The sequence below is a fragment of the Lamprobacter sp. genome (assembly GCF_034860625.1).
Classification (GTDB): domain Bacteria; phylum Pseudomonadota; class Gammaproteobacteria; order Chromatiales; family Chromatiaceae; genus Lamprobacter.
Genome location: NZ_JAYESN010000039.1, coordinates 1 through 41,554 on the forward strand (window position 1 = coordinate 1; position 41,554 = coordinate 41,554).

Consider the following 41,554-nt stretch of genomic DNA (forward strand, 5'->3'; position numbering starts at 1 on the left):
CCCAAAACCCGACCAACGAAGTAGCGTCTGCCGCGGTCTTGTTATCGCGCAAGCGCAACCGGAGCTAAACAGTGCGTCGCCAGTGAGGCGCAGTTCGCGATCAATCCAAGATGCGTGAGACCGAGCCCGCCAGCGGCGGCAAAATGCCAAAGCCGCGCTGTATCAGCGGAGTCGAACGCCTGTCACCTTCACTCTCAGAGCCGGCTTTGTTTGAACGCTTTATGCGCGAGTTTAGTGATGAACCTAGAAAGAGCAGTTGACCGCTTAGCATCGCATGCAAGCGTCTGAGTTTTTTAGCGTTCTGGAGGTATTCGAGGGTCACCCGCCAGGTGAAGGGCGCTACAGCCGCCAGGGCACGCCCCGCGCGGCGCCCAGCTGCGTTACAACGCGTTGGAATAGAATGACTATTCCGCCTCGTTGTGCCTTGCTTGACACCACGCGGGACGCACCCTGACGACCGTCCAACTGCTCTTTCTAGGATGAAGAGTCTGCGGTCGTGACCGATGTGGTCGGCCAGGAACTCATCATCGACGCTTCGCTATTCCTCGATCTGAAGGGGCGTTGGAAAATCCAAAAAGGCGAGCGGGCGAAATGGCTGCTCTTTACCGCCATCAACATCCAGCGCCCGGATGAGATTTGGCTGGAGCCAGGTCGCCGAGGCGGACCAGACAAGCGTTACTATCTGAGCCGATTTGATGTGGGTATGCGGGGTTGGCTAGCCTGTCTCGCGGTCTTTGAGCGTGCTCAAGATGCCAGCGGCGCTTGGTCTGGACGCACAAACTTCGCGACTACACAGAACGGCTATGCCGAACGGAAGCGTGAAAAGGAGATCGTCGAGGGAAAATTGATCTATCAGAGGTGGGATTAGGGGCAGGGCGTTGCCCCTATCCGGGATGATCACTGGTGAGCCACGTCCCGACCTCGCAATCAACCGTTACGCCTTTAAGTTAGCGCTTTCTCCGTCTATTTTCAACGCCCACCTGCATCTTGCAACCCACCCGCGCTCGCCAACACCTCATCGCGCAGTCGCACATCCCGCCGCGGCAGCCCAATCGCGATGCCGGCGGCACGCAGTTGCCGATCGATGGCAACGATCAGCTCGCCGCGGATCTGGATGCGGTTGGCCAGCGTCGGTAGGAAATAGAGGAAGAGCAGCTCGATCCCCCGCTCACCGAACTCAGCGGCGGTGATCACGGGCGCCGGGTCGGTCAGCAGGCGCGTATCGGCGGCGGCGATCTCGGTGAGGATGCGCAGGGCGGCCTCGGTGTCGCTGCCGTACTCGATGCTCAAGCGGATCTCGCCGCGGATCACCTGATCGGTCAGCGACCAGTTGATGACCTCCTGTGTGATGAGCTGGTTATTGGGCACCAGCAGCTCGCGCTGGTCGCGAATCCGCACCGTGGTCGCGCGCGCCTCGATGTGAGTGACGATGCCCTCGTTGAGACCAATGGTGACGGTGTCACCGACCCGCACCGGGCGCTCGAACAGCAGGATCAGGCCGGCGATGAAATTGGCCGCGATCTCGCGCAGGCCAAAGCCGATACCGACACCCAGGGCCGCGACCAGCCATTGCACCTGTTCCCAGTGCAGCCCCAGCCGCCCGGCCCCGTTCACCAGGGCCACCGCGATGATGCCATAGCTGGTCAAGGTGATGAGGGTATAGCGCGCGCCGGCGCTGATGCCGGTGTGCTTGAGCATTAGGATCTCGAGCAGGGCCGGCAGATAGCGCACGGCGACGATGGCGCCGGTGGCTATGATCAGCACAATGCCCAGGTCGGCCAGGGTCACCGGCAACAGACGACTCTCGCCCTCGACCAAGCGGCTGCTGTACCAGAGTGGAATACGCTCTAGGACACCCAACGCCGGCAGCACATCGGACCACAGCATCCAGAGCGCGAGGCCCGTGCCGAGCGTCAACAGGGCACTGATCAAGCTGCGGGTTTGACCGTCGAGCGCCATCAGGTCCAACGCCGCCTCGGTCTTCGCGGCGGCCGCGCCACCCTGGCCCCCATCACTGCCCTCGCCCTCGCCCATCCCCTCATCGCCAACCTCGGTGCCGAACTCGCTGAGCGCCGCGAGCCGGGCGCGGCGTGCGAGCGCGGTGCGCAGGGTCAACGCCCGCCGGGTCACCAGCAGCCAGCGCAGGATCGCCTGTTGCAACACCACCAGCCCCAGGACCAGCCAGAGCTGATTGATCCAAAGCTGAAACAGGGTCGTCGCGGTATATTGAAAACCGGCCAAGGTCAGCCCGGCCAGGGCCAGCGGCACCGCCACCGCGAGCGGATACCAGAGCCAGCGGGTGCGGCTGGCCAAACCGCCGGGCCGCGACCGCAGCAGCTCTCGGAGCACCCCGCGGGTGGGGTGCAAGGCGCCGGCGAGCAGCAGCGCGAAGCCGAGGGTCACGGCGGTCAGCAACAGCCGCCCTAGGGTCGCGGCCTGGATCTCCCCGAGCCCGTTGACGGTCGCCGCGAGAAACCCGATCGGCAACAGCGTCCAGATGGCCAGATTGAGGCTGCGTCGCAACCGGACCAGGGTGTCGGCACGCCAGCGGAAGTGCCGCTCGGCCACCCCGCCCGGCATGCACAGCAGCCGGAACGCGCGCAGGCAATAGAGCCCCGAGGCGACCTGCAGCAGGCCGTACCCAACCGCGTCGGCAAAGCCGTCGGCCCCCGGGGCGCCGATCAGCATCAAGCCGACTAGGGCCAGCAACAGCGAGACCGGCGCCGCCAGCAGCAAGGTCAGCGCGATCGCCGACAGGGTATAGCCGAAGCGGTCGGTACGGATACGACGCAAGGGCTCGGCCGTGGCCCGGATGCGCTTGCGCAGAGGCCGCTCGAGCGCCAGCAGCAGCGCCACCAGCGCCAGCCCGCCCCACCAAGACCAGGCGTCGGCGAGCCTGCCCCCTAAGGTCCGCATCACCCCCAGCCAATGCGCCGGCCGCAGCAGCTCGGCGAGCACCGCCGGCAGGGCGGCAAAGCTCTGCTGGGCCAGTGGCACGTGGCTGCGCAGCCAGAGCAGATGCTCGGCCAGGAAGTTGTCGTAGTCGAGGCTCAGCGCGCGCAGATCGGCCGCGGCCAGGTCCAGCTCCGCGAGCACCTTCAGGTGCCGATCCGCGGCCGCGATGGCACGCTCGAGCAGCTCGAAGCGACGCGCTTGCAGCTCGCTGAGCTGGGCCTCGATGGCGGCGGCGTCGGCCGGCTCCAGGCCGGCCAGGGTCGCGGTGGACAGCGGCTCGGCCCCGGTGCGCTGCATCAGCAGCTCCTCGCGCCAGCGCAATTGGGCCAAACGGGCCTCCGCCTCGGCATCGGCGCGCTCGGCCGCCTCTCGGCGCAGCTCGCGCGGATCGGGCAGACGCTCGCGCTGGTCGACCAAGACTTGGCCCAGGGCACGGCTCATGCCCGCGGCGGCGACCCGTTGCCGGTCGTTGGCGAAGTCCTGCGCCAGCGCAGCGGTGGTCGCGGTGGTTGCGGCGAGCCGGTCGGTCACGGCCGCTGTGCGCTGATCGACCGCTTGGATGGCTTCGGCCAGCTCGGCGTTGGCACGCGCCAGCTCCCGCACCGGCGGATGGGCGTCGGCCACCGCCAGCCGCGCCGCCTCGGTCTCGGCGCGGAGCTGGGCGGCCTCTTCTCGACGCCGCTCGTCGACGGCCAGCGTGAGCCAGGTCTGGCGGCCGCGGGCCTGATCCAGGGCGAGCCGCGCCTCATCGCGCCGGGCCTGGGTCAGCGCTCGACGCGCCTCGGCTCCATTCACCTTCAGCTCCAGCACCAGCGCCTCGGCGCGCAAACGATCGCGCTGGCTCTCCAGCAGCCACCGTCGGATCAGCGTCTCGATGTTGGGATCGGCAGTATTGGCACTATTGGCACTATTGGCACTATTGGCACTATTGGCACTATTGGCAGTATTGGCAGTATTGGCAGCATCAGCACCATCGGTAGCCTGGATGCCCGTGGAACGATTGGTGCCATCCGAACGATTGCTGCCATCGGCAGCGGCGGCCAAGACGCCGGCAAGCTCATCATCAACATCCAGAGCCTGCTGGCGCAGCTCCTCGCGCTGACGGCGCCAACCGGGCAGTGCCTCAGCGTCCTCGGTCAGCTCTTGCTCGAGTGCCGCCAGCCGGTCTTGCTGGGCGGCAACGGCTGCGGTCTCCTGCGCCAGCTGTTGTTGCACCAGGTCCAGATCGGCGTCGGCCGGCAAGTCCACCGGCGGGTCTGGCAGGGGCTCGGCCGCCGCCAAGCGGGCGCGGATGGCCGCGGTTCGACCCGGCGCGCTGGCCTGGGTCTCGCGCAGCTCAATCGCGGTCTCGTTGGCCTGGGCCAGGGCCTCCAGGTTGCCGAGCACCCGGTCCAGATCCGCATTGAGCCGGTTGCGCTCCTCGCTGGTCAGGCTTGGATCATCGGCCAGGCTGTCACGGGCAGCGGCCACTTCGGCCAGCGTCGGCGCGTAGCCAAACAGCCCGCTGCTGTCGGCAGCCGACGACGAGTCCGCCAGTACGGATGCGGCGCCAGCGGTGACGAGCAACAGGAGGAGGCCGGCGAGGGTTGCCGACCAGCGGCGGCCCCAGCCGCCGTGGCTGGCAGTGCGGTCGAAGAGGGGCAGCAGGGTTCCCGCTGGGGTGGCCCATCCTGCCGGATCAGCTTGCGCCCAGCAACGGTTATCCCTGCCAGCGTTCAAGCCTCTTCGAGCGCAAGGCGCGGATGACCTAGCGATCAAGCCGACCCGCGCGATGCGGCGATCAGTTGCTCGATCACGACATCCGGACTCGGTCTGGTTGCTCGGTTCCAAGGCAGCCGCGCCAAGAGTTGCTCAAGGCCGCAATAGTTGGTCCAGGCCGCAACGATCAGCCCGAGGCCGATGAACAGCGCGATCCACTTCAGCGCCGGGACGAATGCACTCAGCAGGATCGAGATCACCACGATTGACCCTGTAATGAAGCGGACCTGCCGCTCTGCGCTCCACACCCGCCGTCCGCGCTTCAGCTCGCCACCGGCCTGCTCCCAGGCACGCAGGCCGCCCGCGAGCACATGGATGTGCCCGAGACCACCGTCGGCGAGTGCGCCGGCGTCGCGCTCGGCGCCTGCCATCTGCTGTGCCTTCTGCGCACGCCCGCCCATCTGGCAGACGAAGACGATCGGGTCGCTGACCACCTTCAGTATGCCCCCGACGTGCTCTTCCAGCGTGCCCATCGGAATATTCAAGGAGCCGGGGATGTGTGCCGACTCGAACTCCGCTGCGGAACGGACATCGATGACGCGAATCGCAGGATTCGCCGCCATTGCCGCGCGCAGTGTTTGCGCGTCCCAAGAAAGTGTCTCTGGCATCACGCTACCCTCCAAGGGTCTTCGGTTGATCATCGCACCGCTACTGTGCCAACCAGCCGCCGTCGACCGGCAGGCCGACGCCGCGCACATTGCAGGCGGCATCCGAGCACAAATAGACCGCCAGCGCCCCGAGCTGCTCCGGTGAGGTGAAGGACTGCGAGGGCTGCTTGTCGCCGAGCAGTTTGACGCTGGCGTCTTCGTTGGAGAGCCCCTCGCGCTCGGCCAGTGCATCGATCTGCTTTTGCACCAGCGGGGTCAGCACCCAGCCGGGGCAGATGGCGTTGCAGGTGACGCCGGTGGTGGCGGTCTCCAGCGCGACGGCCTTAGTGAAACCCATGATGCCGTGCTTCGAGGCGACATAGGCGGACTTGTCCACCGAGGCGACCTGGCCATGCACCGAGGCGATATTGATGATGCGACCCCAGTCGCGCTCGAGCATCTGGCCCAATACCGCGCGGGTGATCAGGAACGGGGCGGTCAGATTGATGGCCATCACTGCGTCCCAGCGCTCGACCGGGAACTCCTGTACCGGCGCGGTATGCTGAATGCCGGCGTTGTTGACGACGATGTCGATCCGGCCAAGCTCCCGATTGGCGGTCTCGATCATGCGCTCGATGTCAGCGGCCTTGGTCATGTCGGCACCGCAGTAGGCGACCTGACAGCCGTACTCGCTCGACAGCTGTCGGCGCAACGCTTCGATCTCGGCGGCATCGCCGAAGCCATTCAGCAGGATGTCCGCGCCATCGGCGGCCAGCGCCCGCGCGATGCCTAAGCCGATGCCGCTGGTCGAGCCGGTGACGATGGCGGTTTTACCGTTCAACATGGTTGCTTCCTCTTCAGTTGGGGTTGGAGATAGGGGGATGGCGATAGGGGGATGGCGATCAGCCCTTCGCTAGGGCACCGGCCGCGCCATCTGATCGACGTCGGCCCTCATGGCACCTAAGGTTCGATTCAGGTCGTAGAAGCGCATGGTCATCTCCCGCACGGTGCCGTCCATGGTCGCTACGGCGCCACCCAGGCCCTCGGTGGAGCGTTCCATGACGGTCACGGATTGGCCCATCACCTGGACATGACTTGCCATTTCTCGCATCTGCGCCGACACCACCGGCATCAACACCACGCTTTGGTCGATGTCGTCCACCTCAGCACGGATCTGATCCATACGCTCGGCGACGCGGCCGAATAAGTCGGTCATCTTCTGCGCGCGGTCGATGATCAGCGCCACCTCGTCGGTGAGGTCGTTGACGAAATACAGGTTCGAAAGCGCGAGCACCGCCACAAGCGCCGTCAGCAGCCGCACCCAGAGTCCCCGATCGGTGCGCCCCGCCGCATCCCCCAGCGGCCCCCGCTCAAGATCGCTCTCCAGGTCCGATAGGACGGCGTTCAATGCATCGATCTGGTCACGCTTGATCATGGGGTCTCGCCGAATCAGTGCGCATCAGCGCAGCGGATTCATCTGGTTGAATAGGCGCATGGGCTGGGACATCTGATTCAGGTCGCGTCCCATGCCGCCGACGGTCTGCTGCATGACCTCGAAGGAGCCACGCATGTGCGTGAGGCTGCTGCTGATGTGCTCGACGCTGCTGTCCATCTGCGCAACGGCGCCCGCGATATCGAGCATGTCGTGGGACATGAAGGCGACCGCGCCGTGCATGCTGTCGACATGGCCGATCAGCTCGGGGAGGACGCGCATCTCCATCTGGATGCTGCGCACGGAGCGCTCCATTCGATCCATGTTGTCCGCGATACCGGCAAACCGATCATTCAGTAGGGTCACGGTTGCGGTCGCCTCGGGCAGCTGCAGCGACAGCATGACCGTCATGTACGACAGCGATGCCACCAGTACCACCACGGCACCGAACAGCAGCTGGTAGAGCAGCTTGACCCGCACCTCGATTCGGCGCTGCTGGGCATCGATGCGCCGGACGAGCCCGGCGAAGCGGCCAATCGCCAGATCGAGCGCCTCGGCGTCATTCATCCTGGACCTCTTGAGCACCTGAGGTCGCAAGACCGCCGTCGGCGGCGCCAAGGTTTAGGCTGCGCGAGCCGATGGCCCGTGCGGCAATCAGGTTTGCGTCGGGTTCGCCCGCCGAGTCCGGGCCATCGGTCCACAAAGAGGCGTCGCGTGCCCTGCAGCGCGCCAGCATCATGGCCACGGCGGCATCCTGTGGATCACGTTCGGCAAGCGCTGTGAAGCTGGCCTCGGCAGTCGGCCAGTCGGCCTCGAACAGGGCGCGCAGCCCGTTCTCGTAGCGTTCGATCGACTCAAGCCGCGCCGCCGTGGGCCTGCGCTCGCGGCTATCGACGAGCTCGAAGAGCTCGAGCGGTGGCGCCCCGTTGCCGCGCGGCACCCGATCGAGCCGCCGCGTCCAGAAGCGGTCGGCAACCCGTCGTTGCACGCTGCCGGTGATCAGGATGCGGGTGCCGTAATGGCGATTGAGCTGGTGCAGGTCCCAGGCCAGCGTCACGTTGTCGCCGATGGCGGTCCAGTTCATGCGCTGGCGCGAGCCGATGGTGCCGACGATAACGCGCCCGTAGTGCACCGAAAAGACGTTGTGCGGTGGCGGGTCATCCGCCGCCGAGCTGGCGGCCCAGCCGGCGCGCAGCTCGGCCTCCGCATCGCGACACGCAAGGGCGGCCAGGCAAGAACGTTCGGCGGCGCGATCAATCGCCACCGGCGCGCCCCAGAAGGCGAGGATGCTCTCGCCCAGGAAATTGTCGATGGTGCCGTTGTGGCGCAGAATCGTCTCGGTGAAGACGTCGATGTCGCGCGCGATCCGCTCAGTGATACGCTCCGGGGTCAGGGCACCGCAGAGGCTGGCCATCTCCGACGCGCCGGTGACGAGCAGCGCCAACTCACGCACCTCTGCGCCTGGCGCGGCGCGCTCGCCGGTGGCGATAAGCTGCCGGCCGATGTCTTTCGGCACGAACTTCTCCAGCGCGCGCAGGCCTTGGCTCATGCGCCAGAGTGCGTCGTCCATGGCCTTGATCTCGTTGAACCAGGACTGGACCCGTCGCACCTCGGCGAAGCGAAACTCCCGCACCAGCTTGGTGTTGCGCACCAACCGCCGGAGCGGTTGCAACAGCCGCAGGGCGAGATAGGACACCGCTACCGAAGCGATCAGGAGCAGGATGAAAGAGATTGCGGTGGCCTGACTGAACAGCCGCCGTGCCGATTCGAGCAGCGAGGTCTCTGGGACCACCGTCAGCAGTCGCCAGTCGTCGCCGACGCCGCTCGGAAAGGGCCGCTCGACGCCAAGGTAGCCTTTGCCGTCGGTCTCGGTGACGACGTAGGCGACACGCTTGATACCCGAGGTTCCGGTCCTCGCATCCGTCCGCAGCCGGAAGGCATCCACCACCCAGCGCGCTTGCAGGTCGTCGATCATCGGCAGCTCGCTGTCTTGGCCCGCCGTGTCGGGGGCAAGCTTTAGCGAGGGCGGGAAGGCGATCAGGCGACCCGTGCCGTCGACGACCAAGGCGATGCTGCCGCGGGCCAGCTGCTGCGGCGCAAGCAGCTCGGAGAGCGAACGCAGCGCGATGTCGACGCCAACGACACCGATCAGCGCGCCGGCGGCATCGCGCACCGCGAGCGCGGCGGTGACTCCGGGCTCGCCGGCAGCGGCGAAGCGATAGACCGGCGACCAGATAAGGCCATCCGCGGCGAGCGCTTGTTGGTACCAAGCCTGGTCGCGCGGATCATCAGCGGCCGGTTCGTTGATATGGGCGATGGGCTCGAAGGCTCGATTGCGAAACACGAGCCGCTCGGTCGCCGCAGCGCCCTGATCATCGGGGCGGATCAGACGGCTTGCGAACCGCGGCCTGTTGCGCACCTCGATGAGGTCACCGCCGGGGCCCGCGACATGGATCGCGGCTAGCCCTGGGAGCAGCTGCAGCTGGCGACCGAACAGCCGGAACAGGGCCTGGTGATCGTCGAGCCCCCGCTCGGCGACGGCCAGCGCGCCGATCTCGGCAAAGGCCCGGGCCCCATCCAGCAGCGCCGTCGTGCTCGCGACCACCTTGGCCGATGCCTCGGACAGGGTGTCGGCGGCGAGGTCCAAGGACACGCGGGTCGCATGCCGATAGGCAATGGACGAAGTCGCCAGGTCCGTCAACACGAGCAAACCCACGAAGAGGCCGACGAAGGCGACGCTGTAGCTGCGGATCAGCGACACGCGGGCCTTGGGTGTTGCGGCGGCGAGTCGGTCGGGGCCTCTGCGCGGGCCTGCGTGGAGGCCAGGGTCTACTGGCAGTAAGGGGTTAGCAGGCATTGAACATCACATCGAGTATGGCGATGAGCCACACCTAGGCGAGCGCTTTCTCCTTCAGCTTGTCGAATTCGCTCTGATTGATGGTGCCCGCGTCGAGCAGCGCCTTTGCGGCGGCGATCTGATCGGCGGGGGCCGTTCTCGCCACGTCCCGGATATAGGCATCGGTCTCTGCCCTGGCTCGCTCGAGGGCGGAGCGTTGCCGCGTCCCCATGCCATTACCGCGGATCAGCACATAGAGCAGTGCCGTCAGGAATGGCAGGAATAACAGACCGACCAGCCATAAGGCCTTGCGTCCGCCACCGAGCACAGGGTCACGAAACAGGTCGATGACAATATGAAAGAGGATGATCAGATAGGCGAAAAATAAAAAACTCGACGCGACCAGGTAAAGGATTTCCCAGACGTTGCTCATTAGATGTGGACTCAAAGGCCAGTGATAGTGTCGATAGGCAAACACCATAGTCTTGCAACTCGGTGCAAGGAAAGACACCAAAGCGCAATAGTTGCTGACAGCTCATTTTTTGCGCCTCACTGCATAGAAACGCAAAGGCTGGGCATTCCTCGTCCGCTTTGCCAATTGCTATAGTCGTTGCCTCTGGACCAGCGGCTGAACGAGGAATAAACGTGACCTTCGAATTGACCCTGGTGCTCGCCCTGCTGGCCGGCGCCATCCTGATGTTCATGCTCGGCCGCCCGCGCGCTGATGCCGTGGGTCTGTTGATGATGGTGGCGCTGCCGCTGACCGGCGTGATCAGCGCCCGTGAAGCGGTTTCTGGTTTCGCAAACCCAAACATCATCCTGATCGCGGCCATGTTCGTGATCGGCGAGGGCCTGGCGCGCACTGGGGTCGCCCAGCGCCTGGGGGATTGGCTGGTAACCCGCGGCGGCAATCGGCCGGCGCGTCTGGTCGCGCTGCTGATGCTGATCGTCGGCTCGCTGGGCTCGGTGATGTACTCGACCGGCGTGGTCGCGATCTTCATCCCGGTGGCCTTACGCATCGCCCGCAACACCGGCATGAGTCCGGCGCAGGTGCTGATGCCGGTCTCCTACGCAGCGCTGATCAGCGGCATGCTGACCCTGGTCGCTGCCGCGCCGAACCTGATCGTCAACTATGAGCTGACGCGCACCGGCGCCGAGGGGCTGGATTTTCTCGCCCTGACACCGATCGGCATCCCGGTCCTGCTGCTCGGCATGCTCTATATGATGATCGCGAGCCGCTGGCTCGGCGCGGAGGCGAAAGCCGGCGCGCAGGACGCTGAGCATGCCAAGCCGCGGCTCGGCAGCTGGGTCGAGCAGTATCAGCTTGCCGAGCGCGAGCTGCGCGCCCGGGTTGCGCCTGATTCGCCCGCCATCGGCCAGTCGCTCGCCGCGCTGGGGCTGACACCGGATCGCGGTCTGCGTGTCATTGCCCTCGAGCGCAAACGTGCGTACGGCGGCTGCGCCATCGGTCCGGATGATGAGACGCTCCTGGCCGCCGGCGACGTCCTCCTGCTCGATCGCGCGACCTCGACCGCCACTGATGACGCGCAGATGCAAACCCGACCCCTGTCAGGGCTCGCCCTTGAGCCAGCGGCCCAGCAGGAGGCACCGCGGCTGTCCCAGTCGCCACCCCTACCCCAATGCGCCGAGCTTGGACTCGAGCCCTTGCCGCTCTCCGGCCTCTACTTCGCTGACCGCGCCCAATCGATCGGCATGGCCGAGGTGATCCTGCCCGCCGAGTCACGGCTGCTCGGCAAGACCCTAAATGAGGCCGGAGTGCAGCTGGAACGTGGGCTGCATGCCGTCGGTCTGCGTCGGGGCCGCAGTGTGCTCGATGCCGAGGCGCGGGCTGAGACGAGGCTGCAGGCCGGCGATACCCTGCTCTTGGTCGGCGCCTGGCCCGCGATCGAACAGCTGCGCGGCCAGGATCATGATCTGGTGACGACCAACCTGCCGAAAGAATTGGATGAACGCCTACCAGCCGCCAAGCGCGCGCCCTATGCGGTGCTCGCGCTTGCGGTCACGGTCGGGCTGATGGTCTCGGAGCTGCTGCCAGCGATGCATGCCGCATTGGTCGGGGTGTTATTGATGCTGCTGTTCCGCTGCATCGATCTGGACAATGCCTACCGCGCGATCAGCCTGCGCACCCTGGTGCTGATCGCTGGCATGCTGCCGTTTGGCATGGCGTTGGAGCGCACCGGCGGCATCGAGCTGGCTGCTGACGCACTGGTCGGCGTGCTCGGCGCCGCCAGCCCCTACCTGGTGCTGGCGACGGTCTATTTGATGACGCTGGCCTTGGGGATGTTCGTGGTGCCGGCCGCCACCGCCGTGCTGATGGCGCCCTTGGCGATGGCGCTCGCGGCTGAGATCGGCGCCTCGCCCTACCCGTTCGCGATCGCCGTCGCGCTCGCCGCTTCGAGCGCCTTCATGACGCCGGTGGTGCCGGCCAATGCGATGGTCGGCACCCTCGGCGGCTATCGCTTCGGCGACTACGCCAAGATGGGCCTGCCGTTGGTGCTGCTGGTGTTTACCTTGACCTTGACCCTGCTGCCCTGGTTGTATCCGTTCTATTGATCGCACCTGATCGCACCGAGATCGCACCGATGCTGCTCGTCCTAGCCATACTCCTGGTCCTAGCCTTAGCACTAGCCCTCATCCTCTCCACCCGTCTGCCCAGCCCGAGCGGTGCGCTGATGCCGAGGAATGCCAGACGACTGCTTCGGAGCCTGAACTAATGAGCTGCGCGATCGCTGCCTTTGAATTCGACATCGCCAGCACCGCCGGCTGGTATTCGTCGATCGCCGGGCTGCTGACCGGCTTCGCGCTGCTGGCGATCCTGCTACCGCTTGATCACGAAGCCGAGCGCGAGGATATCGAGTGCACCAATGCGGTGGTGGTCTTCACCTGCGCCTTCTTCGCGTTGCTGGTGCTCTCGATCAACTACGCGGTGCTTGCGGGTCGGACCGCTGGCGGCATGGTTGCAGCCGTCGCCGCGCATGAGCAGATGCTGTTCGGTCCCACCTTCGGCCTCGCGACCCTGTTACTGCTGTTCGGCCTCAATGCGGTGCTGCGAACCTACGGTGCCAACCGCGAGATCTTCTTGCCGGCACAGTCCGTCATCATCCTGATGACCTCAGTGCTCGGACCGGTCATCGTGCTCGCGCTGCAGTTCTCGAACGCACTCGATGTGCAGTTCTTCCGGATCGAGAACGCGCCAGAGGCGGCCAGCTGCAGCATCGCGAGCATGCCGGACTCGATCTGGATCAATCTCGCGATCACCGGTAGCGCAATGGTCGCACTCCTCATCCTCGCCGCGCTTGGGCCTCGGCTTCGCATCCCGCGGCAAGCCCCGATGGTGATCGCCAAGATCGTGCTCGGATTCACCGTCGCTGCCACCGCCTGGACCGCGATTGCCGTGCCGCTGCTTCCCATCGAACTGGTCACCAGTGCCTTATTCGAGCACAGCCTGTTGGCGCTGACTGCAGCCGCAACGGTCGGTTTCGCTGCCGCCGCCCATGCGGGTCGCTAGGGCGCACCGCATGGCGAGTGCACTCTGACATGCAGACAATCCAGATCATCGACACCCTGAGCGATCTCGCTGTCGATCTCGCAACCGGCATGCTGCGCTCCGGCTGCGCTGATGACCCGATCGCAACGCTATCGCGCTGAAACGCGCCTCTCTAACAACCGAACCACGGAAACTCTCAATGCTCTACCTTGATATCCCCACCGCTGATGACTATGCCGACCTGGCTGCCTTCCGCGGCGACATGGCGGTCTCCATCGCCCTGCCGACGACCCCGGTCACCGATGACACCGATGCCGACCGCATCCAGCTGAAGAACCTCGCCAAAGAGGCCGTCGACCAGCTCGAGGCGGCGGGTGCCGATAAGCGTCGTGTGCGCGATCTGATCGAGGAACTCGACGACCTGCTCGAAGACGATGTCTTCTGGGCCTATCAGGCGCGCGGGCTGATGATCTACGCCACCCCGGACAACCTGCGCAGCTTCCGCGTACCCAATGCGCTGCAGCCGCTGGTCAAGGTCTCGGATCGGTTTCATTTGAAGCCGCTGCTGCGCTCGACCACCTTCTGCGACGCCGGCTATGTGCTGGCCCTGGCCGATGGTGGCGTGCGGTTGATCGAGGTCAGCAAGGACGCGCCCGCGGTCGAGGTGGCGGTGCCAGACCTGCCCACCGATGCCGCCTCGGCGGTCGGCAAGCGCACCATCTCGACCCGCTCTTACAGCGGCCGCATCGGTGGCAGCGAGGGTAAGAAGGTGCGCCTGCGTCAGTACGCACGGCAGGTCGACACCGCGGTGCGCGCCATCCTCGCTGGCCGGCAAGAGCCGCTGATCCTGGCCTCGGTCGACGCCTTGGAGGCGATCTACCGCTCGGTCAACAGCTATCCGCACCTGCTCGAAGAGAGTCTGCGCGGCAACCCGGAGCGCCAGAGCCCGGCGGAGCTGGCAAATGCCGCCCGCGCCCTGCTCGATGAGGTCTATCAGGCGAAGATCGCGGACTGGCAGGGGCGTTACCACCAGCGCATCAATGAAGACCGCGCCACCACGGATCTCGTGCGCGCAGCGCGGGCCGCGACCGCCGGCGCTGTCGCCAGCCTGCTGGTCGATATGGATCAGGTGGTCAATGGCACCGTCGACGACGCCGATGGCAGCGTCACCTTCGCCGACGAGGCCAGCGCGGAGACCTATGGTGTGGCCGATGAAGTCGCACGCCGCGTGCTCAGCACCGGCGGCGAGGTGCTCAGCGTCCGCGCCGAGGACATGCCGGAGTCCGGCAAGGCTGTCGCCGCCATCCTTCGCTATCCCATCTGAGCCAGAGGAGTGACAGGTCGTCGGCAACCTGCTGCTCGCCATAGCGGCAGCCCTTGTTGCCGACGGCGTGGATCAATGAACCCTGAACCTTGCTCCGGCGCGCAGGATCACACTCGATGCTTCCAGTAGTCTGGTGCTCGGTGAAGGTTCATGACCGCGAGGATCAAGATGCCATCAGACTCTTCGCTATACAGCACTCCGTAAGGGAAGCGCTTGACGAGCGAACGGCGCACATCGTCATCAAGGGCGGCCCACGCCTTTGGGAAGTCTAGAATACGATGGATGGCCGCGTAGACCTCGAGCGCGAAGTCATAGCCCAAGCCAGGCTCAATAGCCTCATAGTAGTCGATCGACAGGTTGAGCTCGGCCTCTGCCTCGGGATGGAACCGATAGCTCATCGCTTGAAGCGGTCCCAGACCCGCTGAAACACGACCTCGCCGGAGACGGCCTCGACCTGACCGGACCGTAGCTCAGTCAACCGGCGCCTTGATTCCTTGGACCACTGTGCGTCGATCTCGGACTGTGGTGGGTTCAGGCTTCGCAGCAAGGAGTCCACGACCAAAGCGCGCTCCTCGACCGGCAACGCAATCGCTTGATCAATCAGTTCTTTCGTGTTCATCGGGCATCGTCTCGGGGTGGGCTCTTAACGGAACATCAGTGTGACAGGATGCATCAGACCAAGCATGTTGGATCGACCGGAGGCTCTCGGGCAAGTCGAGGTGCGACGATGAGGCCCAGCCTGGTGACCGCCCCGCCCCGCTCAGCCCTGCACCTTAATCCGCGCCGCGGCGAGGCGCCGGAACAGATTGGCATCGCGACGGATCGGGCGCCATTCGTAGAGGAAGATCTCCAGCGGTCGCCAGTTCACCACCCAGCCGAGGATGATCAGGCTCTCGGCAATCAGCGCGAGTGATGGACTCTGGCCGAATTTGATCACCAGAAACTCCGCACCGAACAAGGCTAGCACCAGGATCAGCAATCCGATCGCAAGATAGATCCGGCCAAAGCGGAACAGCTCGCGCAGCGCGCGCTCGGCGACCTTGGCACGGTGCTCGAAGTAGCAGCTGATGGCAGCGCTGACATCCTCGGGGGCATCACGTTCGGGTCCAGAATCCTTGACATTGAGATGGATCTCGATCGGCACCCGACGGTTCAGCTCACGCGCCCAATCGACGATGAAGGCGGTTGCATCCGGGTCCAGATCACGCTCGCGAAAGGGCGAGGGATCGAAGGTTTGGAAGAGCTGATCAACCCGTGCAATGCGGATGTCGATCTGGGCGGGACTGAGTGCTGTTGCCATGGTCAATACAAGGGCCTAAAGGTTGAGTCCATTGGCCTGCTCGACATCATCAACGGCATCAGGCTGCAATCGACCCTGCCGATATTGCCTAGGCGTGACCCCAAAATGACGGCGGAAGGCGCGGGTGAAATCCCCGGCATTGCGGTAGCCAACCCGGTCCGCGATCAACTGGATCTGGAGATCGGTGTCCAGCAACAGACTCCGCCCCCGCTCCAGGCGCATCTCTTGCAGATATTCGTAGGCGCTCATCCCGACCTGCTCGCGAAAGATGCGCGTCAGCCGCTGTTGATTGGTGCCGACCTGATGGGCCAGTTCAACCGCGCTCGGCGGGTCGACGAGCCGCTTGGTCAGCACCGCGACCGCGTCCGTGAAGAGACGCTGGTCGAGCCGATTCGCCGAGGCTGAGAGTGGGATGTCTTCGAGCTCATCAATCGCCTGGCTGCTCAAGGCGCTGAGCTGTTGGTGGTTGCCGATCTGCAGGTAGACCCGCGCCAGCACCTCCTGCTCAGAGAAGGGCTTGGTGATGTAATCCGCACCGCCGGCGGCAAATCCGCGCAACTTATCCTCGGTTTCGATCGCCGAGGAGAGGAAGATCACTGGGATCGAGCGGGTGTTTGGCGATTCCTTGATCCGTTGGCAAACGCTAAATCCGTCCAATCCCTGCATCCGCACGTCGAGCAGGATCAGATCGGGCTGACCCTCAGCCGCAATCCTCAAACCGTCTTCGCCCGTCTGCGCGACCAGGAGGTCGATATCGCGCCCTTGCAAGTAGGCGATCAGGAGGCCAATCGATGCCGGTTGATCATCGATGATCAGGATACGCGCGACGTTTTCGGCCATTGCTGATGGGTTGTCTTAGCGTTCAAAACGATTCGTCATCTTAACTGAGTCAATCGTCTGATTGCAGCCTAACAGGGCTCGCGGCATAGTCTTATGCTGACGCGGCAAAGTTTGTCGGGCTCGGCCCTGAACATCGGGCTCGGCCCTGAGCGGCCGTCTCGCCACCGGGGCCAAGGGGTCAGGGCGCAATCGAAGCGAGCAACTCACTGAGGACAGGCCGGTTGCGCTCAATCATCTGACGATTCGGCTGCCAATCGCTGCAAGGCTTGCAGATCCAGCGCGCGACACAGCTGCTCGATCCCCTGCCACATCGGCTTGCGCCCGACATCCTGGGTCGCCATCGCTGCCGCCCATTGCTGCAGCCCAATGACCTGCCCCATCGCGACCATCGCCCGCAAGCGGGCACGCTCTTCGGCGGTGAGAGAGGCCGACAGCAACGCCGGATCAGGTTGCGGCGCCGCTGCGGTTGACGAGGCGACCTCATACTCCCAGTCGAGCGCCAGCGATTCGGCCAAGAGTCTCGCCAAGGTCGATTCGGTCAGCGGCTTCATGGCGAATCCATCGAAGCGCATCGCCTCGGGATAGCCTGCCGGTCGCTGCGCTGGCACCGCCGAGAACAGGATCACCGGCAGATCACGGCCCCGCTCCATACCGCGCAACGCTTGCAAGCATCCCCAGCCATCGAGCCGTGGCATGAATTGATCGACCAAGACCGCATCCACCGGCGTCTCAAGCGCCTGGAAACAGGCGATCGCCTCGGCGCCATCGGCCGCCTCGATGACCTCGAACCCCCAGCCGCGACAGCATTCTGATAAGAAACTGCGACTCGTCGCTTGGTCGTCGGCGACCAGTAGGGTACGACGCCGCCCTGAATACCCCACGATGAACAAGTCCTCGTTGGTGTCCTGCTCCAGTTGTGCGCCCATCGGCAAACGCAGCTCGAAACAAAAGGTGCTTCCAGAATCCGGTCCTGACTGGCTGCGCAGACGGATGCTGCCACCCATGGCGGTTGTCAGTTGCTGCGCGATCGCCAGCCCAAGCCCGACACCGGGCAGGCTGCGGTGACGTTCCAGGCGCTGGAAGGGTTGAAAGACCGTCTCCTGCTTGCTCGCCGGGATGCCAACACCGGTATCGCTGACACGAAAACGCACCAGGCAGTCGTTACCCGTTGCCCCCTCCTCTGCCTCTGCCCCCTCCCTTTCTCCTTCCTCTACCTCTACCTCTACCTCTGCCTCTGCCTCTGCCTCTGCATTGACGGTCTGCGCCTCGATCAGCTCAATCGCCAGGTCAATGCGTCCATCGCGAGTGAACTTGAAGGCGTTGTCCAACAGGTTGCGGAGGATTTGGGTCAGCCGCATCTCGTCGGCGATCACCCAGTCCAGGCCGCCTGTCTTCAGCTCAACGACAAACTGATTCTTGCCTCGCTCAGCAACCGGCCGATAGGTCGCGGTCAGCTGTCGTGTGAGCCGGACCAGCGAGAGCGGACCTGGCTCGAGCGGGATGGGGCTGACCTCGCCGCGGCTATAGTCGAGGATATCGTTGATCAGCCGCAGGAGTTGTTGGCCACTCTCTGAGATGATGTCGAGCTGATGGCGAGCCTGTTGTGGTATCTGCCGTGTCAGCAGCCGCGCATAGCCAAGGATGTCGTGCAACGGCGAACGTAGCTCGTGACTGACCGCTGACAGAAAGGCCGATTTGGCCTGATCGCTCTCTTTGGCGCGGGCCGCTGCTTCCTTGAGAACGCGGGTACGATCCTCGACCGCCGCCAGCAGTCGAGCCTCTAGGTTGGCATTGAACGCTTGCAACTCATCCTTCTTGTGCTGTAGCTCGACCTTGGTTTGCTGCAGGCTGTTCGTCTCTTCCAGCAGTCGCGCCTCAGACCTGCGTAGCTCGGACTCAACGCGCTGCCTGACCAGGATCTCTCGCGCCAACCTACGGTTCCAGAGAAAGACAGCGACGATGACGAGCGAGGCGCCTGCCAAAATGCTAAACGCCAGCCCATAGTCGCGCCGCGGTTGCATCTCAAGATGAATCCATTTACCGAGGATGGCATGGCGATCCTCGAGCGTCATCGAGGCAATGCCCTTGCTGATCAGACTGGCCAACTCCGGCCAGTCCGCGCGCACCGCCATCGCCTGGGTGTTGATGCCATATTGCGTCGGCGCGGCAACCATGAGGTTGGTGAGCCGATGCTCTTTGACCAGATAGCTACCGACAGCCAGGTTGCCGACATAGGCATCGGCTTGTCCCGTCGCCAAGGCCGTCAGTGCATCCAACGCGGTAGGCACCTCCAGGATGTTGACGTCAGGCACATCGCGCTTGAGCTTGTCGATAATCAAGAAGCCTTTCTCGGCCGCCAGGACTTTCCCCGCCAGGCTCTCGAGGCCAATCAGATAAGGGCTGTCCTGTCGTGCATAGATCACCCAAGGAGCGCTCAGGTAATCAGCAGTGACGGCGAACTGTTTCTCCCTTTCCGGCGTCCGCGTAAAGGTGGGTAGCACATCATAATGCTGCCGGCTGCCGGCGAGGTCAGCCACGGCAGCGCCAAAGGGCATGTTGGCTGGAACGTATTCAATCTCGAGATCGAATTGCGCCGCGATATGATCGAGATAGTCGACCGCCAGCCCCATTGGTTGCGGCTCCTTGATCATGTAGGGCGGATAGTCGCTGATGCGCACACGCACCCGGTGACCAGCGGCCAGCCAAGCGCGCTCCTGATCCGTCAGCTCAGGTGAGCTCGCATGTCTCGCTTGCGCGTTTGCGACATCAGGAATGGAAAGTCCCAAGCTCAGCCCAATGAGCAGCAGCGACGCGTGGCTAAACAGCAAGCGCTTGTGGCGCAACATCAAGAATCGATCCTCTGCACAGTTTTCGTGCGCGCTAGCCTACTTTAGGGTCGCTGCCCCGTTGATCATGGTCCCAAGCGGATCTTGGTCAACAGGGGGTACTCGCATGGCAGACGCAGACGCGCAAAAGTTTTCACGGCTCACGCTAACGGCGATGGTCGTCGGCTCCATGATCGGCGCCGGCATCTTCTCACTTCCGGCCCGCTTCGGCGCCGCGACCGGCCCCTTCGGCGCCATCGTCGCGTGGATCATTGCCGGCGGCGGCATGCTGATGCTGGCCTTTGTGTTCCAATCGCTCGCGGTGCGCAAGCCGGAGATCGATGCTGGCATCTTCGCCTACGCCAAGGAAGGGTTTGGTCATTATCTGGGCTTTGCCGCGGCCTTCGGCTTCTGGATTGGCACCTGCCTCGGCAATACCACCTATTTCGTGCTAATCAAGTCGACGCTTGGGGCCTTTTTCCCGGTCTTTGGCGATGGCAATACGCCGCAGGCGGTGATCGTCTCGTCGATCGTGCTCTGGTCTTTCCACTTCATGATCCTACGCGGTATCAAGGAGGCTGCCTTCATCAATAAGGTGGTGACCGTCGCCAAGATCTTGCCGATCTTCGTCTTCATCGCCTTCATGATCTTCGCCTTCGACTACGACCTGTTCGCCTCCAGCTTCTGGGGCGGCGGCGACTACAGCGGGGCTCAGGTCTTCGATCAGGTCCGCAGTACCATGCTGGTGACCGTCTTCGTCTTCATCGGTATCGAGGGCGCGAGCGTCTACTCACGCTACGCGAAACGCCGCGAGGACGTCGGCTGGGCAACGGTGATGGGCTTCGTCGGCGTCCTTTGCCTCTTGGTGCTGGTCACACTGTTGCCTTATGGCGTGCTCGAACGCCCAGAGCTGGCCGAACTGCGCCAGCCATCGATGGCCGGCACGCTGCAGGCCGTGGTCGGCGATTGGGGGCTCAAGTTCGTTAGTGTCGGCCTGATCGTCTCGGTGCTCGGCGCCTTCCTGGCCTGGTCGCTGCTCGCCGCCGAGGTGCTCTACTCCGCCGCCAAATACGGGCTGGTACCCAAGGTCTTTGCCCACGAGAACAAGCATCAGGTGCCCTCGGCTGCGCTCTGGATTACCAACATCCTGGTGCAACTGTTCCTGATCGTCTCGATCTTCTCGCAGTACGCCTTCGACCTGTCGCTGGAGATGACCAGCGCCCTGACGCTGATCCCCTACACCCTAGTGGCCGGCTATGCACTGAAGCTGGTGTTAACCCGCGAGACCTATGGCCCAGGCAGCAAGGGCTGGGGCACGGATATGACCTGGGCGCTGATCGCCACCGTTTACACCATCTTCATGCTGCTCTCGGGGGGTCTCAAGCACCTGGTGCTCGCCTGCATCCTGCTGGCGCCAGGAACCATCCTCTTCGTGCTCTCCAGACGCGAGCAGCAACAACGGCTGTTCGGCGCTTGGGAGCTGGCGTTATTCGGCGTCTTCGTCGCCGGCGCCGCGGCTGCCGTCTACGGCCTCGCCACCGGCATGATCATCATCTGAAACCAGAGGAGCGTCCATCATGAGTCAAGCCTACGATTCCACCACCCCGCTCTACGGAGTGCACTCTGAAGTCGGCACTCTGCGCAAGGTCATGGTCTGCGCGCCGGGGCTAGCGCACAGCCGGCTCACGCCCACCAACAACGATGATCTGCTGTTCGACGATCTACCCTGGGTCGCAAACGCCAAGCGCGACCATTACGACTTCATGCTCAAGATGCAAGAGCGTGGCGTCGAGGTGGTCGAGATGCACGAGCTGCTCGCCGAGACGGTTGCGATCCCCGAGGCCAAGACTTGGATCCTTGATCGGAAGATCACCCCGAACACGGTCGGATTGGGGCTGATTGAGGATACGCGCGCGTTCCTCGAGAGCCTGCCGCCGAAGCCGCTCGCCGAATTCTTGATCGGCGGTGTGTCGGTGGTGGACGTGCCAGAGCGTTTCGCGACCTCCGACTACCTAGAGCTTGTTCGCGAGGCCCACGGGGTGACCGAGTATCTGCTGCCGCCACTGCCGAACACCCTCTACACCCGCGACACTACCTGTTGGATCTACGGCGGTGTGACGCTGAACCCGATGTTCTGGCCGGTGCGCCGAGAAGAGACGCTGCTGACCTCGGCCATCTACAAGTTCCATCCGAGCTTCGCCGACGCCGGCATCCAGGTCTGGTGGGGCGATCCGGACCAGAACTTCGGACGCTCGACCGTCGAAGGCGGCGATGTGATGCCGGTCGGCAATGGCGTGGTGCTGATCGGCATGAGCGAGCGCACCTCGCGTCAGGGCATCGCGCAGGTCGCGCAGGCGCTATTCGCGAACGGCGCCGCCGAGCGCGTCATCGTCGCCGCCATGCCGAAGCTGCGCTCGGCGATGCATCTGGATACCGTCTTCACCTTTGCCGATCGCGATCTGGTGACTCTGTACCGACCGATCATGGATCAGGTGCACGCGATCTCACTGCGTCCGAGCGACAAGAGCGATGGGATCGAGGCAACCCTCGAGAAACGCGCGTTCTGCGACGTCGTCGCCGAAGCGCTCAACTTCAAGGAGCTGCGGGTGATCGAGACCGGCGGCAACCACTACGCGGCTGAGCGGGCGCAGTGGGACAGCGGCAACAACCTGGTTGCCCTGTCGCCGGGCGTCGTCGTCACCTACGACCGCAACACCTGGACCAACACCGAGCTGCGCAAGGCTGGAGTTGAGGTCATCACCATCGTCGGCGCCGAGCTCGGGCGTGGGCGCGGTGGCGGTCACTGCATGACCTGTCCGTTGATCCGCGACGCGGTCGACTTCTGACTGGACATCTGTCCAGCCTGTCATCCTCGCGCATCAGGCCGCGCGCCTGATGCTCACTCGCTTGGTCTTGGAGGTGTCATGACTCCAGAGCACAAGGGCGCTGACCTGCAGCCAGCGGCTTCGGGTTGGAGCCGGCGTCAAGGTCGGGGTTCGAATGATGGTGGCGGTCTGCTGTTGATCCAACGGCTTGCCGTCGGCGGCATCAGGGTCCTGCTGATCGGTTCGGCAACGATCAGTCTGGCGGATGACAACGCAGCGGTCGCGGCTGTCGCAACGACCACCCCGGCCGCACCGCTCGCACCGGCGAGTATCGAATCGACATGGGCAGCGAGACCTGCGTCCAACCCATCCCTGGCCGAAGAGGCCGATCCCATCGACAACCATTTCACGCGTGGCCAGGCCCTGCTAGATCAAGGTGAGTATGCCAAGGCCGTACTCGAGTTCGAGCAGGTTCTGCGTTATGACAACCTGCCGCCAGACCAGCGCGAACAGGCCGAGATCTACGCTCGGGCAGCGCAAGACTACCAGCAAGGCAGACGACTGAGCGTCTTTGGCTATACCGAAACCGGCGCCGGCTTCTACCGCGAGAACCACACCCGCACCACCAATGCCCTTGGCGGTGATCCCGCCCGTGACGGGTTCTGGAACGCACGGATCGGCGGCGGATTAGGCTACATCGCGACCGACGCTGTCTCCGTCGACGCCAGTCTGGACTATCAGTACCGCTACTACGACGACACCGATCGCCGGGACGACTCGGATCTGCGCTGGAATGCGAGGCTCACGCAATCGCTGGACGCCGGCAGCCAGTCGATCGGCGTGCGCGGCCGGGCCAGCTATCGGGGTGGCGATGGCTATCGGCAGGACTACGGGCTGTTTGTCAATCGGGCCTTCATCCTTGATCCGGATAACGAGATCCTGCTTGAGGGCGAGATTCGCGCCCGCGAATACCCCCGTGGCGGCGAGCGCAATCGCAGCCGGGATATCGCCCAGGCCTGGCTGGGTTGGACACGCGCGCTGATGGACGGCAGGGCATCGGCGACCCTGACCCTGACTGGGGGTCGCGAATGGGCCACCCATGGACGCGCAGGCGGAGATCAGACCATCTATGGCGCCCAGATCGACTGGGGCATCGACATCAACGAGCGCCTGAGCGCCTTTCTGTTCGGCCTCTGGGAGCACAACGGTACGCATGAGGACATCCCTTACGAGAACACCTTCGGCGACCCCGGGCGACTGAGGCCGGACCTCGACATCTACGAACTCGGCGGCGGCTTGACCTATGCGTTCGCGCCAGACTGGTCAATCCGGCCAGAGGTCCTATACATCCGTGATGAGGGCGATGCGGAGTTCAGTGACTACAGCTCAACCGAGATCTGGATCAATGTGCGCAAATCCTTCTAGCACCGCGGGCACAAGCACCGAAGGCAAGTCTTTGAGGCCGCGGTTCCAGTTCCCAGGCGCCGTCACGACCTTGGCGATTGTCATGGTCCTGGTCTGGGTGGCCGCCCTCTTCATCCCCTCCGGGCGCTATAGCCAGGACGCCGACGGCTCCCCGATCCCCGGCACCTTCGAGCAGATCGCCTCGCCCCTGAGCTTCGGCGAGCGGGTCGAGCAGCTGATCCTCGCCCCGGTCAATGGGATCTACGGTCTGCTGAGCCCAGCGGCGGGGGTGGTCGATACCGAGATCATCGGGCGGCTGTTCGGTCAGATCGGCATCATCGTCTTCATCATGTCCATCGGCGCCTTCATCTCCATCAGCTTCGCCACCCAGAGCCTGGAGGTTGCAGTTGCGGCGCTCGCCAATCGCCTGAGAAACCAGGGCTGGCTGCTGATCACCACAGTCATGGTGCTGTTCTCCCTGCTCGCCACCACCATGGGCTTCTCGGTCGAGACGCTCGGCTTCTATGCCCTCTTCATCCCGCTGATGACCGCGCTTGGCTACGATCGCCTGGTCACTGCGGCGATGATCATCGTCGGCTCCGTGGTCGGCATCATGGCAGCCACGGTCAATCCGTTCTCAATCGGGGTCGCCGCCGGCGAGGCCGGGGTTGGCATCGGCGAGGGCATCCTGCTACGGGCCGGCCTCTGGGTCCTGCTGACCGCGATGGCAGTGGCCTGGGTGCTGCGCTATGCAGCGCGGACGCGGGCCGACCCGAGCCGCTCCCTGGTCGGATTCGACGCAACAACCCCAGAGGGGATAGCGTCCACCGACGCCGACGACAGCGCCGGCCAACCCGACCAGCCCTCGGCCAACAACGCCGCCGATCGGACCCTCACGGGCACCCAGAAGTGGGTGCTGGCGATCACCGTCCTGGCGTTCGGACTGATGATTTTTTCCGTCATTCCCTGGGCCAGCATCTTCGGCAGCACCACCGGCCCGGCAAACTATGCCGTGACCCATGAGGTCGCCGGGGTCGAGCCCTTCTGGTTCGAGCTCGATTGGTGGTTTCCGCAACTGGCGATGCTATTCCTGATCGCCTCGGTACTGGTGGGTCTGGTCGCGCGAATGGGCGAGCAAGAGATCGTGCGGCTGATCAAGGCCGGCGCGGCGGACATGATGGGGCCGGCCATGGTCATTCTCCTCGCCGGGGGTGTCTCGGTGATCATGACCAACACCCAAACCCTGGGCACCATCCTGCACGCGATGGAACAGCTGATCACCGGCGCGTCCGCCGGCACCTTTGCCGTCGCCACCCTGGTGGTGAACGTCCCGCTGGCCTTTCTGATCCCGTCGAGCTCTGGGCATGCCGCGCTGGCGATGCCCCTGCTGACGCCACTCGCCGACTTCGCCGGAGTTGGTCGGCCGCTCACCATCACCGCCTGGATACTGGGCCACGGGCTAGCGCTCTTGGTGTCGCCAACCAATGTCGTGGTCATCGGCGGCCTGGCCATCGCGCAGGTGGGCTACGACAAGTACCTACGCTTCATCTGGCCGCTGCTGCTGGCGCTGTTCGTGGTGTCGGCAACCGTCCTCTTCATCGCCGCCAGTATCGCTTGAGCCCCCTCACACCGACCAAGGTCGGCGTGAAGATGAGGGCTGCAGATGAGGGCCAAAGCCTAGCCGAGATCGAAGCGATCCGCGTTCATGACCTTGGTCCAGGCGGCGACGAAGTCGCGCACGAACTTCTCCTGATTGTCATCCTGCGCGTAGACCTCGGCATAGGCACGCAGGATTGAGTTGGAGCCAAACACCAGGTCGACCCGAGTGGCTGTCCACTTGACCGCGTCGGTCTCGCGGTCGCGAATCTCGTACAGATTCGCGCCCACCGGCTCCCAGCGATACGCCATGTCGGTCAGATGGACGAAGAAGTCATTGCTCAGCACGCCTTCGCGCTCGGTGAAAACGCCGTGCTGGGTACCGCCATGGTTGGTGCCCAAGACGCGCAGGCCGCCGACCAGCACCGTCATCTCGGGGGCGGTGAGCCGCATCAGCTGGGTACGGTCGAGCAGCAGCTCTTCGGCGGTGACGACGTAGTCCTTCTTCAGCCAGTTGCGGTAGCCATCGTGGATCGGCTCTAGCGGCTCGAACGACTCGGCATCGGTCATCGCTTCGGTGGCATCGCCGCGGCCCGGCGCAAAGGGCACGCTGATCTCGACGCCCGTGGCCTTGGCGGCCTGTTCGATACCGACATTGCCAGCGAGCACGATCACATCGGCGACGCTAGCACCACTGTCAGCGGCGATGCCTTCGAGCACGCCGAGCACCTTGGCCAGCCGCTCAGGCTCGTTGCCCTCCCAGTCCTTTTGCGGGGCCAGGCGGATGCGCGCCCCATTGGCGCCGCCGCGCATATCTGAGCCACGGAAGGTGCGGGCGCTATCCCAGGCGGTGGCGACCATCTCGCCGATGCCGAGACCACTGGCGGCGATCTTGGCCTTGACGGCGGCGATGTCATAGTCGGTGCGACCGGCTGGCACTGGGTCCTGCCAGATCAGATCCTCCTGCGGCACATCGGGGCCGATGTAGCGCGCCTTCGGCCCCATGTCGCGATGGGTGAGCTTGAACCAGGCACGGGCGAAGACCTCAGAGAGGTAGTCCGGGTCTTTGTAGAACCGCTCCGAGATCTCGCGATAGACCGGGTCCATCTTCATCGCCATGTCGGCGTCGGTCATGATCGGGTTGTAGCGGATCGAGGCGTCTTCGACATCGACCGGCTTGTCTTCTTCGGCGATCTCGACCGGCTCCCACTGCCAGGCGCCGGCGGGGCTCTTTTTCAGCTCCCACTCATGGTCGAGCAGCATCTTGAAGTAGCCGTTATCCCAGCGCGTCGGCTGGCTGGTCCAGGCACCTTCGATACCACTGCTCATGGTGTCGCGACCGATGCCGCGCTGGGTCTTGTTGATCCAGCCGAGGCCCTGCTCTTCCAGCTCGGCGCCTTCTGGATCGGGTCCGAGCAGCGCCGCGTCGCCGTTGCCGTGGCACTTGCCGACGGTGTGCCCACCAGCGGTCAGCGCAACGGTCTCCTCGTCGTTCATCGCCATGCGCGCGAAGGTCTCGCGCACGTCGACGGCGGTCTTGAGCGGATCGGGGTTGCCGTCGACGCCCTCGGGGTTGACGTAGATGAGCCCCATCATGACCGCGGCGAGCGGGTTCTCCAGATCACGCTCGCCCGAGTAACGACTACCCTCGCTGTCGCTGGTCGCCAGCCACTCCTTCTCCGAGCCCCAGTAGGTGTCCTTCTCCGGATGCCAGATGTCCTCGCGGCCAAAGCCGAAGCCGAAGGTCTTCAGGCCCATGGATTCATAGGCAACGGTGCCAGCGAGGATGATCAGATCGGCCCAGCTGATCTGGTTGCCGTATTTCTTTTTAATTGGCCAGAGCAGCCGGCGTGCCTTGTCGAGGTTGACGTTGTCCGGCCAGCTGTTCAGCGGTGCGAAGCGTTGGTTGCCGGTGCCCGCGCCGCCGCGGCCGTCGGCGATGCGGTAGGAGCCGGCGGCGTGCCAGGCCATGCGGATCATCAGACCGCCATAGTGGCCCCAGTCCGCCGGCCACCAGGCTTGGCTGTCGGTCATCAGCGCGTGGAGATCGCGCTTGAGCGCATCGACATCGAGCTGCTTCAGCGCCTCGCGATAATCGAAGGCCTCGCCCATGGGGTCGGTCTTGCGGTCGTGCTGATGCAGGATGTCAAGGTTCAGCGCCTTCGGCCACCAGTCCATGACGGTGGACCCAGCAGCGGTGTTCGCACCGTGCATGACTGGACATTGGCCGGCTGTACTCATCGGGGTGTTTGCCATCGTGACCTCTGCGTAGGGTATCAATCTGTTCGGTTTGGCGGTTGGATGCCTGTCGGGTGTCTGTCAGGCCGGATTTCAGGCTACGCGCCAGCAGCAGCGACGGCTAATCGGTTTGCCACATGTTGCTGATCGACATCGCCGATTGCACAGGCTCGGGTGAAGTGACAAGACTCGGTTGCCAGCTTCCAGCGGTGTTAGCATCGTCACCCTCAATGCGAGCATTGATGATATCGATGCCAGGTGATGAACTGCCGCGAGATTCAATCGTCGACGCGATGAAAAGCCTCAGGAATAACGCATGACCACGGAGGCAGACACCCGAGCCCACTCCATCGACCCCGCACTGGCGAGCGCCGGCTGGGAACGCGATCAAGTTAGCCGGGAATACTACTTCACCGATGGCCGCAAGCTCGCGGGCAACCAGCGTGGCAGCCGCTGCTTCGTCGATTACCTTCTGCATAGCCAAAATCGCCACCTTGCGATCATCGAAGCGAAGAAGGCATCGGCGCACCCGACGCAAGGGCTGCAGCAGGCCATTGCCTACGCCACTAAACTTTGCGTCCGCTTCGTCTACTCCACCAATGGCGAGCAGATCTACGAGTTCGACCTCGAGACCGGAAAGGGCGATTACAAGGACAGTTACCCGACACCAGCGCAACTGCTTGCCCGTTATGCTGGCGCAACAACCGAACTCGCCAGCGCACTCAGGAACACCCCGTTTTACCTGGAAACAGGGATGCGCCCGCGCTACTACCAAGAGCTGGCCGTTCACGCCGCCACCGATGCATTGGCAAGGGCGATCGGCGCGTGCTTCTGACACTGGCAACCGGCACAGGAAAGACCTTCATCGCCTTCCAGATCGTCCACAAGCTGTTTCAGGCGCGCTGGAATCGCCAACAACCCGGATCACGCCGTCCGCGCATCCTCTTCCTGGCAGATCGCAACATCCTCGCGGATCAGGCGATCAACACCTTCAACCCCTACGAGAAAGACCTGATCAAGATCGACGGCGACGAGGTCCGACGCCGCAACGGCGTAGTGCCGACCAACGCCCACCTCTTCTTCGCCATCTACCAGGCCATTGCCGAGAGAGAAAACATCGGCGGCTACTATCGGGAATACCCGAGCGACTTCTTCGACCTGATCATCATCGACGAATGTCATCGCGGCGCGGCCAACAACGAAGGCTCCTGGCGCGCCATCCTGGAGCACTTTGCGCCAGCCGTGCACCTTGGCCTCACCGCCACACCGAAGCGCACCGACAACATCGATACCTACAGCTACTTCGGCCAGCCCGCCTACGAATACTCGCTGAAGGACGGCATCAACGACGGCTTTCTCACGCCCTATCGCGTCAAGCGCATCCGCACTAACCTCGACGAGCTGGTTCTGACTGCCGACGACGAGATCCTTAAGGGCGAGTCCAACCAGGACGTCTACGACACCAACGATTTCGACAACAAGATCATCGCCGACCAGCGCACCGAACTGGTCGTCCGCGCCATCCTCACCAACATCAACCCGCTGGAGAAGACTATCGTCTTCTGCACCAATCAGAACCATGCCCTGACCATGCGGGACATGATCAACAAGCACAAAGCAGTGGCCGATCCGCTCTACTGCGTGCGCGTCACCAGCGACGAGGGAAAACCGGGGCGCAACCTGCTGGAGCGCTTCCAGAATAACGATCGCGACATTCCGACCATCCTCACCTCGTCCCAGATGCTCACCACAGGCGTCGATGCCAGAAACGTGCGCAACATCGTACTGGATCGCGCCATTGGCTCGATGGTCGAGTTCAAGCAGATCGTCGGCCGGGGCACCCGCATCTTCGAAGGCAAGGATTACTTCACCATCGTCGATTTTCGCGGCGCCACCAACCGCTTCTACGACGAGGACTGGGACGGTGACCCGCTCGAGGTAGACACACCGGCGGTTGTAGACATCAACGAGCCGCCTCCGCCAGCCTACGAAAACGATCCGGCGAACAATCCAGCTGAAGCCGGTGGAGAAGACGACGATGGGGAAGATGCGCCACGGGAGAAGCTCACCGTTCGGCTCAGCTCGGCCCGCGAGCTCAAGGTCATCGACGTGGAGATCCGCTACATCGACGAGAACGGCCGCCCGCTCTCCGCTCAACAATTCGTCGAGCGTCTCATGGCGAAGTTGCCGGGTCTGTTTACGTCAGCGGAAGACCTGCGCAAGACCTGGTCCGACCCAGATCAGCGCGAGGTCCTGCTGCAGCAGCTCGGTCAGGCCGGCTTTGATGCCGAGCAGCTGGCCACCCTGCGCCGCCTGTTCGCGGCCGAGCAGAGCGACCTGTTCGACTTGTTGGCTTTTCTGGCCTTCGAGCAGCCCATGGAGACGCGACGGGCCAGGGCGCAAACAACGCGCGATAACAGCGATTTCTTCAACCAGTTTGATCAACAACCGGCGCGCGACTTCCTGCACTTTGTCCTGAACCGCTATGAAGAGACCGGCGTCTCCGAGCTCGCCCGCGACCGCATGCCCGGCCTGATCAAGATGTCCGGCCTCGGCACGACGCGAGATGCGTCCCGCGCCTTCGGCGGCAGCCCGACCAATGTGCTCGCCGCCTTCCGGCAACTGCAACACCAGCTCTACCATGGCACCTAGATCATGGATCTGACCCTCGCACCTAATCCTCTGCACAACGAACAGCAGACCCTAAGCTTCGACAAGATCTCCATCAACCCGCTGGTGAACGGATCTGATGGCCTTTGTCCTGAAAAACTCCAAGCCTACATCGACCTGATCCCACCCCAGGAGATCAGCGAAGACATCAACAACATGTACAACTTCATCGTCCGAAAGCTCAACTAGCCCATGTCGCTCCAACAAAAAATCGACCGCATCACCGACATCCTGCGCCGCGATGACGGCATCTCCGGGGCCATGCACTACACCGAGCAGACCTCCTGGATTCTGTTCCTCAAGTTCCTCGACGACTACGAGACCGAGAAGGCGGATGAAGCGATCCTCTCCGGCATCGACTACAGCCCGGTGCTGGACGAGCAGCACCGGTGGACCAGTTGGGCTTGCCCCAAGACCACCGACGGCAGGCCGGACATCCAACGGGCACGCACTGGCGATGATCTGCGCGAGTACGTCAACCGGGAGCTATTCCCCTATCTCAAGTCGTTCCGCAACGCAGCCGGATCGACCATCGGCGCTGACCCCAACGCCTTCCGCTACAAGATTGGCGCCATCTTCGAATACCTGGACAACAAGATCGCCTCCGGCCACACCCTGCGGGAGGTGTTGGATATCATCGATGGGCTCAACTTCCAGTCAGAGAGCGAGCTGTTCGAGCTGTCCCAGGTCTACGAGGGGCTGCTTCAGAACATGGGCGATGCCGGCGGCTATGCCGGCGAGTTCTACACCCCGCGACCGCTGATCCGTGCCATCGTCCAGGTCATTGACCCACAACCGGGCCAGACCGTCTATGACGCCGCCGCTGGTTCCTGCGGCTTTCTTATCCAGGCCTTCGAGCACCTCAAAGCCAAGCGAGCCAAGCTCAGCACCAGCCAGTGGGACCAGATCCAGCAGCGGACCTTCTACGGCTACGAGAAGACCACGCTGGCCTATGTCATGGGCATGATGAACATGATCCTGCACGGCATCGAATCGCCCAACCTCTACCGCAAGAACACGTTGACCCAGAACATTCGCGACATCCAGGAGAAGGACCGCTACGACATCATCCTGGCCAACCCGCCATTCGGTGGCAAGGAGAAGGCCCAGATCCAGCAGAACTTCCCCATTCAGAGCAACGCCACCGAGCTGCTCTTTCTGCAGCATTTCATGAAGTCGCTCAAAAGCGGCGGCAAGGCCGCTATCGTCGTGCCCGAGGGTGTGCTGTTCCAGACCAACAGCGCCTTCACCCAGGTCAAGCAAGAGCTGCTGGAGCACTTCAACCTGCACAGCATCCTCAGCCTGCCCGCTGGCGTCTTCCTGCCCTATTCCGGGGTCAAGACCAACGTCATCTTCTTTGAGCGCAGCGGCGGCACCACCGAGACCTGGTTCTACGAGTGCGAGCCCGAGCAGAAGCTCACAAAGAACAAGCCCCTCGCCGATGCGCACCTGGCCGAGTTCGTCGCGCTCTATGGCCAGCGCACCACTACCGATCGCTCCTGGACGGTGCCGGTGGTGAAGCTCAAGGAGGACTACGACCTCTCCGCCAAGAACCCGGCCAAGCAGAACAACGTGGAGCACCTGCCGCCGCGCAAGATCCTGGAGCTGATTCAAGAGAAGGAGACGGCTGTGACGAATCTGCTACGCGAGATCGATGAATTGCTGGGGGAGCGATAGGCCATGGATCAGGAGTTGTATGAGTTGCCGGATGGGTGGGAGTGGAAGGGCTTTTTAGATGTTTTTTCTACTTCTGGGTTTAAAGTTGGAAAAATCCCAAAAAAGGATTTCCAAACGGAAGGATCGCTTCCGATTATCGATCAATCTCAAAGCTATATAGCTGGATATTGCGAATCGGACGAGGATTTTAGTGGAAAATTACCCGTAATCGTTTATGGGGATCATACTAATAGCGTTAAACATATTGATTTTAAGTTTATTTGCGGGGCAGATGGAACAAAGGTTCTCGCTCCGAAGGAAGGGGTTTTTTCTTGCTACTTATTTTACGCGATCTCGCAGTTTCGGCCAGACAGCCAAGGTTACCGTCGACACTTTCCTATTCTAAAGCAGAAGCATATTCCCCTCCCTCCCTTTGACGAACAAAAACGCATCGTCGCCAAGCTCGACGCGCTCTTCACCCGCATAGACACCGCGATCGCCCATCTGCAGGAAACACTAAAACTCTCCAAAGCTCTGTTGAGAGTGCGTTGCACGGCGCTTTCAATCCGAATGGTTATGAAAATGATTTGCCGCCGGGATGGAATTGGAAAAAATTCAAGGACGTTTGTCAGTTGAAGAGAGGCTACGATCTGCCCAAAAAGTCACGAGTAGAAGGGTCGTTTCCACTATTCAGTGCAAATGGAGTCACCGACTATATCGATCAATATATGGTTTCGGGGCCAGGAGTAGTTACGGGGCGAAGTGGAACAATTGGGAAAGTTCACTTTATTGAGACCGATTATTGGCCACTAAACACAGCGCTCTATGTTGAAGATTTTCACGGAAATGACGAGAGGTTCATCCACTACTTTCTAACAGTTTTCGATTTGACGCGGTTTGCTTCCGGTGCTGCTGTGCCGACTTTGAACAGGAACTCGCTAAGTGCAGAAGAGGTCTGTGTTCCAGACACCGTAGATGATCAACGACGTATTGTTACCCACCTTGATGCCTTAACCGAACACACCAACACCCTCGAATCCGAAACCCAAGAACGCCTCGACCAGCTCACCGCCCTCAAATCTTCCCTGCTCGACGCCGCCTTCCGAGGCCAACTCTGACGGCCCAAACCGGAGCCACTCAATGAGCCAGGATCTGACCAACTCCTCCACCCAGCGCCAGAACATCCTCAACAACCCCTACGCCCTGCAGGAGATCGAGAAGGTCGCCCAGATCCGGGGTATCGCCTTCGAGGGCCGCAGTGTCTTGCTCAAGGAGCAAGCAACAAATGCCGGTTGAGATCGTCGAGATCCTGCGCCGGTCCGAGCAAGGCATGACCCGGCCCTTTATCTGCCGGTGTAACGACGGCAAGCTGTATTTCGTCAAAGGGAAGGACGCAGGGCGACGCAGCCAGATCTGCGAGTGGGTCGCGGGCCGGCTGGCTGTGCTCATGGGTTTGCCGGTGGCACCGTTTCAGCACGTCTTGGTGCCGGAGGATCTGGCCGAGTTCAATGCGGGGACGTCACTGGATGGACTCGGGGCGGGGTTGGCCTTCGGTTCGTTGGAGCGCCAAGTTACCGAGTTGACGATCTCCGGCATCGATCAGGTGCCCGACTCGTTGCAGCAGGATGTACTGATCTTCGACTGGTGGGTCAGGAACGCGGATCGATGCCTCGGGGAGTACGGCGGCAACCCGAATCTATTTTGGGAGCCGGGGACCCAAGAGCTGGTCGTCATCGACCACAATCAAGCCTTCGATCTGCACGCCAATCGAGCCGACTTCTCCGAACATCATGTGTTCGCCGCGCAAGCCAGTCAGCTCTCAAGTGACTTTTGCCGTCGCGATGAATACCATCAGCGGCTGTCGAGCACCTTGGATGCCTGGCCGACAATCCTCAGCGAAGTCCCCGATGTCTGGTGGTTCGTCGACGACGAACAAACGGTTCCGGTTGACTTCGACGCGCGGGCGATTGAAGCCTTGCTCAGAGGCTTTGAAAACGATGAATTCTGGAATTGGACATGAGCAAGACACCCTGCCAATACGCCATCGTGCGCTTCATGCCCTATGTAGAGACGGGCGAATTCGCTAACGTCGGGATACTGATGATGGCACCTGCGGCTGGCTATTTTGGGTTCGAGCTGCTGACCCGTCGCCATGGACGCATCACGACGTTCTTCGAAGAACTCGACGCTAAGGTATTTCAACGCGCCATGGTCGAGTTCAAAGAGGAGCTGGAACGCGTTCACACCCTGCTGAAGTCACAGGGGTTTGATCGACACCTCAAGACCAACAATATCGAGTTCGCAAAACGAATGTTCGCAGAGGTTCTACGCCCGCGCGAGACGATCGTCCGTTTTAGCGAGCAGCGTGTGGTGTTGGCGGATGATCCAGCACAAACCCTGAAAGAGCTGTTTGCGTTCTACGTCGAACGCAATTTCGTCACGAAAGCGTATCGCGAAACAGTCTTGGAAAGTGGTCTTCGGCAGCTATTTTCGCGAAATCAGCTTGGCGAGCGTTTTCACCGAGCCAAGGTCGGTGATGACGAGTTCAATGTTACCTTTCCGTTTGTTGAGTTGCGGGACGATCGCCCAACCAAGGTCATCAAACCGCTGAATTTAGCACAGAGCGAAACAACGAAGATCCTGGAGCATGCCAACAAATGGGAGTTTCGTGTTCGCAGGCTGCGTCAGCGATTGGCACTCCCTGAGAACATCCTCTTCGCTTTCGAGGGTCCAGAAGAGCCTGGCCAACGGGCTAGGGCGTGTCACGAAGCAACGAGCATGCTTCGGGACACTGGCGCCGTCGTGCTGCCATATCGAGACCGGACAGAAATCCTTGAGTTCGCTGGCAGCTGAGGCTCGGATGCAGCCAAGACTCGTCGATCAAACGAGTCTTCATGGGCGACTTTTCAGGCGCGAATGGGGGATGGGGATCATCCGTGTGCCCGCTTTAAGCTGAAAACCCTTAACGCGATTTCCATCAATGCTGCAGATTCCGCCTACTAACGATCAAGCACGTCATTCAACGCAACCCCGATCGAGATCGTATTCTGCCTAAAGTTGTAATCGATCAGCGTATCGCCATAGCCGCTGAAACCGACCACATAGCCGCGCAGTGGCCCAATAAGCTTTGGCGTCATCCAGCTTGCCCTGACCGCGCCCTTCTCTTCGGCGGGATTGCCACGCCCCATTAGCGTGAAGCTGTGGCCGCGCCATTTGTAGACGGCGGTGATGTCGCCATAGCCATAGTAATCGGTGATGTCCGGGTTATCCTTGTCCGAGCTGGAATCGTCGATCCTGATCCAAGGCCGGATCAAGAGCGCGAAGTTATCCTTTTCCAGCCCGATCTCGGCCACCAAGCGATCCCAGCTGCGCGAGATCGGATCGGAGCGACCATTGGATTCGTGCGTGTAGCCCAGGCTCAGCAGACGCCAATCGAAACCGCCGAAAGACCATTGCGGTTGCCAGGCCACCTTCAGCTCGGGAACATAGTTGGTGTCACGAAACGGACTCGAGATATCGCCGTTGTAGACCTGCCAGAAGCTCTGCTGGGTATAGGCGAACCAGACACCGAAGCGCCGATCATCGGTCGCCCAAACGCGGGTCTTAAAGCTAATCTGAAACGCGACTTCAACCTTATCGAGATCCCCGTCCGCGGTGTCGAAGGCGTTGAACAGCGGATCAAAAGGCTTGTCGTTGGTGCGGCTCTGATAGCGCACCGGATTGAGGTAGTTTGGGCGATAGAGCTTGATCAGATAGCGATCGCTATCGGGCTCAAAGCTCCAGGCTCGATCGAACATCGACGCTGATGACTCGGATGCTGTCAATGCTGCCTCGTTGAAATCCGCTTGTTTCGCCCCTGCGGTGGTCACCTGCATTGGCTTGCGAGCGGCTGTATCCGATGCAGCAGGTTTCGCTGTCTTGTTCGGCGTCTTGGCTTTCGCGAGCGGCTCAAGCTCCGGTGCACGGCCACTGATCTGGTCATAACAGGCAAGACGGCGTTGATCATCGCGAATCTGAACACAGGATTGCATCCCTGCGGCGGCACTGGCGATGGTTGGTAAGGCCAGGCATGAAGTTGCTAGCACCATTGCAGGCAACCCAAGCGGGCGCAAAGGTTTGATCGGTTGAAGCACGATTACTCGCCTCCTGCACATGAAAGATCGTTCATCAATTAGGCTCCTCCAGTCTCCTGAAATGAAATTTAGCCTTGTTTATTCCCAGTAAATGCTCGCAACCCAGGAGTTGAGGCTTCACTCGATAGCCTGATGAGACGCGAATAGGTGAGTTGAAAAATCGATCGTTTGCTGTCACCACTCACCACTCACCACGACTAGATCCTGACGCAAGATCCGGATCAGCTCTTGTATCGCGAGCGGATGCGCAAACCCGCCATGCCCGGTCGGCACGACCACCTCAGACTCGGCACTCGGCAGATGGGCGCTCCAATAGGGAACGACCCCATCGGAGCTGCGACTCAGCTCACCACGCCTGCCACGGTTGCCGATGACCGAATGTGTCGGCACACTGCTCTCCGTCCGATCGAGCAAGATCAGGAATGGAGAGTCGGGCGAGAGCCCTTGAATGCTGGTTGGAATACGATCAGCCTCGAGGCCAGCCAAACGATCAGTGACCGACTCTAACTCATGACGAACCCAGCTTGGCAATCGGATGAGGCGCGAGACCCAGAGTGCCAGATTGAAGGTCGCCAGACGGCTGCCACGATGCGGCGTGAACATGAAGACGGCACGACTGATGTCATCGCGCGGCTCGAAGATCAGCGCCTGCCGCACCGGACTGCTGGCCGGCAGCTGCGAGACACCGGGCGCGATCTGCTCGGCCTTGACGGCATCCAGCCCTGCGATCTGAGCCCGCGCCAGAACACCGCCCATGCTATAGCCGACCAAGACGATCGGCTTGGTCGATCCATGAACCGCCACCGCCTGATCAAGCTCCTGGCGTAGCTGCATGGCCGAGAGTGGCACCGGCTGTGCCGTTGGATAGTAGAAGAACCAGAACTGGTAGTGCTTGCGTACCGTCGGGTCCGCCATCAGCTCGCGCACCAGTCGGTTCCACATCTGCGGCGTGGTCATCAGGCCGTGCACCAAGACCAGCGGGCGTTTATCGGGATCGAAGGGCTGCAAGAAGGTGATCCGCGACTGACCGGAGAAGCGATCCGCGCGCAGCAGGTAACGCAGACCATCGATCGGGCGCGGACCCAGGGAGCGGGTTGCGTCCAACGGCGCCTCAAGGTCCATGGCCACAGGCAATGACTGGCGCTGAAACGTGGAGACCGGCACGAGACACCGATCCGGTGGTTCAGTGCCCACCACCGAACGCCAGTTGCTCTCGCCTTTGGGGCGCTGGTTGGCATCCGGCCCAGAGCTCGAATCGGCGCCAAGCTCGATCGATGTGACGCGCAACGGATCGGCCAGAGCGACCCCTAGCTGACCATCCCCATCGCGATTGTCAGTGGATGGCAAGGCCAGCGCAGTGACTGGAACATGATAGCCACGCCGCGGTGCGTTGGCTCCACCTGGAACAATGTGCCCGACTGCGGGAGCACCCAGCCCCGATCGCCGCAAGCCGGAATCAGGCTTCTTTTCCCGATGCACTGGGGTGATCTCGGCAAACTCATTTGGATCGCGCCAGCGCGGCGGATCAGCAGGTGCTAGCTCGAACGGCGGCGACCCATCGCCGGCAATCGCCGCAGGCAGTATAGCCTTCAGGGTACGCCGATAGCTGTTCTCCGCACGGCGACGCTCAGACTCAGGCGTCTGCGCCGAGGCGAGTTGTGCGAGCGACTGTTGCAGCTGCTCGCTCGCCGCCTCGGGCTTGGGCGGCGCCAGCGACTGGCAGCCACCCAGCATCCACAGCATAAACGGCATCAGCAGGCTGAACTGCCATGCTCGCTGCTCAGTCAACGCAGACGGCCTCGCTACTCAAGGCGCCGCCGCTTGGCACCTCAGTCGATGTTACCTCGACGATGCTGATCGAACAGATAGCCGCCAAGCACACCGGCACCGGCACCAATCGCGGCACCGCGACCGGCATTGCCACTGAGTGAGCCAATCGCTGCGCCACCAGCGGCACCCATCAGCGCACCACTGCCAGCGCGGCTCGTGGTGGTCTCGCCACAGCCTGCCAGGACAAGCGCCAAGATGAGCAGTACGGAGATCGAAAAACCTTTGCGAATCATCTGAAAACCTTCAATCGGGATAATCGGGATAGCGCACGCCATCAAGGCATGCGGATTGTGCGAGAGCGTCACTCATCACTGAGGTTCGAGATCAGCGGCAAGGATAGGCCTTCGCGAGCGCGCGCACGAGTCCAACCACCGGCTGCTCGCCCATCAGGGTTGCGTCGCCCTTGTTGGCTTCGGCCCAAGTCAAAAAGGCCGTGCGGCCATCGTCAATGGTGACCCCGTTCGGATAGCAGATCAGGCGCTTCATGTCGCGCTTATTGGCAACCCCGTCGTGATACTGCACGGTGGCTTTGATAAAACCGGTGCAAGCTAGCTGTGCGGGTGAAGCTGGATTCGCGGCGCAGACCTGATACAGGTCTTCAGTGGTATCGAATCGAAGATCCTCCGCCTCGACGGCGGCAGCTGAGCCAGCAAAGGCGGCGAGGACAGTAGCAACAACTACATTGATTCCGGCCTTTGGGCCGGCAGGGAAGATTGGCGACACGACGAAACTCCTTCGGCTAGCGATGTATGCAAGGTGATCTGCACCGCAACACTTGCGCAGCAGACCGGGGTAACTGGAGACCCGCTCGGACACTGGTCGAGGCTCAGGTCCAGCGCTGCTGTGCGACCAGTCTAAGCATGAACGAATCTCGTCGATGCTACCTGACACCAAATCCCAATTGTTAGCATCTTCGATGCTCAATCTGAGCCTGGAGAGACTTCATCTGGGCGTGTGTGTCTTTGGGTTCGGATATTGCTGTCGGGAGCGGGGATCTCCGTCACCAAGCGCCAAGTCGCCTAATCATTCATTCATCAAATAACGATCGCAACACCCCAAACACATGCTCATAGGTATAGGCGTTTTCACCACAATGAATGAGCCTGTCGTCTTCTGTCCGAAAGGTTAAATAGGGCCTGCCTTCGACATCATCATGTTCTACCGCTGAGGTATCATCAATGATGCTGGCAATACTGAATGCAATGTTTGCTGTCAGCGTTGGCACATCCTCTTCTTTCAAACCCGCTTCTTGCAGCTTGATCTTGATCTTTTTAACCATTTCAGCGATGAATATCGCCTGATGTTCATCGAACTTCTCGGGGTCTAGTATCAATTCCATTGCTCTTACCTTTGCCATGAAACAATCGTTTCGTTTGTCGCGTTGAATTTACGCTATGAACCCAGCCCTTTTAAGGTGCATAAAAACAACATTCAGGATCAGCTAGTTACGATTGCAAGTGAATCTGGCGGTCACTGAACCATAGGGAACGTCGCAAGCATCTGGACTAAAAATCAGGGGCTTGCAGTCAGGCGAATTTGGTCACCTTAAAAGGGCTGGCTATGAACCCTCAGCAAAGGTCTCAGCGATGACGTCGAGCTGCCGGTAGGCCTTGCGCATCCAGACCTTGACGCGCTGGCGATCCATCAGCCCCAGCCCCGCCTCTGCGTTGTTGGCCGCAGCCCAGAAACTCAGGTTTCCGTGATCAACCTTGCGCATGGCGGCGGCGTGCAGTTCAGGCAGTTCGATGACAGGGGCAGACAGCGCTGTAACCCTGGCGCGTGTCTGGGAAGCCTCAAAGTTGCAAAAATGCTTGCCTCGTCCGAGGTTCTTGACCACCACATACTGGGCGCCATTCGAGAACTGATCGAGCAACTGCTCTAAGAGCTCGATACCGTCCGCGCCATCGTCCAACAGGTGCCAGAGAACCAGGCTAACGCCCTCCTCGTTCGCTAGCCCAAGCAGGTCAGTCTCGTCCATCCATTGGAACAGGGGCCGGGAGGTCTGGGCCGCCAAGTCCACCAGCACAGTCTGGTTTTGCTCTAGCGCAGCCTCCATGAGTTGGTCGGCGCTGGCGAAGTCGTCGAGCGTGATGGGCGTACTATAACCCTCATAAAAGCGCATCATGGCACCATGGGAGCGGTCGGTGTCGAAAACACGCAACGGCCGGTTCTGATCGATGTGATACTGGGCCAACAGCCGGCAAAGCACTGATTTACCGACGCCTCCCTTCTCTCCGCCAATGAAATGGATCTGACTCACGCCGCACACCCCGCGCACAATGATGAAGAACTCAACAAGAGGCGTGATCCTAGCCAGCGCCCGGCCGCTGTCAAGTCATGGATAGCTTGTTGATAATCTGCAACCCAGTGCCAGCTCTCTGCCTGAGTCCTGACGCTGCAAACCAGGCAGTCGATCACCGCAGTACCCTGCCCGGACTCGGCACCGAGATGTTGGACCAGTCCGGGGTGAGCCATCGGCGCTTGCAAGCGCTCTTATACGGCGAGTTTGATACCATTGGAACCGAACATCGGAGACGCCCAACGACGCCCTGAGGCGCGGGCGGGGGTGCCCCGATAAACCCTCCCCGAGGTGGCTGCGTCAGCCATCCGCAACACTGAGCCTCTAACCACCAACATGCAGAAGCCCCGTATTTCTATAAGCGACGGCGTTGCTGAGCAAACAACGCCGACTGCCAACACATACGCGCCACTCATCGAGTGGAACGAGAGCTACAGCGTCAATGTTGCAGAGATCGACCGGCAGCATCGTCATCTCATCGGGCTCTACAACAAGCTGCATGAAGCCATGACACGGGGCCGCGGCAATGACATCTTAGAGCTCATCTTCGACCAACTCGTTGAATATACAGAAACGCACTTCAAGGAGGAAGAAAGCTATTTTCATGCGATCAACTACGCCGACAAGCAAGCCCACATCATAGAGCACCATGCCTTCGTCAACCGGCTAGCCGAACTGCAAGACAAATTTCACGCAGGCAAGGCCTTCTTGACTGTTGAGACACTGACGTTCATCCGCAACTGGCTCAATGGGCACATCATCGGGACCGATAAGCAATATTCGCAGACCTTTAACGAGCACGGGATTTTTTGACCTCTCTGAAGCCGCCCTAGTGGTCCAGAGTGAAAGTCCTGAGACAGTTGTTCATTCATGCTGCGAGTGGTTTGCCCTCATAAGTCCAGCGGAACGGCTTGGCCAGCTTATCATTGAAGAAGTGGAAGCGCTCACGGGCGGGTCGCCCCATCTCACCACCAGAGCCAGCCGTGACTGCCCGCGACGGCGCAGAGGACGCCGAGAGGATCTAGGAATTGGAGAGTTCGGGCTCAAGTCGGCGCGGAAGCAGCGTAGTGACTCGACGAGATGCTTGGCAATCTGCTCAGGCAGCACCCTTGGGACCGCGGAGTTGCACCAGACTCGGCCTGCCGGCGTGGGTTAGTGCGAGCATGGTCGAGAAGTCGAGATCGCGGCTGAATACCGCATAGCCCTCAGCCTCAGTCACGGCCCAGGCCATGATCTCGCGACCAGAGGCCGAAGGATCACCGATCCATGACCAATCTACCCACTACAATTATTTCGGGCGTACGCCGAGCTGCAGGTGTTCAAACATTGACATAAGTTTCTCTCCGTTAACCATTTCGATGGGTGGAACGCCGTCGCGTCTAGCTTCCTTCTGGGCATCGGGCTGGCGAGTTTGTTAGCCGTGGTGGCGTTTTCGATGACAGTTTGGGCAGAGCGCAACTACATTCTCTGTAGTGTCGGCCCCATGCTCAGCCGAGCTGGTTGAGCGAAAGGGAAACCGGCTTCGGCTGTAGCACCAT

36 protein-coding genes and 3 pseudogenes are annotated in these 41,554 nt (G+C 62.0%); 17 read left to right on the forward strand and 22 right to left on the reverse strand.

Annotated elements, in window-relative coordinates; translation table 11 throughout:
* Nucleotides 1-493: 493 nt before the first annotated feature.
* A pseudogene (locus VBE63_RS11920) lies at nt 494-868 on the forward strand (PBECR2 nuclease fold domain-containing protein); the annotation flags it as partial.
* Nucleotides 869-969: 101 nt separating this feature from the next.
* On the opposite strand, the gene VBE63_RS11925 reads toward VBE63_RS11920, so the two are convergent.
* The 8 genes and pseudogenes from VBE63_RS11925 to VBE63_RS11955 form a co-directional block, all read right to left on the reverse strand.
* Nucleotides 970-4,674 (reverse strand): mechanosensitive ion channel domain-containing protein, encoded by a 3,705-nt coding sequence (locus VBE63_RS11925; RefSeq protein WP_323683247.1) that lies wholly within the window; start codon nt 4,672-4,674, stop codon nt 970-972.
* 35 nt (nt 4,675-4,709) lie between these two features.
* On the reverse strand, nt 4,710-5,024 hold the full coding sequence (locus tag VBE63_RS31385; protein ID WP_416274544.1) for a DUF2892 domain-containing protein: 315 nt from the start codon (nt 5,022-5,024) through the stop codon (nt 4,710-4,712).
* Nucleotides 5,004-5,423, reverse strand: a pseudogene (locus VBE63_RS31390) (rhodanese-like domain-containing protein); the annotation flags it as partial. The pseudogene VBE63_RS31390 and the gene VBE63_RS31385, both read right to left, overlap by 21 nt.
* Nucleotides 5,362-6,144, reverse strand: coding sequence for a 3-hydroxybutyrate dehydrogenase (locus VBE63_RS11935; RefSeq protein ID WP_323683249.1), 783 nt, complete (start codon nt 6,142-6,144; stop codon nt 5,362-5,364). The gene VBE63_RS11935 and the pseudogene VBE63_RS31390, both read right to left, overlap by 62 nt.
* Before the next feature lie 69 nt (nt 6,145-6,213).
* Nucleotides 6,214-6,735 carry a hypothetical protein gene (locus tag VBE63_RS11940; protein WP_323683250.1) on the reverse strand — a complete coding sequence of 174 codons (522 nt, stop codon included), beginning with the start codon at nt 6,733-6,735 and terminating at the stop codon, nt 6,214-6,216.
* A gap of 24 nt (nt 6,736-6,759) precedes the next feature.
* Nucleotides 6,760-7,299, reverse strand: coding sequence for a hypothetical protein (locus tag VBE63_RS11945; protein WP_323683251.1), 540 nt, complete (start codon nt 7,297-7,299; stop codon nt 6,760-6,762).
* Nucleotides 7,292-9,589 (reverse strand): cache domain-containing protein, encoded by a 2,298-nt coding sequence (locus tag VBE63_RS11950; RefSeq protein WP_323683252.1) that lies wholly within the window; start codon nt 9,587-9,589, stop codon nt 7,292-7,294. The genes VBE63_RS11945 and VBE63_RS11950 overlap by 8 nt, the downstream gene beginning before the upstream one ends.
* 34 nt (nt 9,590-9,623) lie before the next feature.
* Nucleotides 9,624-10,001, reverse strand: a complete 378-nt coding sequence (locus VBE63_RS11955; RefSeq protein WP_323683253.1) for an SHOCT domain-containing protein — start codon at nt 9,999-10,001, stop codon at nt 9,624-9,626.
* Between the two features lie 212 nt (nt 10,002-10,213).
* Between VBE63_RS11955 and VBE63_RS11960 the strand changes: the two genes are divergently transcribed.
* From VBE63_RS11960 to VBE63_RS11970, 3 genes are all read left to right on the forward strand, one after another.
* Nucleotides 10,214-12,142, forward strand: coding sequence for an SLC13 family permease (locus VBE63_RS11960; RefSeq protein ID WP_323683254.1), 1,929 nt, complete (start codon nt 10,214-10,216; stop codon nt 12,140-12,142).
* Nucleotides 12,143-12,302: 160 nt separating this feature from the next.
* On the forward strand, nt 12,303-13,097 hold the full coding sequence (locus VBE63_RS11965) for a hypothetical protein (protein ID WP_323683255.1): 795 nt from the start codon (nt 12,303-12,305) through the stop codon (nt 13,095-13,097).
* Nucleotides 13,098-13,275: 178 nt separating this feature from the next.
* Nucleotides 13,276-14,400 (forward strand): hypothetical protein, encoded by a 1,125-nt coding sequence (locus tag VBE63_RS11970; RefSeq protein ID WP_323683256.1) that lies wholly within the window; start codon nt 13,276-13,278, stop codon nt 14,398-14,400.
* Between the two features lie 107 nt (nt 14,401-14,507).
* Here VBE63_RS11970 and VBE63_RS11975 read toward each other — a convergent pair whose 3' ends face one another.
* The 5 genes from VBE63_RS11975 to VBE63_RS11995 all read right to left on the reverse strand — a co-directional run bounded on the left by VBE63_RS11975 (nt 14,508) and on the right by VBE63_RS11995 (nt 19,386).
* Complete coding sequence (locus VBE63_RS11975; protein ID WP_323683257.1) at nt 14,508-14,798, reverse strand: type II toxin-antitoxin system RelE/ParE family toxin; 291 nt, start codon at nt 14,796-14,798, stop codon at nt 14,508-14,510.
* Entirely contained in the window at nt 14,795-15,019 is a 225-nt protein-coding gene (locus VBE63_RS11980; RefSeq protein WP_323683258.1) for an addiction module protein, read from the reverse strand. Before VBE63_RS11980 ends, VBE63_RS11975 begins: the two co-directional genes overlap by 4 nt.
* Before the next feature lie 141 nt (nt 15,020-15,160).
* Complete coding sequence (locus VBE63_RS11985; RefSeq protein WP_323683259.1) at nt 15,161-15,700, reverse strand: hypothetical protein; 540 nt, start codon at nt 15,698-15,700, stop codon at nt 15,161-15,163.
* A gap of 15 nt (nt 15,701-15,715) precedes the next feature.
* Nucleotides 15,716-16,540, reverse strand: a complete 825-nt coding sequence (locus VBE63_RS11990) for a DNA-binding response regulator (RefSeq protein ID WP_323683260.1) — start codon at nt 16,538-16,540, stop codon at nt 15,716-15,718.
* A 227-nt stretch (nt 16,541-16,767) separates the two neighbouring features.
* The gene (locus tag VBE63_RS11995; protein WP_323683261.1) at nt 16,768-19,386 is read right to left on the reverse strand and encodes an ATP-binding protein; all 2,619 of its coding nucleotides are present in this window, start codon (nt 19,384-19,386) and stop codon (nt 16,768-16,770) included.
* 106 nt (nt 19,387-19,492) lie between these two features.
* Here VBE63_RS11995 and VBE63_RS12000 point away from each other — a divergent pair, with 106 nt between their 5' ends.
* The 4 genes from VBE63_RS12000 to VBE63_RS12015 all read left to right on the forward strand — a co-directional run bounded on the left by VBE63_RS12000 (nt 19,493) and on the right by VBE63_RS12015 (nt 25,212).
* Complete coding sequence (locus tag VBE63_RS12000; RefSeq protein ID WP_323683262.1) at nt 19,493-20,923, forward strand: basic amino acid/polyamine antiporter; 1,431 nt, start codon at nt 19,493-19,495, stop codon at nt 20,921-20,923.
* A 19-nt stretch (nt 20,924-20,942) separates the two neighbouring features.
* Nucleotides 20,943-22,211 (forward strand): arginine deiminase, encoded by a 1,269-nt coding sequence (locus VBE63_RS12005; RefSeq protein ID WP_323683263.1) that lies wholly within the window; start codon nt 20,943-20,945, stop codon nt 22,209-22,211.
* Between the two features lie 78 nt (nt 22,212-22,289).
* Nucleotides 22,290-23,615: a tetratricopeptide repeat protein gene (locus VBE63_RS12010; protein WP_323683264.1), complete on the forward strand. Its 1,326-nt coding sequence runs from the start codon at nt 22,290-22,292 to the stop codon at nt 23,613-23,615.
* Nucleotides 23,596-25,212, forward strand: coding sequence for a YfcC family protein (locus VBE63_RS12015; protein WP_323683265.1), 1,617 nt, complete (start codon nt 23,596-23,598; stop codon nt 25,210-25,212). Before VBE63_RS12010 ends, VBE63_RS12015 begins: the two co-directional genes overlap by 20 nt.
* A gap of 59 nt (nt 25,213-25,271) precedes the next feature.
* Here VBE63_RS12015 and katG read toward each other — a convergent pair whose 3' ends face one another.
* Nucleotides 25,272-27,446: a catalase/peroxidase HPI gene (gene katG / locus VBE63_RS12020; RefSeq protein ID WP_323683266.1), complete on the reverse strand. Its 2,175-nt coding sequence runs from the start codon at nt 27,444-27,446 to the stop codon at nt 25,272-25,274.
* A 298-nt stretch (nt 27,447-27,744) separates the two neighbouring features.
* On the opposite strand from katG, the pseudogene hsdR reads away from it, so the two are divergent.
* From hsdR to VBE63_RS12065, 8 genes and pseudogenes are all read left to right on the forward strand, one after another.
* Nucleotides 27,745-30,080, forward strand: a pseudogene (hsdR, locus tag VBE63_RS12030) (EcoAI/FtnUII family type I restriction enzme subunit R).
* A gap of 3 nt (nt 30,081-30,083) precedes the next feature.
* A complete protein-coding gene (locus VBE63_RS12035; RefSeq protein ID WP_323683269.1) occupies nt 30,084-30,287 on the forward strand; it encodes a hypothetical protein in 204 nt (67 codons plus the stop codon).
* A gap of 3 nt (nt 30,288-30,290) precedes the next feature.
* On the forward strand, nt 30,291-31,775 hold the full coding sequence (locus tag VBE63_RS12040) for a class I SAM-dependent DNA methyltransferase (protein WP_323683270.1): 1,485 nt from the start codon (nt 30,291-30,293) through the stop codon (nt 31,773-31,775).
* 3 nt (nt 31,776-31,778) lie between these two features.
* The gene (locus tag VBE63_RS12045; protein ID WP_323683271.1) at nt 31,779-32,390 is read left to right on the forward strand and encodes a restriction endonuclease subunit S; all 612 of its coding nucleotides are present in this window, start codon (nt 31,779-31,781) and stop codon (nt 32,388-32,390) included.
* Nucleotides 32,387-32,872, forward strand: coding sequence for a restriction endonuclease subunit S (locus VBE63_RS12050; RefSeq protein ID WP_323683272.1), 486 nt, complete (start codon nt 32,387-32,389; stop codon nt 32,870-32,872). Before VBE63_RS12045 ends, VBE63_RS12050 begins: the two co-directional genes overlap by 4 nt.
* Before the next feature lie 22 nt (nt 32,873-32,894).
* Nucleotides 32,895-33,050: a hypothetical protein gene (locus tag VBE63_RS12055; RefSeq protein WP_323683273.1), complete on the forward strand. Its 156-nt coding sequence runs from the start codon at nt 32,895-32,897 to the stop codon at nt 33,048-33,050.
* The gene (locus VBE63_RS12060) at nt 33,040-33,774 is read left to right on the forward strand and encodes a HipA family kinase (protein WP_323683274.1); all 735 of its coding nucleotides are present in this window, start codon (nt 33,040-33,042) and stop codon (nt 33,772-33,774) included. The genes VBE63_RS12055 and VBE63_RS12060 overlap by 11 nt, the downstream gene beginning before the upstream one ends.
* Entirely contained in the window at nt 33,771-34,607 is an 837-nt protein-coding gene (locus tag VBE63_RS12065) for a DUF3037 domain-containing protein (protein ID WP_323683275.1), read from the forward strand. The genes VBE63_RS12060 and VBE63_RS12065 overlap by 4 nt, the downstream gene beginning before the upstream one ends.
* Before the next feature lie 146 nt (nt 34,608-34,753).
* Here VBE63_RS12065 and VBE63_RS12070 read toward each other — a convergent pair whose 3' ends face one another.
* The 6 genes from VBE63_RS12070 to VBE63_RS12095 all read right to left on the reverse strand — a co-directional run bounded on the left by VBE63_RS12070 (nt 34,754) and on the right by VBE63_RS12095 (nt 39,977).
* Nucleotides 34,754-35,842 carry a phospholipase A gene (locus tag VBE63_RS12070; RefSeq protein WP_323683276.1) on the reverse strand — a complete coding sequence of 363 codons (1,089 nt, stop codon included), beginning with the start codon at nt 35,840-35,842 and terminating at the stop codon, nt 34,754-34,756.
* A gap of 219 nt (nt 35,843-36,061) precedes the next feature.
* Nucleotides 36,062-37,675: an esterase/lipase family protein gene (locus tag VBE63_RS12075; protein WP_323683277.1), complete on the reverse strand. Its 1,614-nt coding sequence runs from the start codon at nt 37,673-37,675 to the stop codon at nt 36,062-36,064.
* Nucleotides 37,676-37,716: 41 nt separating this feature from the next.
* Nucleotides 37,717-37,950 carry a glycine zipper family protein gene (locus tag VBE63_RS12080; RefSeq protein WP_323683278.1) on the reverse strand — a complete coding sequence of 78 codons (234 nt, stop codon included), beginning with the start codon at nt 37,948-37,950 and terminating at the stop codon, nt 37,717-37,719.
* A 91-nt stretch (nt 37,951-38,041) separates the two neighbouring features.
* Nucleotides 38,042-38,440, reverse strand: a complete 399-nt coding sequence (locus VBE63_RS12085) for a Rap1a/Tai family immunity protein (protein WP_323683279.1) — start codon at nt 38,438-38,440, stop codon at nt 38,042-38,044.
* A gap of 304 nt (nt 38,441-38,744) precedes the next feature.
* Nucleotides 38,745-39,074 carry a hypothetical protein gene (locus tag VBE63_RS12090; protein ID WP_323683280.1) on the reverse strand — a complete coding sequence of 110 codons (330 nt, stop codon included), beginning with the start codon at nt 39,072-39,074 and terminating at the stop codon, nt 38,745-38,747.
* Between the two features lie 201 nt (nt 39,075-39,275).
* Complete coding sequence (locus VBE63_RS12095; protein WP_323683281.1) at nt 39,276-39,977, reverse strand: mobilization protein; 702 nt, start codon at nt 39,975-39,977, stop codon at nt 39,276-39,278.
* A gap of 375 nt (nt 39,978-40,352) precedes the next feature.
* On the opposite strand from VBE63_RS12095, the gene VBE63_RS12100 reads away from it, so the two are divergent.
* Nucleotides 40,353-40,829 carry a bacteriohemerythrin gene (locus tag VBE63_RS12100; protein ID WP_323683282.1) on the forward strand — a complete coding sequence of 159 codons (477 nt, stop codon included), beginning with the start codon at nt 40,353-40,355 and terminating at the stop codon, nt 40,827-40,829.
* Between the two features lie 283 nt (nt 40,830-41,112).
* On the opposite strand, the gene VBE63_RS12105 is transcribed toward VBE63_RS12100, so the two are convergent.
* Together VBE63_RS12105 and VBE63_RS31395 are read right to left on the reverse strand one after the other, a co-directional pair.
* Complete coding sequence (locus VBE63_RS12105) at nt 41,113-41,247, reverse strand: hypothetical protein (protein WP_323683283.1); 135 nt, start codon at nt 41,245-41,247, stop codon at nt 41,113-41,115.
* A 183-nt stretch (nt 41,248-41,430) separates the two neighbouring features.
* Nucleotides 41,431-41,554, reverse strand: a 124-nt coding sequence (locus tag VBE63_RS31395; protein ID WP_416274545.1) for an HNH endonuclease, incomplete at its 5' end; no start/stop codon positions are given.

Bases quoted from the DNA above. Each gene is read 5' to 3' on its own strand.
- VBE63_RS11985 (WP_323683259.1), bottom strand. From the start codon at position 15,700: ATGGCAACAGCACTCAGTCCCGCCCAGATCGACATCCGCATTGCACGG.
- VBE63_RS11990 (WP_323683260.1), bottom strand. From the start codon at position 16,540: ATGGCCGAAAACGTCGCGCGTATCCTGATCATCGATGATCAACCGGCA.
- VBE63_RS12070 (WP_323683276.1), bottom strand. From the start codon at position 35,842: ATGGTGCTAGCAACTTCATGCCTGGCCTTACCAACCATCGCCAGTGCC.
- VBE63_RS12090 (WP_323683280.1), bottom strand. From the start codon at position 39,074: ATGGCAAAGGTAAGAGCAATGGAATTGATACTAGACCCCGAGAAGTTC.
- VBE63_RS12045 (WP_323683271.1), top strand. From the start codon at position 31,779: ATGGATCAGGAGTTGTATGAGTTGCCGGATGGGTGGGAGTGGAAGGGC.
- VBE63_RS12060 (WP_323683274.1), top strand. From the start codon at position 33,040: ATGCCGGTTGAGATCGTCGAGATCCTGCGCCGGTCCGAGCAAGGCATG.
- VBE63_RS11955 (WP_323683253.1), bottom strand. From the start codon at position 10,001: ATGAGCAACGTCTGGGAAATCCTTTACCTGGTCGCGTCGAGTTTTTTA.
- VBE63_RS11945 (WP_323683251.1), bottom strand. From the start codon at position 7,299: ATGAATGACGCCGAGGCGCTCGATCTGGCGATTGGCCGCTTCGCCGGG.
- VBE63_RS12105 (WP_323683283.1), bottom strand. From the start codon at position 41,247: ATGGCCTGGGCCGTGACTGAGGCTGAGGGCTATGCGGTATTCAGCCGC.
- VBE63_RS11975 (WP_323683257.1), bottom strand. From the start codon at position 14,798: ATGAGCTATCGGTTCCATCCCGAGGCAGAGGCCGAGCTCAACCTGTCG.
- VBE63_RS11935 (WP_323683249.1), bottom strand. From the start codon at position 6,144: ATGTTGAACGGTAAAACCGCCATCGTCACCGGCTCGACCAGCGGCATC.
- VBE63_RS11940 (WP_323683250.1), bottom strand. From the start codon at position 6,735: ATGATCAAGCGTGACCAGATCGATGCATTGAACGCCGTCCTATCGGAC.
- VBE63_RS11965 (WP_323683255.1), top strand. From the start codon at position 12,303: ATGAGCTGCGCGATCGCTGCCTTTGAATTCGACATCGCCAGCACCGCC.
- VBE63_RS12000 (WP_323683262.1), top strand. From the start codon at position 19,493: ATGGCAGACGCAGACGCGCAAAAGTTTTCACGGCTCACGCTAACGGCG.
- VBE63_RS12080 (WP_323683278.1), bottom strand. From the start codon at position 37,950: ATGATTCGCAAAGGTTTTTCGATCTCCGTACTGCTCATCTTGGCGCTT.
- VBE63_RS12055 (WP_323683273.1), top strand. From the start codon at position 32,895: ATGAGCCAGGATCTGACCAACTCCTCCACCCAGCGCCAGAACATCCTC.
- VBE63_RS12005 (WP_323683263.1), top strand. From the start codon at position 20,943: ATGAGTCAAGCCTACGATTCCACCACCCCGCTCTACGGAGTGCACTCT.
- VBE63_RS12040 (WP_323683270.1), top strand. From the start codon at position 30,291: ATGTCGCTCCAACAAAAAATCGACCGCATCACCGACATCCTGCGCCGC.
- VBE63_RS12035 (WP_323683269.1), top strand. From the start codon at position 30,084: ATGGATCTGACCCTCGCACCTAATCCTCTGCACAACGAACAGCAGACC.
- VBE63_RS11995 (WP_323683261.1), bottom strand. From the start codon at position 19,386: ATGTTGCGCCACAAGCGCTTGCTGTTTAGCCACGCGTCGCTGCTGCTC.
- VBE63_RS11950 (WP_323683252.1), bottom strand. From the start codon at position 9,589: ATGCCTGCTAACCCCTTACTGCCAGTAGACCCTGGCCTCCACGCAGGC.
- VBE63_RS12100 (WP_323683282.1), top strand. From the start codon at position 40,353: ATGCAGAAGCCCCGTATTTCTATAAGCGACGGCGTTGCTGAGCAAACA.
- VBE63_RS11980 (WP_323683258.1), bottom strand. From the start codon at position 15,019: ATGAACACGAAAGAACTGATTGATCAAGCGATTGCGTTGCCGGTCGAG.
- katG (WP_323683266.1), bottom strand. From the start codon at position 27,446: ATGGCAAACACCCCGATGAGTACAGCCGGCCAATGTCCAGTCATGCAC.
- VBE63_RS12065 (WP_323683275.1), top strand. From the start codon at position 33,771: ATGAGCAAGACACCCTGCCAATACGCCATCGTGCGCTTCATGCCCTAT.
- VBE63_RS12010 (WP_323683264.1), top strand. From the start codon at position 22,290: ATGACTCCAGAGCACAAGGGCGCTGACCTGCAGCCAGCGGCTTCGGGT.
- VBE63_RS12015 (WP_323683265.1), top strand. From the start codon at position 23,596: ATGTGCGCAAATCCTTCTAGCACCGCGGGCACAAGCACCGAAGGCAAG.
- VBE63_RS11970 (WP_323683256.1), top strand. From the start codon at position 13,276: ATGCTCTACCTTGATATCCCCACCGCTGATGACTATGCCGACCTGGCT.